This window comes from Halomicrobium zhouii, from assembly GCF_900114435.1.
Taxonomy (GTDB): Archaea; Halobacteriota; Halobacteria; order Halobacteriales; family Haloarculaceae; genus Halomicrobium; species Halomicrobium zhouii.
This window is the reverse complement of sequence record NZ_FOZK01000006.1, coordinates 1-57123: the sequence shown is the minus strand read 5'-3', so window position 1 is coordinate 57123 and position 57123 is coordinate 1. Positions and strand designations below refer to the sequence as shown.

Annotated in this window: 54 protein-coding genes, 2 tRNA genes and 1 rRNA gene (1 of these 57 only partly in view); 23 read left to right on the top strand and 34 right to left on the bottom strand. The window is 66.7% G+C overall.

Going from position 1 to position 57123, the window contains the following annotated elements; all coding sequences use genetic code 11:
• Nucleotides 1-221 carry the beginning of a VanZ family protein gene (locus BM337_RS19920; RefSeq protein ID WP_089819310.1) on the bottom strand. The gene continues 235 nt to the left of window position 1, outside the view, so 221 of the gene's 456 nt are visible here — the first part of the coding sequence; it begins with the start codon at nt 219-221; its stop codon lies beyond the left edge, outside the window.
• 250 nt (nt 222-471) lie between these two features.
• A complete protein-coding gene (locus tag BM337_RS19915; RefSeq protein ID WP_089819308.1) occupies nt 472-1314 on the bottom strand; it encodes an aldo/keto reductase in 843 nt (280 codons plus the stop codon).
• A gap of 167 nt (nt 1315-1481) precedes the next feature.
• On the opposite strand from BM337_RS19915, the gene BM337_RS19910 reads away from it, so the two are divergent.
• The 4 genes from BM337_RS19910 (at nt 1482) to BM337_RS19895 (ending at nt 6122) form a co-directional block, all read left to right on the top strand.
• Complete coding sequence (locus tag BM337_RS19910; RefSeq protein ID WP_143117770.1) at nt 1482-2609, top strand: Ig-like domain-containing protein; 1128 nt, start codon at nt 1482-1484, stop codon at nt 2607-2609.
• 218 nt (nt 2610-2827) lie between these two features.
• Nucleotides 2828-3484, top strand: coding sequence for a hypothetical protein (locus BM337_RS19905; RefSeq protein ID WP_089819304.1), 657 nt, complete (start codon nt 2828-2830; stop codon nt 3482-3484).
• 2 nt (nt 3485-3486) lie between these two features.
• Nucleotides 3487-3792 (top strand): DUF8156 family protein, encoded by a 306-nt coding sequence (locus tag BM337_RS19900; RefSeq protein ID WP_177227770.1) that lies wholly within the window; start codon nt 3487-3489, stop codon nt 3790-3792.
• 2 nt (nt 3793-3794) lie between these two features.
• Nucleotides 3795-6122 (top strand): type B DNA-directed DNA polymerase, encoded by a 2328-nt coding sequence (locus BM337_RS19895; RefSeq protein ID WP_143117769.1) that lies wholly within the window; start codon nt 3795-3797, stop codon nt 6120-6122.
• Between the two features lie 606 nt (nt 6123-6728).
• Here the strand turns inward: BM337_RS19895 and BM337_RS19890 are convergent.
• Nucleotides 6729-7208, bottom strand: a complete 480-nt coding sequence (locus BM337_RS19890; RefSeq protein ID WP_089819300.1) for a hypothetical protein — start codon at nt 7206-7208, stop codon at nt 6729-6731.
• 86 nt (nt 7209-7294) lie between these two features.
• Here BM337_RS19890 and BM337_RS19885 point away from each other — a divergent pair, with 86 nt between their 5' ends.
• Nucleotides 7295-7732, top strand: coding sequence for a DUF6069 family protein (locus BM337_RS19885; RefSeq protein ID WP_089819298.1), 438 nt, complete (start codon nt 7295-7297; stop codon nt 7730-7732).
• Between the two features lie 13 nt (nt 7733-7745).
• Here BM337_RS19885 and BM337_RS19880 read toward each other — a convergent pair whose 3' ends face one another.
• Nucleotides 7746-8033: a DUF6360 family protein gene (locus BM337_RS19880; protein ID WP_089819296.1), complete on the bottom strand. Its 288-nt coding sequence runs from the start codon at nt 8031-8033 to the stop codon at nt 7746-7748.
• 101 nt (nt 8034-8134) lie between these two features.
• Here BM337_RS19880 and BM337_RS19875 point away from each other — a divergent pair, with 101 nt between their 5' ends.
• A complete protein-coding gene (locus BM337_RS19875; RefSeq protein ID WP_089819294.1) occupies nt 8135-8389 on the top strand; it encodes a hypothetical protein in 255 nt (84 codons plus the stop codon).
• A 49-nt stretch (nt 8390-8438) separates the two neighbouring features.
• Here the strand turns inward: BM337_RS19875 and BM337_RS19870 are convergent, their stop codons facing one another.
• Together BM337_RS19870 and BM337_RS19865 are read right to left on the bottom strand one after the other, a co-directional pair.
• Entirely contained in the window at nt 8439-10214 is a 1776-nt protein-coding gene (locus BM337_RS19870) for a nitrite/sulfite reductase (protein WP_089819292.1), read from the bottom strand.
• A gap of 87 nt (nt 10215-10301) precedes the next feature.
• Nucleotides 10302-10643, bottom strand: a complete 342-nt coding sequence (locus tag BM337_RS19865) for a DUF8134 family protein (protein WP_089819290.1) — start codon at nt 10641-10643, stop codon at nt 10302-10304.
• Nucleotides 10644-10914: 271 nt separating this feature from the next.
• Between BM337_RS19865 and BM337_RS19860 the strand changes: the two genes are divergently transcribed.
• The 3 genes from BM337_RS19860 to BM337_RS19850 all read left to right on the top strand — a co-directional run bounded on the left by BM337_RS19860 (nt 10915) and on the right by BM337_RS19850 (nt 12052).
• Nucleotides 10915-11094, top strand: coding sequence for a hypothetical protein (locus tag BM337_RS19860; protein ID WP_089819288.1), 180 nt, complete (start codon nt 10915-10917; stop codon nt 11092-11094).
• Nucleotides 11095-11210: 116 nt separating this feature from the next.
• Nucleotides 11211-11888: a DUF7119 family protein gene (locus BM337_RS19855; RefSeq protein WP_089819286.1), complete on the top strand. Its 678-nt coding sequence runs from the start codon at nt 11211-11213 to the stop codon at nt 11886-11888.
• 52 nt (nt 11889-11940) lie between these two features.
• A tRNA-Lys gene (locus BM337_RS19850) sits at nt 11941-12052 on the top strand.
• A gap of 483 nt (nt 12053-12535) precedes the next feature.
• On the opposite strand, the gene BM337_RS19845 is transcribed toward BM337_RS19850, so the two are convergent.
• Together BM337_RS19845 and BM337_RS19840 are read right to left on the bottom strand one after the other, a co-directional pair.
• Nucleotides 12536-13216: an MBL fold metallo-hydrolase gene (locus tag BM337_RS19845; RefSeq protein ID WP_177227768.1), complete on the bottom strand. Its 681-nt coding sequence runs from the start codon at nt 13214-13216 to the stop codon at nt 12536-12538.
• 174 nt (nt 13217-13390) lie between these two features.
• Complete coding sequence (locus BM337_RS19840) at nt 13391-13735, bottom strand: DUF7344 domain-containing protein (protein WP_089819282.1); 345 nt, start codon at nt 13733-13735, stop codon at nt 13391-13393.
• Between the two features lie 177 nt (nt 13736-13912).
• Here BM337_RS19840 and BM337_RS19835 point away from each other — a divergent pair, with 177 nt between their 5' ends.
• Complete coding sequence (locus BM337_RS19835; RefSeq protein ID WP_089819280.1) at nt 13913-14134, top strand: DUF8123 family protein; 222 nt, start codon at nt 13913-13915, stop codon at nt 14132-14134.
• A gap of 139 nt (nt 14135-14273) precedes the next feature.
• Here the strand turns inward: BM337_RS19835 and BM337_RS19830 are convergent, their stop codons facing one another.
• The 5 genes from BM337_RS19830 to BM337_RS19810 all read right to left on the bottom strand — a co-directional run bounded on the left by BM337_RS19830 (nt 14274) and on the right by BM337_RS19810 (nt 18626).
• Nucleotides 14274-15152, bottom strand: coding sequence for a hypothetical protein (locus tag BM337_RS19830; RefSeq protein ID WP_089819278.1), 879 nt, complete (start codon nt 15150-15152; stop codon nt 14274-14276).
• A 61-nt stretch (nt 15153-15213) separates the two neighbouring features.
• Nucleotides 15214-16227, bottom strand: coding sequence for a DUF7350 domain-containing protein (locus tag BM337_RS19825; RefSeq protein WP_245778715.1), 1014 nt, complete (start codon nt 16225-16227; stop codon nt 15214-15216).
• Between the two features lie 163 nt (nt 16228-16390).
• Nucleotides 16391-17665: a DUF7405 family protein gene (locus BM337_RS19820; protein WP_089819274.1), complete on the bottom strand. Its 1275-nt coding sequence runs from the start codon at nt 17663-17665 to the stop codon at nt 16391-16393.
• A 102-nt stretch (nt 17666-17767) separates the two neighbouring features.
• Nucleotides 17768-18283 carry a winged helix-turn-helix transcriptional regulator gene (locus BM337_RS19815; RefSeq protein WP_089819470.1) on the bottom strand — a complete coding sequence of 172 codons (516 nt, stop codon included), beginning with the start codon at nt 18281-18283 and terminating at the stop codon, nt 17768-17770.
• On the bottom strand, nt 18276-18626 hold the full coding sequence (locus BM337_RS19810) for a DUF7471 family protein (protein WP_089819272.1): 351 nt from the start codon (nt 18624-18626) through the stop codon (nt 18276-18278). The genes BM337_RS19815 and BM337_RS19810 overlap by 8 nt, the downstream gene beginning before the upstream one ends.
• Before the next feature lie 114 nt (nt 18627-18740).
• Between BM337_RS19810 and BM337_RS19805 the strand changes: the two genes are divergently transcribed.
• The 10 genes from BM337_RS19805 to BM337_RS19760 all read left to right on the top strand — a co-directional run bounded on the left by BM337_RS19805 (nt 18741) and on the right by BM337_RS19760 (nt 31138).
• Complete coding sequence (locus BM337_RS19805) at nt 18741-19751, top strand: HEAT repeat domain-containing protein (RefSeq protein ID WP_089819468.1); 1011 nt, start codon at nt 18741-18743, stop codon at nt 19749-19751.
• Nucleotides 19752-19818: 67 nt separating this feature from the next.
• Complete coding sequence (locus tag BM337_RS19800; RefSeq protein WP_089819270.1) at nt 19819-21066, top strand: ABC transporter substrate-binding protein; 1248 nt, start codon at nt 19819-19821, stop codon at nt 21064-21066.
• On the top strand, nt 21056-21946 hold the full coding sequence (locus BM337_RS19795) for an FAD-dependent oxidoreductase (protein ID WP_089819268.1): 891 nt from the start codon (nt 21056-21058) through the stop codon (nt 21944-21946). The genes BM337_RS19800 and BM337_RS19795 overlap by 11 nt, the downstream gene beginning before the upstream one ends.
• A gap of 66 nt (nt 21947-22012) precedes the next feature.
• Nucleotides 22013-23245 carry an ABC transporter substrate-binding protein gene (locus BM337_RS19790; RefSeq protein WP_089819266.1) on the top strand — a complete coding sequence of 411 codons (1233 nt, stop codon included), beginning with the start codon at nt 22013-22015 and terminating at the stop codon, nt 23243-23245.
• Entirely contained in the window at nt 23242-24447 is a 1206-nt protein-coding gene (locus BM337_RS19785; RefSeq protein WP_089819264.1) for an ABC transporter substrate-binding protein, read from the top strand. The genes BM337_RS19790 and BM337_RS19785 overlap by 4 nt, the downstream gene beginning before the upstream one ends.
• Complete coding sequence (locus BM337_RS19780) at nt 24444-25691, top strand: ABC transporter substrate-binding protein (protein ID WP_089819262.1); 1248 nt, start codon at nt 24444-24446, stop codon at nt 25689-25691. The genes BM337_RS19785 and BM337_RS19780 overlap by 4 nt, the downstream gene beginning before the upstream one ends.
• Nucleotides 25688-26902, top strand: a complete 1215-nt coding sequence (locus BM337_RS19775) for an ABC transporter substrate-binding protein (RefSeq protein WP_089819260.1) — start codon at nt 25688-25690, stop codon at nt 26900-26902. The genes BM337_RS19780 and BM337_RS19775 overlap by 4 nt, the downstream gene beginning before the upstream one ends.
• A gap of 99 nt (nt 26903-27001) precedes the next feature.
• Complete coding sequence (locus BM337_RS19770) at nt 27002-28201, top strand: ABC transporter substrate-binding protein (protein WP_089819258.1); 1200 nt, start codon at nt 27002-27004, stop codon at nt 28199-28201.
• Nucleotides 28202-28270: 69 nt separating this feature from the next.
• A complete protein-coding gene (locus tag BM337_RS19765) occupies nt 28271-29188 on the top strand; it encodes a DUF7551 domain-containing protein (protein ID WP_089819256.1) in 918 nt (305 codons plus the stop codon).
• 720 nt (nt 29189-29908) lie between these two features.
• Nucleotides 29909-31138 carry an FAD-dependent monooxygenase gene (locus tag BM337_RS19760; RefSeq protein ID WP_089819253.1) on the top strand — a complete coding sequence of 410 codons (1230 nt, stop codon included), beginning with the start codon at nt 29909-29911 and terminating at the stop codon, nt 31136-31138.
• Nucleotides 31139-31369: 231 nt separating this feature from the next.
• Here BM337_RS19760 and BM337_RS19755 read toward each other — a convergent pair whose 3' ends face one another.
• The gene (locus tag BM337_RS19755) at nt 31370-31690 is read right to left on the bottom strand and encodes a hypothetical protein (protein WP_089819251.1); all 321 of its coding nucleotides are present in this window, start codon (nt 31688-31690) and stop codon (nt 31370-31372) included.
• 181 nt (nt 31691-31871) lie between these two features.
• Here BM337_RS19755 and BM337_RS19750 point away from each other — a divergent pair, with 181 nt between their 5' ends.
• From BM337_RS19750 to BM337_RS19740, 3 genes are all read left to right on the top strand, one after another.
• A complete protein-coding gene (locus BM337_RS19750) occupies nt 31872-35000 on the top strand; it encodes an FAD-binding and (Fe-S)-binding domain-containing protein (RefSeq protein ID WP_089819250.1) in 3129 nt (1042 codons plus the stop codon).
• A gap of 87 nt (nt 35001-35087) precedes the next feature.
• Nucleotides 35088-35966, top strand: a complete 879-nt coding sequence (locus BM337_RS19745) for a fumarylacetoacetate hydrolase family protein (RefSeq protein WP_089819248.1) — start codon at nt 35088-35090, stop codon at nt 35964-35966.
• A gap of 135 nt (nt 35967-36101) precedes the next feature.
• Complete coding sequence (locus BM337_RS19740; protein ID WP_089819246.1) at nt 36102-37484, top strand: methyl-accepting chemotaxis protein; 1383 nt, start codon at nt 36102-36104, stop codon at nt 37482-37484.
• 116 nt (nt 37485-37600) lie between these two features.
• Here the strand turns inward: BM337_RS19740 and BM337_RS19735 are convergent, their stop codons facing one another.
• From BM337_RS19735 to rrf, 20 genes are all read right to left on the bottom strand, one after another.
• Nucleotides 37601-38680: a cupin domain-containing protein gene (locus BM337_RS19735; RefSeq protein WP_089819244.1), complete on the bottom strand. Its 1080-nt coding sequence runs from the start codon at nt 38678-38680 to the stop codon at nt 37601-37603.
• A 142-nt stretch (nt 38681-38822) separates the two neighbouring features.
• On the bottom strand, nt 38823-38999 hold the full coding sequence (locus BM337_RS21355) for a Trm112 family protein (RefSeq protein WP_177227766.1): 177 nt from the start codon (nt 38997-38999) through the stop codon (nt 38823-38825).
• Between the two features lie 141 nt (nt 39000-39140).
• Nucleotides 39141-39542, bottom strand: coding sequence for an acyl-CoA thioesterase (locus tag BM337_RS19730; protein WP_177227764.1), 402 nt, complete (start codon nt 39540-39542; stop codon nt 39141-39143).
• 2 nt (nt 39543-39544) lie between these two features.
• Entirely contained in the window at nt 39545-40243 is a 699-nt protein-coding gene (locus BM337_RS19725; protein WP_089819240.1) for an acetate--CoA ligase family protein, read from the bottom strand.
• Nucleotides 40236-41612, bottom strand: a complete 1377-nt coding sequence (locus BM337_RS19720) for a CoA-binding protein (RefSeq protein WP_089819238.1) — start codon at nt 41610-41612, stop codon at nt 40236-40238. The genes BM337_RS19725 and BM337_RS19720 overlap by 8 nt, the downstream gene beginning before the upstream one ends.
• Before the next feature lie 147 nt (nt 41613-41759).
• Nucleotides 41760-42200, bottom strand: a complete 441-nt coding sequence (locus BM337_RS19715) for a MaoC family dehydratase (protein WP_089819236.1) — start codon at nt 42198-42200, stop codon at nt 41760-41762.
• Between the two features lie 167 nt (nt 42201-42367).
• Nucleotides 42368-43513 carry an acyl-CoA dehydrogenase family protein gene (locus BM337_RS19710; protein ID WP_089819234.1) on the bottom strand — a complete coding sequence of 382 codons (1146 nt, stop codon included), beginning with the start codon at nt 43511-43513 and terminating at the stop codon, nt 42368-42370.
• A gap of 77 nt (nt 43514-43590) precedes the next feature.
• Nucleotides 43591-45216, bottom strand: a complete 1626-nt coding sequence (locus BM337_RS19705; RefSeq protein ID WP_089819232.1) for a long-chain fatty acid--CoA ligase — start codon at nt 45214-45216, stop codon at nt 43591-43593.
• Nucleotides 45217-45222: 6 nt separating this feature from the next.
• Nucleotides 45223-45693: a Zn-ribbon domain-containing OB-fold protein gene (locus tag BM337_RS19700; RefSeq protein WP_089819230.1), complete on the bottom strand. Its 471-nt coding sequence runs from the start codon at nt 45691-45693 to the stop codon at nt 45223-45225.
• The gene (locus BM337_RS19695) at nt 45690-46880 is read right to left on the bottom strand and encodes a thiolase C-terminal domain-containing protein (protein WP_089819228.1); all 1191 of its coding nucleotides are present in this window, start codon (nt 46878-46880) and stop codon (nt 45690-45692) included. Before BM337_RS19695 ends, BM337_RS19700 begins: the two co-directional genes overlap by 4 nt.
• A gap of 108 nt (nt 46881-46988) precedes the next feature.
• Nucleotides 46989-48935 carry a 3-hydroxyacyl-CoA dehydrogenase/enoyl-CoA hydratase family protein gene (locus tag BM337_RS19690; protein WP_089819226.1) on the bottom strand — a complete coding sequence of 649 codons (1947 nt, stop codon included), beginning with the start codon at nt 48933-48935 and terminating at the stop codon, nt 46989-46991.
• A gap of 148 nt (nt 48936-49083) precedes the next feature.
• Nucleotides 49084-49791 carry an ABC transporter ATP-binding protein gene (locus tag BM337_RS19685; protein WP_089819224.1) on the bottom strand — a complete coding sequence of 236 codons (708 nt, stop codon included), beginning with the start codon at nt 49789-49791 and terminating at the stop codon, nt 49084-49086.
• Nucleotides 49788-50579 (bottom strand): ABC transporter ATP-binding protein, encoded by a 792-nt coding sequence (locus tag BM337_RS19680; protein ID WP_089819222.1) that lies wholly within the window; start codon nt 50577-50579, stop codon nt 49788-49790. The genes BM337_RS19685 and BM337_RS19680 overlap by 4 nt, the downstream gene beginning before the upstream one ends.
• Complete coding sequence (locus tag BM337_RS19675) at nt 50576-51691, bottom strand: branched-chain amino acid ABC transporter permease (protein ID WP_089819220.1); 1116 nt, start codon at nt 51689-51691, stop codon at nt 50576-50578. The genes BM337_RS19680 and BM337_RS19675 overlap by 4 nt, the downstream gene beginning before the upstream one ends.
• Nucleotides 51688-52653: a branched-chain amino acid ABC transporter permease gene (locus BM337_RS19670; protein WP_218155607.1), complete on the bottom strand. Its 966-nt coding sequence runs from the start codon at nt 52651-52653 to the stop codon at nt 51688-51690. The genes BM337_RS19675 and BM337_RS19670 overlap by 4 nt, the downstream gene beginning before the upstream one ends.
• A gap of 67 nt (nt 52654-52720) precedes the next feature.
• Nucleotides 52721-54022: an ABC transporter substrate-binding protein gene (locus BM337_RS19665; protein ID WP_089819216.1), complete on the bottom strand. Its 1302-nt coding sequence runs from the start codon at nt 54020-54022 to the stop codon at nt 52721-52723.
• 187 nt (nt 54023-54209) lie between these two features.
• Nucleotides 54210-54968: an IclR family transcriptional regulator gene (locus BM337_RS19660; protein WP_089819214.1), complete on the bottom strand. Its 759-nt coding sequence runs from the start codon at nt 54966-54968 to the stop codon at nt 54210-54212.
• A 1498-nt stretch (nt 54969-56466) separates the two neighbouring features.
• Nucleotides 56467-56542, bottom strand: a tRNA-Cys gene (locus tag BM337_RS19655).
• A gap of 51 nt (nt 56543-56593) precedes the next feature.
• Nucleotides 56594-56851 (bottom strand): DUF5789 family protein, encoded by a 258-nt coding sequence (locus BM337_RS19650; protein WP_089819211.1) that lies wholly within the window; start codon nt 56849-56851, stop codon nt 56594-56596.
• Nucleotides 56852-56994: 143 nt separating this feature from the next.
• A 5S ribosomal RNA gene (gene rrf / locus BM337_RS19645) occupies nt 56995-57116 on the bottom strand.
• Nucleotides 57117-57123: the final 7 nt, after the last annotated feature.

Here is a 57123-nt window from a genome sequence, read left to right as displayed (position 1 = left end):
TAGGGCCACTCTCGCCAGTCGGCCGTGGCGTAGGCCGTCACCAGCGCGAGCCCCGCATACGCGACCGCGTGGAGGTACTTGTCCCAGAGCGGGCCGAGCAGTTCGCGGCCGGCGGGGCCCGGCGAGACGAGGACGGAGAGGTAGAAGACGGTCGCCGCCACGAGGACGACGACGCTCCAGCGGAGCCAGCGCGGGACGAGCGGGACCCAGAGGCGGCGCATACCGCACGATACCCCTCCGCCGAGTTAGCGTTTGGGTGTCAGCCGCAGTCACGGCTGGCCGATCTACCGACACCCCTGGTGGACTGAAAGGGCGAGGCCGGTTGGCCGAACCCGGACGACGTACGCACCGCAGGTACGAGCGTAGCGAGTGACGTGGAGCACAGCGAGTCCCGGGAGACCAACCGGCCGAGGGCTTTCGACGTGTTTGCGGTAGTTACGTCGACGCGAAAACCCACGGAAAGGGTCGCTCTTACTGCGAGATGCCGTAGACGTCGCCGGTCCAGTCCCGCGAGGGGAAGTCGTAGACCGGTTCGTCCCGGTCGAGGTCGTCGAGTTTCGCCAGGTCGGCGTCGTCCATCTCCCAGTCGAACAGGGCCAGGTTCTGTTCGACGTGCTCGGGCGAGGAGGACTTGGGCAGCGGAATCACACCCTGCTCGACTTCCCACTTCAGGACGATCTGGGCAGGCGACTTGTCGTACTGCTCCGCCAGGTCCTGGACCGTCTCGTCGCCGAAGACCTCCGTACGGGCCAGTGGCGCCGCGGCCTCCAGCACGGTGTCGGTCTCGCGGCAGTACTCGACGAGGTCCGAGCGCTGTAGGTAGGGGTGGAACTCGATCTGGTTGACCGCGATGGGGACGTCGCTGACGTGCTGGGCACAGCTCAGCTGGTAGGCCGAGAAGTTCGACACGCCGACGTTCCTCACCTTGCCTGCCTCGTACAGCGTCGCCATCGCGTCCATCGTCTCCCGAAGCGAGATGGCCGGGTTGGGCCAGTGAATCAGGTAGAGGTCCAGGTAGTCCGTCCCGAGCTTTTCGAGGGACGCCTCGCAGGACTGGATGACGGAGTCGTAGTTGAGATTCTTTGGCAGGACCTTCGAGGTGAGCCACACGTCGTCGCGGTCGTAGTCGGCCAGCACCTCGCCGATTTCGGCCTCGTTCATGTACCCCTCGGCGGTGTCGACGTGGCCGTAGCCGGCCTCCAGGCCCGCCCGCACCGACTCGCGGACCGTGTCGCCGCCGATGTCCCAGGTTCCCACGCCGACCGCCGGGAGTTCGTCGCCACTCTGCAGTTCGACCGTCGGAACGTCTGTCATACTCGTCTCTACGTCGGATTTCGCGGTGGTTAACGGTGTTGGCTAGCGGGCGGTCTCACCGGTCGTCTGTCGGGAATTTTCCGTCTGGAGACAGCTGCGACACCGGACCACTCCATCGGACGGCGTCGACCACAAGACACATTATCCAGATGTCAGATGGCGCACTCGTGACAGCACCGCCCTCCAGGCGCTCGGTACTCAGGACCTGTGTGGGGACGCTCGGCGTCGGCGGTCTCGCCGGGTGTCTCGCCCCGTCGGACGATAGCGGAACGAACCGCAGCGAACGACGGACCGAGACTACAACTGAGACACCCTCCGAAACGAGCGAATCACCTACTCCCCGGCGCGTCGAAGCGCACCTCGCAGCCGAGAACGAAGCCGACACGGAAGTCGCCCTGACCGTCACCGTCCGCCGCGACGGCGAACGGGTCGCCGAACAGACGGCGACGATCGACGCAGACGACGGTCGTTCGCTGGCCGTCGACGTCGCCCGTCCCGGGGAGTACACCGTCGAGGCCCGCCTCAGATCGGGAACCAGTTCCACGTTCGACTGGGAGATCGGAACAGAATACGACGGACGACTAGAGGTCCGCATCACCGGTCCCGATCAGGTCGTGTTTCGCGAGAAACTGCGCGGTTCGGTCTGTGAGAACGGCGGTACGAACGGCGACCTGCCGTTCTCGCTTCCGGACGCCGAAGAGACCTATCGACCCGGGACGGTCGAGATCCGAAACGACGCGAAGTCGGCGATGACGCTGACAGTCTCGATCGTTCACGAGGAGACGACGTACTTCGAGTGCACGACCGATCTCGGTGGGCGACAATTCGTGTCGAACGACGCAGTGACCGCCAGCGCCGGGACGTACGCGGTCACCGTCGACGTCTCAGACGGCGGCCGGACGGAGTACTCCTGGCAGGTGCCCACCGAGTACAACTGGCCGAAACTCCTCGTCGTGGTCGACGAGGACGGCGACCCGCTGGTCGGTTGCGGCGGCCGGAGCGAGACCAGCCTCGTCGTCGAGAATCCGACGAACGAGTCGCAGTCAGTGGACCTGACGCTGCTCCGGGGCGAGGAACCGGTCGACGATGGGTCGATCACCGTCGACCCCGACTCGGAGACCGAACACACGCTCTCGTTCCCCATCGGCGATTTCTACACGCTCCGTGCGGCGACCGACGCCGGAACCGGTGCGGAGACGCTCGCGTACTGCGACTGCTACGAACAGTTCTCGCCGACGGTGACGCTCGGCCCTGACGGTCCACAGATCGAGCCAGTGACGTACAACTGCGAGTGAGCGATACGACACGAGTTCGCGGCGTCGGTCGAGTCTTCAGAGCGACTCCGATGCGTTCCAGTTCGGGTGTGACACGGTTCCCGACCACGGACTGAACCTACCAGCAATATTGGCCTTCGTCAGAACGGCCTCACAGAGAGATCCACAGACGGCGTACAGTTTCACTTCCACCGCGACCTAGGCTGGCCTATACCCTCCTGTGAAGAAAAAGTGGAGGTATGACAGCGACAGCGACTCCGCCGCTCGACGCGGGTCTGGCCCTCGTCGAGCAACCAGATAGCGGCGCGATCCAGCGGCTCGTCCTGGGAAGCGAGCACGACGGTGAAGTGCTGTGGATCGACGCGGGCGGCGCGGCCTCCACCTACGGACTGACCGCGCAGATCCCGAACCGGCGGGCGCTCCGTGGGATCCGCGTCGCGCGGGCGTTCACGGCTCACCAGCACCACCAGCTCGTCCGGAACGCCGTCGCGGCGGCGAACGAGCGCACCGGACTGATCGTCGCGCCGAACGTCGCGACGCTGTACGAGGCGGCCGACGCGTCGGCCGCCGAGATCGACCGGCTCTTCGACGCCTCGGTCGGACTGCTCGCGGACCTCGCGAGTGCGCTCGACGCGCCCGCGCTGGTGAGCGCTCCCCGCGCCGGTGACGAGCGACGGGCGGCCGTCCGCGACCTGGCGACGACCGAAATCGAGTGCCGGCGCACCGACCTAGGGTACGCCTTCGCCACCGACGAGTTCGAGACGACGGGGTACTGGCAGCACGGCTGGTGGCAGACGACGATCCCCTACTGGGTCGAACTGTGCGGCGCGGTCGAGGACCGGGCGGCCCTCGACGCGGTCGAACCGTCGACGACGGAGATCGCGGCGCTCGACTAGCCATGGGACGAACGAACCCCACCTACCGCGACTTCCTCGATTCCTACGAGCGGGAGTTCGGCGACTACCGCCGCGGGCTCCGCCGGCGCTACCAGTCGGACTTCGACAGCCTGTTCGACGGCGCTCGCGAGTTCGCCGACGCCGCGGGCTACGCCAACCACCTCGACCGCGACGTGCTCGTCCTCGTGTCGATGCTGCTCGCCCACGAGGGCACCATCCAGGAGCAACGCGAGGAGATAGCGGAGCTCCGTGAGACGGTCGCGGACATGCAAGAGCGGGTCGAATCCGCCGACGGGGAGGTGTCCTGACCGTGGTCGTCGCCGTCGACGTCGAAGACGACGAGGTCCGCCTGTGGTCCCGGGTGCCCGCCGGGGCCGAACCGCGGGACGTGCCCGGGACCACGACGGAGCGGGTCTCGGAGAACGTCGTCGTCCAGCGTGACCGCGACTACGCGCCGACCTGCTACGTCGGCGGCCCGGCCGACGCCCTGGCGGACCTGCGGGCGGCCCTCGAATCCGACCCGAAGGTCGTCGACCTGGCGTGGGACCGGAAGTATCTCAATCTGCGCGACGGCGACCCCTCGCGAGTGCTCGCCGTCTCGCTGGAGCGCCCGAGCGAGATTGCCACGTTCGCACGGGAGGTGCGGACCGTCAGGGAGCCGGGCGGGGCCGACCGAAGGGAGGGCCCGCCGAACGAGCGAGCGGTGAGCGGCGCGAACCGCGAGCCGGGCAGCGCGAACGGCGCGAGCACCGCCGGCGGCTGGCGACCGGGAACGTTCCGGCTGTACGACGTCGACCCGAGCCCGAAGTTCCGCTACTGCCTGGAACGCGGCGTCGACCCGACGCCGGAGGCCGAGGAGGGCGGCGAGCACTGGCCCCGGTCGCTGTCGCTCTCGCTTCCGACCGAGCGGCTGGCCGCCGGGGACCTGACGGCGCTCACCTGCGAGGGACGCGCGGCGCCACGCGCCGCGGAACGGCAAACGGGCGAAGCCCGTGAGCGCCTCTCGCCGGATGGCGACGGCGATGCCGCCGTCCTCCGAGCGCTCGCGGCCCGTCTCGACGCCGTCGACCCGGATGTCCTCGTGCTCTCCAGCGCCGACCTGGTCCCGCTGATCCACGACCGGGCCGACGCGCTGGGCGTCGACTGCGACCTGGGCCGCCTGCCGGGCCACCGCATGCTCGCCGGCGAGAACAGCTACGAGAGCTACGGCCGCGTCGGCCACTCGCCGGCCCGCTACGACGTGCCCGGGCGAGCCGTCGTCGACCGCTCGAACAGCTTCTTCTGGCGCGAGGGGAAGCTCCCGGGCCTGTTCGACCTGGTCGACCGGTCGTGGAAACCGCTGCAGGAGGCATCGTGGGCCTCCATCGGGACGGTGTTCACGGCGATGCAGATCCGCGAGGCCCGGGACCGGGGCGTGGTCGTCCCCTGGCGGTCCTGGGAGGGCGAATCGTTCAAGCGAATGGGGACGCTCCACGACGCCGACCGTGGCGGGTTCACCTTCGAGCCAGACGTCGGCTTCCACGAGAACGTGGTCGAAGTCGACTTCGCGTCTCTCTATCCGCGGATCATGATCGAGAACGACCTCAGTCCGGAGACGGTGCAGTGTGACTGCCACGACACCGACGACGTCCCGAAACTCGGCTACAGCGTCTGCCCGGACGTCGACGAACCGTTCGTTCCCACGGTCCTCGACCGGATCGTCAGCAACCGCTACGGCTTCAAGGGCGACCTGCGCGAGACCGACGACCCCGAGCGGGCCGCCCGCCTGGAGTCGAAGATAAGCGCCCTGAAGTGGATCCTCGTCACCTGCTTCGGCTACCAGGGCTACCGAAACAGCAAGTTCGGTCGCATCGAGGTCCACGAGTCCATCAACGCCTTCGCTCGCGAACTGCTGCTGGACGCCAAGGAGTACCTCGAGGCCGCCGGGTGGCGCGTCGTCCACGGCATCGTCGACAGCCTCTGGGTGACCGCCGCCGTCGACGACCCGACGCCCATCGAAGAGGTCTGTGCCGCCCTCACCGAGGCGAGGGGCATCCCGCTCGAACACGAGAGCGACTTCGAGTGGGTGTGTTTCGTCCCCACGAGCGACGGCGAGCGCGGGTCGTTGACGAGCTACTTCGGAAAGCGAAACGATGACAGCTTCAAGTTTCGCGGCATCGAGGCCCGCCAGCGCTCGACGCCGACGTTCGTCGGCGAGATCCAGCGAGACCTCGTGGCGACGCTGGACGAACACCGGGAACCGGAGCCGGTCTGTGACAGGCTGGCCCGCGCCATCGCTCGCGTCCAGTCGGGCAGCGTCGACCCCGACGACCTGGTCCTCCGGACGAGCGCCTCGAAGTCACTGGCCGACTACGACCAGCGGACCCGAACGGTGGCCGCGCTGGAACGCTACGAGGCCCACGACGTCGCCCGGAATCCCGGACAGGACGTCCGCTACGTCGTCGTCGACGATGGACGCCGCGACAGGGACCGCGTCCGCCTGCCGTGGGAGGACTGCGGGGACTACGACGCGGACTTCTACGAGACGCTGCTGGTCCGGGCCGCCGAGAGCGTCGTCTCGCCGCTGGGCTGGGACCGCGAACGGATCCGGCGGTATCTGGACGACGGGGAAGACCTGACGCTGGGGGCGTTCTCGTGAACGGAGTGAACGAGGGCTCGTGAATCTCCGATTCACGGCGTTCCGCTGAGCGTCAGCGAAGCGGAGCTCGTTGGACGAGCACAGCGAGTCCAACGGCGTTCTCGTGAGCGAAGCGAACGAGGGCTCGACAGACGAACGAAGTGAGTCTGTCGGCGTTCGGCTGAACGGAGTGACGACCACGATGCCGATGACGAGCAACGTGATAGTCCACCCGACGGCGACGTAGACGAGGAGCGAAGACTGGAGTACATTTCGGTCGTGATAGAGAGTTCCAATTTCGGTCTGCGGGGTCTCGAAGACATCCTCCGCTCCGACGAATGCCAGGAGGGGTACAGTAACCTGAAGATACTCGACAATCGGGCGGGCGAATTCTCCTACTGACAGTCACAGCAAGGGGTCTAACAGTAATTCGGCGACAATGTGAACTGGGGTCCACAACGTTCGTGGGCGAATGGAAAGTGAAGAGAAACCGCTGTTACTCGTCCTCGTCGTCCACGCGCCCGAGAAGGCGTGAGAGGAGACGACGGCCCTTCCCGCTCCGGAGTCCGTTCTTCCTGGCTTTTTCGCGGGCGTCTGCGCTCATACAGCGAAATTGGCCGTCCTCTCTTAAATAAGTACGGCGAGGACACCCGAAACGATACCGACGATGAGCGTTCCCTGTGTCGTGGTGAGGAGACCGGAGTTCCAGTCGATGTCGTCGGAGTTTTCGGAGATCATTCCACCGAACGTTTCGAGAAGGTGCCGATCCCACCGAGAATCGGTCGGTCCGCCGTGAGCGAGGCGTTCGACGTAGGAGCCCTGTGGTCCAACGAACAGATCTGATTCGTTGTACGTGACGATGCCGAGAATCGCCGAGAGCACGAGGCAACCTACAGACAGGTGCAAGAGTGCAGGATTGAAAACGCTGGAACCAGCGAATCGAGCGGCAGCGATCAGGACGCCGACGAGGAGGACGTTGAACCGCACCGTCCGCATCGCCTTGCTGTCGATGTCGCCCATCGTGTCGTTCTGGGCGTCGAGGACGGCACGCGCCTCGGCGTAGGTGGCTTCCATCCGTTCACTCTCCCAGTCACCACCGTCGGACATGACGAGTGCTGGTCCCGTCTTCACTGATAAACGCTAGCTCGCCGTTCGGGCGTACATTCAAATATCAACCAGTCGACTGTTCACACATGAGCACGGAGACCGCCGCCACACCGGACCACCAGCACGTCGCGCTCGGAACGCTCGCCAAGCGTGGCCTGGTCGCCGTCCTCGTCGCAGACGTCGTCAACGTCGTGATCACGGTCGCCGCGATAACCGCCGGCGTCGCACCGACCCTCGATCCCCTCTCGTACGGCCCGGTGCTGTTGTTCACCACCGTCGGCGTCGTCGGTGCGACGGTCGTCTACGCACTGCTCGACCGGTTCGTCGCCGATCCTGACCGGACGTTCACGCTCCTGGCGGCAGTCGTCCTGGTCCTCTCGTGGATCCCCGACGCGCTCTTCGTCCCCGCGATGCCGGGCGGAACCGCGGCGGGTGCGATCACCCTCGCCGCGATGCACCTGACGACGGCCGCCGTCGCCGTGGCCGCGCTGACCAGTCGCTTCGGGTCCGCGATGCTCGAGTGAGCCGACCCGCCGGTCACTCCTCCGCCGCTGCCTCGACCCGGCCGGCGTACTTCTCCAGTTCGTCGGCCATCTCGCGGGCCTGGTCGGCCGACAGCGAGAGCTTGTCGGCGTGGGGCCGGACCTCGTCGAGGTCGGTGTTGTCCATCTCGACCTGGAGTTCGACGAACTCCGGGTCGTCGCGGCTGTCCGTGGTGACGTTCAGGATGGCGAAGGCCTCCTCGGTGAAGCCGTGGCCCTCGACGACGCCGTCGAGCAGGTCGAAGGTCGTGTAGGCGTTGGCCTTCAGGATGCGGTCTGCCATGTTGGGTCGGTGTTGGACACCTCGAAACTTAAGTAACCGTTCTCGGGGAGGGGGACAGTGGCAACGTTTTTACAGTAACGTCGGGAACCGTATTTTATCCGATGAAGACGTGTCTCTCCGACGACCATCCCGTCTGGAGTCTGCTGGTCGGAGGGTTCTGGATCGCAATCGGGACCGTATGGCTCGCTCTGTGGAACATCGGTGGGCCGCAGGAGCCTCTCGCGTGGCTCCACTCGCTCATCGCCCTGGTATCGTACGGCTTCGCGCTCTACACGCTCCGATACGGCGTCTCACATCGACCGAAGCGGGTCGTGAAACTGTTCGAACCGCGCTGGCTGGCCGACGACCGGGAGTGACGAAGGAGTTCGTCGTGAAAATCGATCCCGAACGGAAAACGAAAGACAGCTAGTCGTCCGCGGGCTGGAGCGGCTGGCCCTCGCCGTCGGTCGGCGCGGGCGAAGACTGCATGTCGTCGTCCTCGACGTAGGGGTACCACGTCATCTTCGTGTTGTGCATGTACGGGTCCTCGTAGTCGGTCTCCTCCGCTTCGGCCAGTTCCTGGAGTTCCTCCTCCTCGCGCTCGGCGATGAACTCGCGGAACGTCTGGCCCTCCTCGCGCTCGTCCTCGAAGGTGGCCAGCAGGTTCTCGATGTAGCCCGGCACCTCGTCGGCGGGGACGCGCATCTCGACCCAGTCGGCGAAGTGGGGGTTCTCCCCGAGGCCGCCGCCGAGGCCGATGTCGAGGGCCTCGACCGGTTCGCCGTCCTTGCGGGTCTTCATCCCTCGAAGACTGATGTCGGCGATTTGCGGCTGGGCGCAAGAGGCGGTACAGCCCGAGAGGTGGATGTGGAAGTCCTCGACGCCGTCGGGGACGTCGACGTTGTCCTTGAGCCAGCGGGCGTAGCGGACCTGCCGGTTCTTCGTCTCGACGATGGAGAGCGAACAGAACTCGGTGCCCGTGCAGGCGATGGAGCCGCGCATGAACGGGTGCGGGTCCGGTTCGTAGTTCTCCAGCAGCGGTTCGTCGAGGAAGGCGTCGAGCCGGTCTTCCTCGACGTCCGTGACGATGACGTTCTGGCGCTGGGTGAGGCGGACCTCACCGGAGCCGTACTCGTCGGCGAGGTCGGCGAGTTCGTACACGTCGTCGACGCCCATCCGACCCACTAGCACGTTCAGGCCGACGTAGTAGTTGCCGTCGGGCTGTTCGTGGACGCCCACGTGGTCGCCGTGTTCGTCGCCGCCGGCGTTGTACGTGTAGCTCTCGCGCATGTTCTCGCCGGCGGAGGGGAGCTCGAAGTCGACGAACTCCTCCTGGAGCACGTCGCGCATCTTCTCGGTGCCCCACTCGTCGACGAGGAACTTGATGCGGGCGTTGAAGCGGTCGTCCCGGTCGCCGTACTCGCGGAAGAGCGCGGACATGCCGGCGCCGATGTCGGCGGCCTGTTCCGGCGGCACCCAGACGTCGAGCGAGCGGGAGAAGCGGGGCTCCTTGCGGGAGAGGCCGCCGCCGACGCGGACGTTGAAGCCCAGCTGCTCCTCGCCGTCGACTTCCTTCGTGGCCGGTTCGTACGCGAGGTCGTTGATGTCGCCCTGGCCACAGCCCTGGTCACAGCCGGTGACGGCGACTTTCCACTTGCGCGGGAGGTTCGAGTACTCGTCGTTGCCCTTGAACGTCTCGTGGAGCTCCTCGGCGACGGGCCAGGCGTCGATGTGCTCGTGCTTGTCCTTGCCGGCGACGGGACAGCCGACGATGTTCCGCCAGGAATCACCGCAGGCCTGCTGGGTCCCGAGGCCGACGGATTCGAGCTTGTCGAAGATCTCCGGAATGTCCTCGAGTTTGATCCAGTGGAGCTGGATGGACTGGCGCGTCGTCCAGTCACAGTAGGCGTCCCCGAACTCGGGGTTCTCGGCGGGGCCGCGGGCGTACTCGTCGGCGACCTCCGCGATGACCTCCAGCTGACCGGGCTCGATGACGCCGTTGGGCGTCCCGATGCGCATCATGAAGTAGCTCTCCTGGCCGGAGCGCTGGTGGTACAGCCCCCACCACTTGAAGCGCTCGAACCAGGCGTCCTGCTCGTCCTCGGGGATCGACTCCCAGCCCTGCTCCGCGAACTCCATGAGGTGGTCACGGATTTCGTTCCCGTACACCTCGTCTTTCCAGTTCTCGACTTTCGTGGGCATTCGTGTACAGTGCCTAGAGCCACACCCATATACCACACTCCTTGGCGTCAAAGGTCCCCACCTCTCCCCACAATAGGAACTTGTTGCCTATTCCTGCGGACGGGCGAGGCGTCGGCGCTTGTCCGGTACGTGGACGCTGTCGGGGTCGATACCGTAGAACTCACCGGTTTCGGGGTCGATGACGCGCCCCACCTGGAGCCAATCCGTCACGCCCTCGGTTCCACAGGCGATGCAGCGACCGGCCATGCGCGCCTCGACGTTCGGGTAGTCGACGCCCACCTCGACGAACCCCTCGGCGAGGAAATCCGTCGGTTCACAGCCGCAGAAGTCGCTCCGTGCCAGTAGCCACAGGTTGCTCACGTTCACCTCCCGCGAGTCGTTGACACTGACCCAGGCGCCGTCGTCGAGCTGGTGAACGTCCGTCGTCATTAGATATCATTACACTCTCCGGATACGTTACTCCGTCGGCGGTCCCAAGTTTCGCCGGGAGGTAGACGATCACCCTCACGTACGGCGGTGCATGCGTGGTGGTATCACCGAACACCTCGTGTCGGATCCCGTACAAGATACCTGCATCGATTGCCGGCACACGGGAGTGCGGGTAGACCTTACAGGTGAGAGCGGGTTTATGGGGGTAAGGGTCTTTGACAGAAACACGCCAACCGACGCGACGCGTGGTCGCGCGGAACGGAACGCAACGATGACCGGACAACAACGAGCAGACGACCCGGAGGAGACGGCGATAGACAACCCCGAGGGAGCCGACGAGCAGGACTCGTCGGTCGACCGGGGGCATCTCGACGACGTCGAGGACGGGTGCGGCTGTACGGAGATCTGGGAGCACCTCTCGGAGAACCGTGAAGAAGCCGCTGACGACTAGGCCGAGCGACGAGTCGAGGTGCGACCGACGACCACGGAGTCGAGTAGCGAACGGGTGTGTACGGCCGGCGCACGCAACGGGACGCTTTTGTTGCACTACCACCAAACTGATTCGTAATGACTGCTGACGGCGACGACGGACGGGCTCCCTCGACGGACCGGAAGTCGCCGGTCGGCAAACCCGTCATTCGCGGCGACCCGACGCTCACCGGCCAGCGGGCCGAGGAGGCCGTCGAGTTCGACCCCGACGACCCGGAGAGCCTCCAGCTCGCCGCCGACACCGTCAGAGCGTTCTCCGAGAACACCGCCGGCGCGGACGACAACGTCTACATGCTGCGGGGCGCCGCCGCCTGCGCCGCGCTCGTTCGCGGTGAGGGCTCGTACAAGGCCGCCGCCGAACGCGCCGGCGGCGAGGCGACCGTCTCGTTCATCCGCAAGTGGTCCCGCGTCCACGACCTGCCCAACGCCATCCGGCGCCACGTCGCGATGGGACACATCGCCCCCACCGCCGCCAAGCACATCGCCCGCGTCGCCGGCGAGGCCCGCCTCATGCTCGCGTGGGCGCTGCTCGACCACGACATGACCGTCCGCCAGGTCCGCTCGGTCGCCAGCGACGTCAACGACGGCCAGAGCGTCGAGCAGGCCCTCCGCGCCGAGGGGATCACGCTCGGCGAGATCTCGCTCACCCTCGACACCGACGTCTATCGCGAACTGCGCCGCCGCGCCGCCATCGACGGTCAGGACCCCGGCGAACTCGCCAGCGAACTGCTCGCCGACCGCGTCGACCGCCGGTGACCGCGTCCGTAACCGTAAGCTCTTAGCGTCGTCTGCCCCGAACTTGTATCGAGGGCCGATAGCTCAGTTCGGCAGAGCGTCTGGCTTTTAACGTGGCCACGGGTTCGATCCGCGTGGTTGCGGGAGTGACCAGACGGTCGGGGGTTCAACTCCCTCTCGGCCCGTTTCCCTGCGAACGACAGTGAGCAGTGGAAACGCCATAGAGGGAGTTGAACCCTGGAAGTCCCAGCCCGGAACGGCCGAGCGCCAGCGAGGTCGCACGCCCGGACGGTCTTCCTTCGGTTCAACTCCCTCTCGGCCCGTGCAACGAACCGCAGAGCGCTAGCGACGCGGTGAGTGAACCGGCCGGAGGAGTTGAAGTAGAAAAGACGCAGCACCGAGCGAAGCGAGGTGACCGTCTTTGCGTGGTTCAACTCCCTCTCGGCCCGTTTCCCTGCGAACGACAGTGAGCAGTGGAAACGCCAAAGAGGGAGTTGAACCCGGGGAGTCGCAGCCCGCGCAACGAAGTGAGCAGGAACGTCTCCACTCGGTTCAACTTCCGATGGGCTCGCTCCGCGAGCCCATCGACGTTCGCGAACGCTACGCGTTCGCTCACTCCCTCTCGGCCCGTGTTTTTGCGACTCGCGGTTTGCTCGTCGCAAAACTCGTCACTGCCTCCGCGCCAGCCGAACCGCCTCGTCCATCTCACCACGCCAGGGGCGGCCGTGGCCGGGCAGCAGCGTCACTTCGCCGAGACCGGCAAGTCGGTCGAGTGAGGCGCGAGCACGCGCTCCGTCGGCGTTGAACAGCGACATGATCTGGGGGCCGCGCTCGCGGCCGGTCGTCAGGTCGAGCGTGGCGAGCGCGTCGCCACAGAGGAGGACGTCGCGGTCGGGCAGGAAGAGGGCGCACGAACCGGCGGAGTGCCCCGGGACGTGGATCATTTCCGGCGACCCGGGCAGGTCGAGGACGTCGCCGTCCGCGAACGTCTGGACCTCCTCGACCGGCGGGATGGACAGCCCGCCGTTGCGACCGAGTTCGAACAGGAGCGCCAGCACGGCCGGTCGCCAGAGATTCACGAGCGCGTCGCCCACAGAGACGTCCTCGGTCCCCTGCGCAAGCCCGACGTCGGCCTCGTGGACGAACACTGGAACGCTGGTGGTCTCGCGCAGGCGTTCGGCGAAGCCGACGTGGTCGGCGTGGCCGTGGGTGAGGACCAGCGCTGCCACGTCGTCGAGACCGTACCCTCGGTCGGCGAGTCCCGAGAGCAGTTGCGGCCAGTGGACCGGGGACGCCCGCGTCGACGACGAGGACGCCGTCGTCGCCCTCGACGAGGTACCAGTTGACACGCTTCGTGCCGAAGCGAGAGACGCCCGGTGCGATGACACTCTCGTCGGCCTCGACGGTCGCGGGAGACGATTCGTTCATTCTCGCTGGTACGATGGCAGCGGGCATAAAGACCAGGCGACGGCGGGCGTCGAGAACGGCAGTTTCGGCCCGTGTCGTGTCCGAAAACGAGGCCGCTATTCGATCTCCTGGATCTTCGCGTAGGCCGCTTCGATCAGGGGATCACCCCGGTATCGGACTTCGAGGTGGCGGGTGTCGTACTCGAGGACGTTGGCGTCGGCGAACTTCGGGAGATGGACGTGGAACATGGTAGACGCCACCGCGTCGTGGCCGGGGCGTTCCCCGGTGCGACTCGCCTCTTCGTTGATAATCTCGGATATCAGTTCGTCTACCGAGGCGTGGTTCGTCTCCGAATCGAGAAAGAACTCCAGGATGACGCGCCGCTGCCGGTTCGACAGCAACTCGAGGCACGCGTCGAGGGAGAGCGTACCGACGTCGTGAACTGGGTCGTCGGGACTCATCCGTGTTCTGTGCTACCGAATAGCATTTCCGCAGTTGTAACGTTTCGGATGGAGAACACGAGAGGAGCGAGATGAATTAACGGCCCGAGTCAGAGAGCGCAGCCCTCGTTCGTCGGAGACCGTCGGCTGGCGGGCTGGACCAATTGATTTACCACGGTGAGCGCCGAGGCGACGTGTATGAACACGAACGCTCTCACGGAGCGATTCGACGACGAACTCGAACCGATCGGCATCGCCGTCGGTGCGTTCCTCGTGCTGGTGGGGTTGTCCACCGTCGTGGGGACGCCGTGGACGACGAACCCAGACACGCTGGCGGTGGCACTCAAGCTCGTGGGTGCGCTCGCGACGGTCGCGCTGGGCGCCGGCCTGGCGTCCCTGAGCTGGAACGGCCGAGAGTAACGCACGCGCCGTCGCGAAGCTGGTTTTCGAGAGAGTGGCGGGACCGTCCCAGAGCGGTCGCTGCGTGAGACGAATCGACGGCGCGAGAAGGGGAGCGAAATCGAATACTGCGGGGCGAAGAGAGACGCGACGGCCCGTATCAGCCGCGGTGGGGCATGTACGCCATCGAGAGGATGAGGAAGGCCGCGGAGCCGCTGATGATGACGATTCCCCAGAGACCGTTGACCCGTTCGTCGAGGTAGTCGCGCTGCTCGATCGTCGCCTGGTATCTCGGATACTGGTCACTTGGGACGAGCATGACCTCCTCGTCCTGACCGTCGGGGAAGTGCGCGAAGTACTGCTCGCCGTTGGCGAGCGTGACGTTGGTCCCCTCCTGGAGTTCCTCGGAGTTGGCCACCGGACCGGTCCACTCGAGGGTCACGCCGCTGGAGGCCACCTCGGCGACGGTGGTCTCGTTGCCCTCGTACTGGTACGTGTCACCGGTGGCGAACTGGCGGGTGTCAGGTTCGGGGAGGTACTCCGCGAGCGGGTGCAGCGAGTCGTTCTCGCGGTAGACGACGTACTCGGTGTCGTTGCGGGTAGCGACGGTGTTCTCGACCGCGTCGTCGTTCGCGAGGATGGCCGAGACGTTCAGTTCTTCGCGGAGGGTGAACGAGGACGGGTCGGACGCGTTGGGGACCAGAACGGTGTAGGAGGTATCCTGGTAGGTCACCGTCGACTCGTTCTCCAGAGTCGCGGTCTGGCGGGCCGACTCGTTGGTCCACTCGAGCGTCGCGACCAGTGCACCTTCGCCGCCGCCACCGCCGTGACCGCCACCGCCGCCGCTGGACTCGTGGCCGACCTCGGCGGCGGTGTACTCGGTCCCGTCGATAGTAGTGCTCTCGTTGCCCGCGAGCGTGGGCCCGTCGACGGTGAACGCGGGCTGCTGGCTCGACTGGGCGACGCCGATGTAGGCGTAGGCCGCCGCACCGACGACGAGGAAGAACACGAAGTAAATCGCCGCGGCTCGTCGTTGCATGATCGGAGGGTGGGGAGGCCCGACGTTTAACGATTACTTTTCGGTGGGCGGTGAATCGGCCTCATTCCGCTGTAATCGAGACGTCCGGGACGCCCGTGAACGCCGTCTCGTAACCCTCGTGACGGGAGACCTGCGGGCCCGAGTCGGTCGTGATCGTCAGTTCGTCGCCGGATTCGACGGCGTCCACGCTGGCCCGGTAGTGATACCCCAGATCCGGCCCGACGGCCTGGGTGAGGATGTCGTCGAACGCCGTCGAACCGCCCCGCGACAGCGTCGCCGATAGCGACATCGCGGGGAGGACGTAACCGTTGTAGCGCGTCCGCGGGGAGACGGCCAGGACGTCGCCCTCGTCGCCGTCGACGACGGTGGCGGCGAAGTGGACGTCGCCGGCCTCCGCGGTTCCCAGAACCTGGCCCGGCAGGTCGTCCGCCGACGGCGCGAACGAGAGGGGCATCATGTCCATCTCCATCGGGGCGAGCGCGCCGCGATCGCCCGCGTCCTCCAGCGTCTGGAAGGCGATTTCGTTGCGCGCGGCCGCGCTGTACTCCCACTCGAACTCCGCCGTCGCCGACTCGCCGAACCGGTCGGCGAAGCCGCCGACGCGGTCGACGCCGACCGAGCCGGTCTGGACCGTGACGGTGTAGGTCCCGTCGCCGTCGAGCGCGAAGTTGTCGCCGTAGTGAAAGCCCATGTTCTGGGAGAGCATCGTCCACGGGGAGCGCCGGTGGAGGCGCTCGCCGTCCGTGCGAATCTCGACCGAGAGGCCCGTCCCGACCGGCAGGACGGTGCCCGTGTCGGGGTCCCAGACGCTGGCCATGAGGTGGACGTCGCCGCCAGGGGGTACCAGTTCGGTGACGGTCCCGGTGACGGTCCAGAAACGGTGGGCGTAGGCGTACATCAGCCCGACCATCCGACCGCCCGCCTCCCGCATCCCGATCATCTCCATCCCCTCGACGTGACTCGGACGGTAGATCGCGTCCGGGCGGTTCTCCACGACCGACGGGTTCCGGTTCGTCGACTGCTCTTCGAGGAGTCCGCTACAGCCAGCGAGTGAGCCCAGGCCGACGACGCCCATACCGCGCAACAGATCTCGTCTCGTCCACTGACGCGAGTCCATGGCGGTGGTTACTCGTTCGCCCTCATGAGGGATCTGGTGCACCTCTAGAAAAGGCCAGGACGGGAGCGGGAACGGGAATGGGAACGGGAGCCAGCGACCGCCGTTCCCGGCCCCGTTCTCATCAGGGGTCGGGCCGCGGCAGGGCCCGGTGGTCGCGGGGCGGCACCAGGTAGTTCCCCCGCCGGTCGACGGTCAGGTACTGGAGGATGCCGTTGTTGTTGCGGGTGCCGACCGCCGACTGGTCGGCCACGTCGGTACCGTTCATCGCCTCCCGGGTCTCCACGAAATCCGAGATAGTCCGCTGGAGCGAGAGGAAGTGGAGGCCGGCCTCGCCGCCGTCGGTCGAGTCGAAGTCCCGGCGGAGGATGAGCGGGGAGTCGTTCTCGTCACGCGCGCGTGCGGACTTCTGCGTGTGACCCACCATCCCCTTCGTCCGGGCGTCCTCGAGCGTCCGGTCCTGGCTCCCGTCCAGGCCGCTGTCGGTGCCGAGGTTGTTCCCCACGCCCTCGACCTTTTCCTCGTCGGCGTGGGCCGGGCTGAACATCTTGCCGACGCGCTGGTAGCGGCTGTCCTGTTCGTACCATTGGTCGAGGTGTAACTGGATCTTCGAGAGGTGCGTCGTGGTGCCCTCGGCGAAGGGGCCCTCTCGGATGGTCACCCGGTCCTCGCTGGCCTGGTTCGCCTCGAAGCCGGACTTGAATCCCATGAACAGCGGCGCGTCCTCGGCGACGGGTTCCGAGTCCGGGATGCCGTCGACGTCCTGGTTTGCCGCGGGGAGGCCGGCGCCGACGAATCCCGTCCGGCGGTCCGCACGCTCGAAGACGTCGCCGAAGGAGGAGATTTCGACGCCGTTCAGCGTCCCGCGCTCGCCGAGCAGGGCCTCCTCGGCCCCGAGGACGACCTGGCCGTAGTCGCTGGCGAGGTGGACGAGCGCGTCGGGTTCGTCCGGTTCGGGGTCCTCGAACGGCGCCAGCGCCTCGGGCCGGGGGAGGTCGACGCTGTCGGGCAGGGAGGCGTCGTACCGGTCGAAGTACGCCGGCGAGTACGCCACCGTGAACAGGAGTCCCTCGTTGCTCCGGGGGTACGCGCGTTCGAGCCCCTGGAGCGCTTTCTCCACGGTCTCCCGGTCGGCGTCGCCCGGCGTTCCCTCGCCGGCATACTCCAGCAGGAGGAGGACGTGGTGGCGCGCCGCGACGACGTTGCCGTGATCGTCCCGGGAGAGCGCCTCGTTCCAGGCGTGCTGGCGAGCGGGGAGCGCGGAGAGGTCCTCGGGTCCAGTGTCCAGGTCGGGCGCCCCCTCGCGGTCCAGGCAGGCCGAGAGCGCGCTGGTTCCGCCGATGGCCACCGCCGCCTTGACGAAGTCGCGGCGCGAGACGCCGCGGTCGGTCCGTCCCATTAGGTCGCCTGTAGTCTACTGCGAGAAAAGACCCTTCTGGTACAGCCGTCGAACGGCGGGCCAGCGGACCACGACCGGACGGCTCGGCGCTCGCCGACCCCGCTACGCGTCCTCGACGAGCGCGTCGAAGAGCCGTTCGAACCGGTCGACGAGGCGGCCGGCCAGCGAGGGCGCGACCCGGGCCAGGAGTTCGCCCGTCTCTGCGGGTCGGGTCAGCGCGAGCGTCACGCGGCCCCCGTCGTCGCGGCGCTTCTCGACGAGGTCCGCCTCGACGAGGGTGTCGAGGTGCCACTCCAGGGTGCTGCGCGCGACGCCGACCGAGTCGGCGACCTCGGCCGGGCGCCGCTCGTCCTGTTCGAGGAGGGCGGCGACGACGTCCCGGGCCGTCTCCCGGCGCAGAACAGCTATCGCTCGCCGCTCCCACGGGTCGTACGTCGGCAGGTAGTAGTGAGTCCGTCCGCGGTGGTCCTCGGCGACGACCGCGTCCGACCCGCGCAGCTCCCGGACGTGGTACTGCACCTGGCCGGGCGCCAGGTCCAGCGAGCGGGCCAGCCCCCGGAAGTGGATGCCCGGGTCCGCCTCGACGGTGGCCAGGATCCGCTCGCGGGTCTCACTCACGGACGCCACCTCCGCGCTCGACCCGCCGGGCCGAGTAGACGGCCGCGACGACCAGCGCCACCATCGCGACGTCGAGGCCGTGTTCGGCCAGGTGGTGCGTGCTCGGACTCAACGTCCCGTTCAGCGACAGGGAGGCGACCACCGTCCGGGCCAGCAGCGTCGCCACCGCCAGCGTCACCAGCAGGTAGGACTGGGAGCGGCGGCGGACGAAGACTGCGAGGGCGAGACCGAGGACGACGCTCGCACCGACCCCCGCGACGGCCAGGACGGCGAGGAGGAGCGGGTCCGCGACGACCAGGTCCCTCGCCGCGTGGAGGGGGACGAGACGCCGTACCGGCGACATGTGACCGGGTACCGGCTCGGCGGGTATGGCCGTTGCGGAATCGAAACCAGCCGGCGAGGACGCCGGTACGTTTCTAAGGGTGGTGGGCCAACCCCGGTAGTGAGACAATCGAACGTGGACTCCTCAGACCAGTCGTCTCCCGGCCGCCGACTCCCCGAACTCGTCGCCGACGGAGACCACGAGCGGGCACTGGAACGCGCGGACGCGCTCGCGACGGCACCGGTCGACCAGCGGAAGGCCGAACTCCAGTCGCTCAGGGCGGTCGCCGAGGACGACCCGACCGCGGTCGGACCGGTCGCGCCGGCGCTCGAGCGGTTCCTCGCCGACGACGAGCGCGCGGTGCGCCTCTCGACGGCGAAGCTGTTCGTCGCCGTCGCCGAGGGCGACCCGGGCGCCGTCGCCCCCGTCGCCCAGGCGCTGGCCGACCGGCTCGCCGACGAGTCGGAGTTCTACTACGTCCGGGCCCGGGCGGCCGAGGCGCTGGGGTACGTCGCCGTCGAGCGACCGGACGACGCCCTCTCGCCGGAGGTGCTGGCGGACCTGCGGGTCGGGCTCTCCTTCGACGAGCCGGAGGTGACCGTGAAGCTGGCGAAGGCGCTCGAACACGTCGCGCTGGGGAACCCCGGCCGGATCCGACACCACGCGGACACGCTGGCCGAGCACCTCGACGACGACCGCGACCTCGTCCGGTACCACCTGGCGACGGCGCTCGTCGTCGTGGCGTGTGACTCGCCCGAAGCCATCGCCGACACGCGGGACGCGCTCGTCGCGCGGCTGGCCGACGAGAACGACTACGTCAGGGGACGGGCCGCCGAGGCCCTGGGCGTGCTCGCCCACTCGACGGACGCCGACCGCTCCCGAGCAGCGCCACGCCTCGAAGAGTTGCGGGACGAGGAGGGCTTCGTGGCGGACCGCGCGCGGTTCGCGGCCCGGGCAGTGAAGGGCGAGGAGGCACCGAGCGGGCGAGTGGCCGACGTCGGATCACCGGAGGCGATACGCGAGCAGACCGAGGAGATCGCCGAGGCGATCGCCGCGCCGGACGCCGACGGCGAGTGTCCTCACTGTGGACTCGCGCTGCCGGAGCCCGGCCCGCCGATGTGTCCGCGGTGCGGCGCCCCGCGCTGACTGGACGGGTTTATTCGGCCGAAGGGCGGTCCGAAACGACTAAATGTTTTTAGGCGGGCCTAAAACCATGGCCAGAGACGACGCGACGCGGACGGGACCGACGAGACGTGAATGGGTCAGATACGGCGGCGCGGTCGTCGGGAGCGGACTCCTGGCGGGCTGTAGCGGGTCGGGCGAGGACGCGAAGGCGACGACGGCGGACGAGGAGCGCGCGACCGCGACCGGCGCTGCGGCGACGGACGCGGCGACGGGAACCCCGGAAACGGACGAACCGTACGACGCCTGCATCGAGCCCGTCGGCTGTGTCACCTTCGAATCGGTCCCGGAGACGTACATCGTCAACAACGGCGAGTGGGCCGACATGGCCTTCGCGCTGGGCCAGCGCGAAGGGTTCCAGACCGCGACGAACATGATCCCCGGATTCCTGTTCGACCCGTTCGGACTCGACGTTCCGCCAGAGGCCGAGACCACGGCGCTCTCGGCGTCCAACTGGGACAAGGAGGTGTTCTACGAACGGGACCCCGACGTCGTGTTGATTGACCCGAACTACATGCACGCCACGGGGTGGGACGCCGGCTGGGACGAGTCGGACACCGAGGAGATCCGTGAGAACGTCGCCCCGTTCTTCGGGAACAACATCCTCCGCCGCCGAGAGTGGCACGACTACCGGCTCTACTCGCTGTACGAGGCCTTCGAGCGACTCGCCGACCTCTTCCGGGAACGGGAGCGCTACGAGGCCATCGCCGAGATCCACGACTCGCTCCTGGAGACAGTCCAATCGCGCCTCCCACCGGCGGACGAACGGCCGGAGATAGCCCTGGTCAACAGCGCCTCCGACCCGCGGGAGGGGACGTTCTACCCGATGCACACGCAGGTCGAGGGCGTGGAGACCAAGCCCTACCGCGACCTCGACGTGGGGAGCGCGTTCTCGACCGAGACGGTCGAGGGCGGGACGATCGACTACGAGACGCTGGTGGAGATCGACCCCGAGATCATCGTCGTCCACTGGGAGATCCGGACGACCGACGACGGGGACACGTTCTCGGCGGCCGCGTTCCGCGAGCGGTACGTCGAACCGATGGCCGCGGACCCCGTCGGGAGCCAGCTCACGGCCGTGGAGAACGGTGACGTCTACCCCGGCGCCTTCGGGTCTCAGGGGCCGCTCGTCAACCTGCTCCAGACCGAGATGGTCGCCCAGCAGCTCTATCCCGACGAGTTCGGTGAGTTCGAAGCCGAACGGTTCCCGGACGTCCCCGCGGAGAAGCGGCTGTTCGACCGGCAGCGGGTTCGCGAGGTGATCGCGGGTGACGTCTGACACCGACGTCGTAGTCGTGGGCGGCGGCCCCGCCGGCTGTTCGGCCGGCATATTTACGGCCCGCTACGGCCTCGACACGGTCGTTTTCGACTGCGGCCGGTCCTCGCTCAAGCAGTGCGCCTACCTCGAAAACTACCTCGGCTTCCCCGCCGGCGTGGACATCGAGACGCTGTACCGCCTCATGCACGACCACGCCGAGGAGGCCGGTTGCGAGTTCGTCACGGACCTCGTCGAGTCGGTCGAGCGGGCCGACGACGGCGACGGGTTCGTCGTGACGGCCCAGGAGGGGCGTGAGCGGACCGCCGACTACGTCGTCGCGGCGACGCGGTACGACGGCGAGTACCTCCGGCCGCTCGACGGCGACGCGATGTTCGACGTCCACGATCACGGCGGCGAGGAACACGAGCACTTCGACCGCGACTACGCCGACCACGACGGAACGACGCCGATCGACGGGCTCTACGTCGCCTCGCCATCGGCGGAGACCGACCGCCAGGCGATAATCGCGGCCGGTCGCGGTGCGCGGGTCGGCCTCGCCGTCGTCGGCGCCGGCCGGCGCGAGCAGAGGTATCCCGAGGCGTTCGTCGACCACTACGACTGGGTCCGGCGGGAGGCCCAGCGCGACAACGAGTGGGCGGACCGCGACCGCTGGCGCGAGTGGTTCGCGGAGCGGCTGCCGTCGGATCACGACCTCGACGAAGACAGGCTGGTCGAACTGCGCGAGCGGGAGATCGACCGACGGCTCGACACCTACGTCACCGAATCCGAGGTATCGGCTCGCGCCGAACGGGGACAGCGACGGCTGCTGGCCCACCTCGACGACGACCTCGTCCTCGAACGCGCACGCGAAATTCGTGAGGAAGTCGACGCCGCTGAGTGAACGAGCCGTTTTTAGGCTCGCCAAAAGATCGAAGCGGTTAAGAGTTTTAGGCTTGCCTAAATCGGTATGGCAAGAGACCAGAACGACCAGTTCACGCCGACACGCCGGCAGTGTCTCCGCTACGGGGGATCTGTCGCCGGGACCGGACTGCTGGCCGGCTGTACGGGACGATCAGACGGAGGAAGCGACGGGGCGACCACGGCGGCTGACGGGTCTGCGGCTACCGACGCGTCGACTGACGGGGCCACTACCACCACCACCGAGTCAGCGACCGCCGGCGAGTCGTACTCGGTGACGATGGCGCCGGCCGGCGAGGTCACCTTCGAGTCCGTCCCCGAACAGTGGGTCGCCTACTGCGGGGCGTTCGCCGACATGGCCGTGGCCCTCGGACAGGCCGACGGGCTGGCGGGCATCGGTGGGATCGACCGGTACTACACGTCTGTCTACGACGAACTCCCCGGCGTCGACGTCGACGAAGAGCGCCTCGAGCAGTACCCGGAGGTCCGGACCAAGGAGGAGTTCTACGAACTCGACTGCGACGTCCACCTCTACGATCCCCAGATGCTGGTCAACTGGTTCGACTGGAGCGAGTCCGACGTCCAGGAGATCGCCGAGAACGTGGCGCCGTTCGTCGGCAACCTGATCTTCCGTCGCTCCGACGAGTGGCACGACTACCGGTACTACACCCTATACGAGGCCTTCGAGAAGGTAGCGACGGTGTTCCAGGAACGTGAGCGGTACCGGGCGTTCGAATCGTTCCACGACGAGTTTATCGCTGACATCCAGTCGGAGATGCCGCCCGCCAGCGAGCGCCCGGACGTCTTCCTCACCTTCGAGGGGACCGACGAACCGGAGACGTTCTCGCCGTACCGTCTCGACGACCGGGGCACGAGCAAGAAGCAGTGGCGGGACCTCGGGGTGCCCGACGCCCTCGTCGGCACCGACATCGAGAACCTCAGCACCACCAACCGGGGCGAACTCGACTACGAGAACCTGCTGGAGATCGACCCCGACGTCATCCTCGTCCGCGGCCACGAACGCAAGTCACCCCGGGAGTTCCGCGACGTGGTCCTCGACTACATGCGAAACCACCCCGTCGGAAGCGAGCTGACGGCGGTCCAGAACGGCCGCGTCTACCGCGGCGGCTACCTCCACCAGGGACCGATCCACAATCTCTTCCTCACCGAGCGGGCCGCCAAACAGATCTATCCCGACGTCTTCGGTGAGGTGACCGGCGACGCCGAACTGTTCGACCGCCAGGCAGTCGCGGACATCGTGACGGGTGAGTTCGAAGCATGAGTGAGAACGACGCGGAGGAGACGACGACAGGGCCGACGCGCAGAGATGCGATCAGGTACGGCGGCGCAGTGGTCGGCGGTGGGCTGCTGGCGGGCTGTTCGGGCGATGGCGGCGACGCCGGGACCTCGACGCCGGCCGGCGAAACGACCACCGACGCCGACACGGAGACGCGGACCGCGACTGACGACGAGTCCTACTCGGTGACGATGGAGCCGGTCGGGACCGTCGCGTTCGACGGCGTCCCGGAGTCCATCGCGCCCTTTACCGCGGACTACGTCGACATGCTGGTCGCACTCGGGCACGGCGACGCCGTCGAGTCCATCTGGTACCGGGATCGATACAAGACGACGCACTACGAGAAACTCGACGGCGTGTCCGTCGACCTCTCCGGGCTCACGCAGCTCTGGAACGACGGCGTCTCGAAGGAGCCGTTCTACGAGATGGACGCCGACCTGCACCTGATCGACCCCCACGCGCTGACCGACTGGTTCCAGGCGTGGAACAAGCGCGACCTCGACGAGATACGAGACAACGTCGCGCCGTTCCTCGGCAACGTCATCTTCCGCCGGACCGACTCGTGGCACGACTACCGGTACTACTCGCTGTACGAGGCCTTCGAAACGGTCGCCGAGATCGTCCAGGAACGCGAGCGCTTCGAGGCGATCCGGTCCATGCACGAGGAACTGGTCGCCACGGTCCAGTCTCGTCTCCCGTCGCCCGACGAGCGACCGAACGCGGCGCTGGTGTTCGGCGGCAAGGAGCCGGAGAAGTTCTACCCGTACCGCGTGTCCGGCAACGGCGCCAACAAGGAACACTTCCACACGCTCGGCCTCTCGGACGCCTTCTCCGGCACCGGCATCGACGGGCTTTCGACCAGCGACTCCGGCGCCATCGACTACGAGGCGATGCTGGAGATAGACCCCGACTCCCTGCTCGTCCGCTATCACGAGGAGGGACTGACCCGCGAGGCGTTCGAGGAAAGCGTCGTCGACTACATGAGGGACCACGAGATCGGCAGCCAGCTGACCGCCGTCCAGAACGACCGGGTGTTCCGGGGCGGACCGATCTACAGCGGCCCGCTGCACAACCTGTTCATGATCGAGCGCTACGCGAAAGGCTACTTCCCCGACGAGTTCACGGAGGACCGACTCTTCGACCGCGACCGGCTCGCGTCGATCGTTACGGAGGGGGTCGATGAATGAGCGATGACGCGAGCGCAGACGGGCAGCCGACGCGGAGAGAGTACGTGAAGTACGGCGGGACGGTCGTCGGCGGGGGCCTGCTCGCGGGCTGCACCGGCGATGGCGGGTCGGAATCGACCGCGACGCCCGACTCGACGGCGACCGATTCGCCGACGGCGGCGACCGAGACGGCCACCGGGGACGACGGGGCCTACTCCGTCACGATGTCCCCGATGGGGACCGTCGAGTTCGACGCCGTCCCCGAGACCGTGATGGGGTTCTACCCCTGGTACGCGGACATGGCCATCGCCGTCGGCCACGGCGACGCGCTGACGTCGCTGTACGCGCCCGAGATGTTCGGCGGCGGGATGAACAACTACTACCACCACCTCGACGGCGTCTCTCTCGACTGGGAGGAACTGACGGATCCCAACCCCGGCAACGGGACGGACAAGGAGATCTTCTACGAGCTAGACGCCGACGTTCACCTCATCGGCCCGGTGCTGCTGGCCTCCCAGGACGGCTGGAGTAGCGACGACGTGGACGACGTGGCCCGGGATCTGGGGCCGGTGTTCGGGAACTACTATAGCACGCGCCGGATCGAACCGCCGGCGAGAGCGGACGAGTACGAGTTCTACACCGTCCAGGAGATGGGCGAGAAGGTCGCGGCGGTGTTCCAGGAACAGAAGCGCTACCGGCAGATCGCCGCCGTCCACGACGAGTTACTCGACCAGATCCGATCGAACCTCCCGCCGGCGGAGGGGCGCCCCACCGTCGCGAGGGTGTGGCACACCGACGGCGCCTTCGACACGTTCCGGACGGCCGAGCGCGGCATCTGGCGAGCGGATATCTGGCCGCTCGAACCGCGGGACGCCTTCGCCGGGAAGAGCTGGGACAACGCCATCGGGCGGATGGACTACGAGGGACTCCTCGAAGCGGATCCCGACGTCCTCCTCGTGATGTCCGGGACGACGTCGTACCAGAACGTCGCTGAGATCCGGGAGACGCTCGCCGACCACTCAGTCGGGAAACGGCTCTCGGCGGTCCAAAACGACCGGGTGTACGCCTCGGGGGCCGCGTGGCACCAGGGCCCCATCATGACGGCGTTCGGGCTGGAGATGACGGCCAAGCAGCTCTACCCCGAGCAGTTCGGCGAGTGGCCCGGCTACGTCGACGGCGAGCCGTTACCGGAAATACCCGAGGACGAGCAGCTGTTCGACCGCGACAGACTCGCGAATATCGCCACCGAGGGAAGCGACGAATGAGCGACGACCGAGCCTCGGCCACCCGGCGAGACGCCATCAGGTACGGCGGTGCGATAGTCGGCGGCGGGCTGCTGGCCGGCTGTGCCGGCGCGGGCGAGTCGAGCGAACCGACCGATTCGGAAGCCCCGTCGACGGCTGAGTCGACGGCGACCGACGCGCTGAGCGAGACGGCGACGGCGGAATCGGCCACGGAGACCACCACGGCGGCCCGCGGTCCGTACTCCGTGACGATACAGCCGGCGGGCCAGGTCACGTTCCCCGAAGTCCCGGAGACCTGGGTCGCCGAGAACGCGAGCTGGGCCGACATGGGCGTCGCACTCGGGCTGGACAAGCCGAGTGCCGTCGTCCTCACGGGCGAGTACCGGACGTGGCACTACGAGGACATCCCCGGACTCTCGACGGCGAAAGACGGGACGACCTCGCTCTGGCAGGACGGCATCTCGAAGGAGTTGCTCTACGACATCGACGCGGACGTCCACTTCGTCGACCCGAACTACATGATCAACCTCATCCCCGACTGGGATCGGGCGGACGTGGACGAAATCGCGGCGAACGTCGGTCCGTTCTGCGGTAACACCAGCTTCTCGACGTACCCCTGGCACGGGGACTACCCCTACTATAGCCTGAACGAGGCCACGGAGAAGGTGGCCCAGGTGTTCGGCCGGACGGACCGTTACCGGGCGCTTCGCGACCTCCGCGACGAAACCACTACGCGGATCCGGGAACGCTTGCCGCTCGAGGACGAACGCCCCGAGGTAGCACTCGTCTCGCCCGGGTCGACGGAGCCCGAGAAGTACTACCCGTATCGGCTCGGCGATACGACGGCGTACGAGCACTGGCACACGCTCGGGGTGAGCGACGCGTTCGCGGGGTCGGACGTCCAGAGCTTCACCTCCGACCGCGGGTCCATCGACTACGAGGCCCTGCTTGAGATCGACCCCGAGGTACTGCTGTTCTACACCGACCAGTACCGGACGGAATCCGAGTTCGAAGACACCTACCGTGCCTATCTCCGGGAACACAGTTCGGCGAGCCAGCTCAGTGCGGTCCAGAACGGCGCGGTGTATCCAGCCGGCGGGATGTACCAGGGCCCGATCAGCAATCTCTCGAAGACCGAACGAGCCGCGCGTCAACTGTTTCCCGATGAGTTCGGGGACGAACGTCTCTACGACCGACAGCGGGTCGCGGACATCCGGAACGGCGACCTCTGAACCAGTCGATCCCGCACGACGACCGGCGAAATTAGAGGTGCAGACGGCCGGACGGACGTATTGGGAAACAGTTATGTGTTTTTAGGCCGGCCTAAAAATATGGCCAGCGGAATCGACACCTACCACGTTCCCACCAGACGAGAGACGATCAAGGGCGGCGGCGTCGTCATCGGCGGCGGATTACTCGCCGGTTGCAGCGGCGACGGCCCCGCCTGGAACGCGTCCGAGACCGACACGGCGTCAGCGACGCCGCCGGCGACTCGGACTGACGCCGAGACGCCCTACGACGTGACCATCAACCCCGCCGGAACCCACACCTTCGAGTCGGTCCCGGAAACGTACGCGACCATCCCGGGCGCCTGGATGGACATGGCGATGGCGCTCGGCATCCAGCCGAAAGCCGTCGCCGCCTTCGACCGCCTCCCGCTGAAGTACTACGACGCGCTCCCGGGCGTCGAGTTCGACGCCGACGCGGTACAGACGCTCGGCGAGTCGGCGGAATCGCAGTACGACAAGGAGGTGTTCTACGAGGTCGACGCGGATGTCCACCTCATGGACCCGCGCCTGCTGAAGAAGTACTCTGGGTGGGACGACGCGGACCTCCGGGAGATCGAATCGAACGTCGCGCCGCTGCTAGGGTCGATGATCCGGTTCCCCTTCGGCGGCCGGGACCCCTACTACACGCTCTACGAGGCCTTCGAGAAGGTCGCGGAGATCTTCCAGCGCCGCGAGCAGTACGAGGCGTGGGTAGCGCTGAAGGAATCGTTCTACGCGGACGTCCAGTCACGGGTACCCACGGGCGACGACGCGCCGACGGTCGCCGCGTTCAACTTCGGATTCGACTCCGAGAACGGCACGTTCTACGCGGCCAACATCGACGCGCCGCGAAACGACGCGCGATCCTTCCGTCTGCTCGGCGTCGACAACGCCTTCGAGGGGGATTCCTACGTCCCGTTCAGACCGATCGGCGTCGAAGCACTGCTCGACGCCGATCCCGACTATATCGGCGTCATCGGCCACCTCTCCTACGTCGACGACGACGAGTTCCGGGAGCTGCTCCGGACCGCCCAGGACCACGAGACGCTCGGGGAACTCCGCGCCGTCCGGAAGGGGAACGTCGTCCGCACCGGAGGCCAGTACATGGGTCCCATCGTCGACCTCTTCTCCGCGGAAGCGCTCGCGAAACAGCTCTACCCCGACGAGTTCGGCGAATGGCCGGGGTCTATCGTCGACGTTCCCGAGGACGAACGGCTGTTCGACCGCCAGCGCGTCGCCGACGTCGTCACCGGTACCGTCTGATCGAACTGCCCTCGATCGCACGTCCGTAGCCCGGTCGAACGCGACACCCGAATACGCCACCACGAGACCATGGTCGGAACCACACTCGCAGAGATCCGCCGACACATCGAGGACCTCGCCAGCGACGACGGCGAGTACGTCCTCGTCTGCGGCCGGACCGGCGACCGGCCGGTCCCCGCCGAGACCGCCCGGTTCGAGGATCGAGGAACCGCCATCGCCGCCGCCCAAGCCACCGAACAGTACCGGGCCGCACTCCGGCGGTACGACCCGCGACTCCCCTACTACGACCTGATCGTCTGCCAGGACAACGGCCCGTTACACCGGCCGAGAGACGTCGACGGGAATGGCGAGAGCGCCGTGCGAGCGGCGTCCGCCCCCGAACGCGCTCAGAGCGCGGACGCGCCCGATCACCGACTGCTCGTCGAGTTCTGTCACCGCGTCGCCGCGGCCGTCTTCGAGACGCTGTCCGAGAAGGGGTACGACGACGTCGAGAGCACCGTCATGGACGCCTACTTCGACCTCGCGGAGACCGTCGCCGACCCCGACGACCTCTGCCTCCGGCTGCTCGAGAGTATGGCCGCAGAGCTGGACGAACGGCTCTCGCCCACCGAACAGGCCGACGTCCTCGCAGACGCCGCGACGCGATACGTCCCGGTCGAGTCGGCGGTCGATCCCGTCGCGTCGACGATGTCGGCGCTCCGTGACCGCGGACTGCTCGCCGACTACGCCTGCGAACCGACCGCGACCGACCGCCCCGACCGGAGCCGTTCCGTCGCCGTCGACGTCACCGACTACGCGCTCTCGCCACGGAACGGCAGACTCCCAGTACTGCCCGTCGTCTTCGAACTGTTCCGCCGCCGGCCCGACTGGCCGCTGTCGCGCGTCCGCGTCGTCGGTCGCGAGGACCGCTGGCACGTGACCCTCGAACTCGCCAGCGACGCCGACCCGGACGGGCTGGCGAGTGCGCCCATCCGGTCCGAGACGTAGCCCGTGGAACCCGTCGGAGACGAGCCGACACCGACGACCGAGCGGTCGGGCGGCCAGCGAAATTGATCGAAGTCTGTTCTATACCAAGTCCTGGCAGAATCCTTATTTTTCTACCGTGTCCCGATTTCCACGTCGCCCGTGCTGAAACCGGAGATCGATCAGTCGAACGTCGCCTGAAGCCGCGGTGTGATCACTGGAAAAGTGCGGCATCGCAGACGCCGTTTTTCGCGCGGATCCGGCGGAGGAATCGGTCGCCAGACGCGCCGCTTCGCACCCATTTTAGTGAGTGTTCGAGGAATTCGGTCCTCGAGAGGTCGACGGCAGCGGCCGGCCAGAGTCCGACGGCATCGAGTTGAATCACGGCTCCGTCGACCGCGACGTGATTCTGCGATCTCCGTCCCGGAACGGCGTACCGGCTTTGCGAGACCGGTTACGCACGACAGGTCGGCAGGGATCGACGCCGAAATTGTCAAAGTTCGTTCTAGTATTAGAATTCGATAGTTCTGTCGAGTCTAGGTCGATACTGAACTCGATCGGCAGTTGCGCCGTCGGCCGTCGCCACGGAAAATGTAAGTCAGTCCAGACCACCGAGCTAGCCGAGCGGCCGGGTCCGGCACTGGTACCGAGCGCCAGTCCTCGCTCGTTCTGCGGGCCGTACCTGAACAGTACCCGGTGACGGAACCAAAATAGCTAACACGTGGCAACTGTAACACGGTCCCAATGAGCAGTGACTCTCGCGACCAGCCAGTAGTCGTCGTCGGGGCTGGACCAGTCGGCATGACCACGGCCCTCGCACTGCACGCCCGGAACGTGCCGGTGACGATCCTCGAGGCCGAACCGGAAGACCGGGACAGGTCGGGAAGTCGAGCGATCTACGTCCACGGCTCGACGCTTCGGACGCTCGAACGCGTCCACCCGGGGCTCGGGATGGACCTCGTCGACGAAGGGATGGTCTGGCCGACCCGCCGGACCTGCTGGCGGGGCAAGGAGGTGTTCTCCCGGACGTACGACTCCCCCGGTGGCTACGGCGACATTCCGCACTTTACGAGCGTGCCGCAGGTCCGCACCGAGGCGTACATGCACGAGGCGCTCGACGACTGCGGGATAGAGATCCACTGGGAGTCCGAGGTCGAGACGGTCGACGCCGACGGCGACGGCGTCCGCGTCGAGACGACGGACGGGAGAGCGTGGGAGACCGAGTATCTCGTCGGGGCCGACGGCGGCGGATCCACCGTCCGGAACGAGATCGGTGCCACCTTCGACGGGGACGAGTCGGCGAACTCGTTCATCGTCGCCGACGTCGAGGAGATCGACGGCGAGGGATACCCGAACGAACGGCTGTTCCACTACGACCACCCCGAAGTCGGCGGTCGAAACGTGTTACTCGTGCCGTTCACCGGCGGCTGGCGCCTCGACATCCAGTGCCTCCCGGACGACGACCCCGAGGAGCTCTGCAGTGACGAGAACATGCGGGCGATCATCCGCACCGTCCTGGGCGAAGCGTACGAGGACAACCTCACGTGGATATCGACCTACAAGTTCCTCCAGGTGCACGCCGATAGCTTCGTCGACGACCACCGTCGCGTGCTGCTGGCGGGCGAGGCCGCACACTTGCTGGCGCCCTTCGGCGCTCGCGGGATGAACTCCGGCATCGCGGACGCGGACGAGGCCGCGTCCGCCATCGCGGTCGCGAACCGTGCGCGCTCCGACGCGGTCGCCCGGGACGAGATAGAACTGTTCGCCGCACGTCGGGAGCGGGCCGCCCAGTACAACATCGACGCCGCGGGGCAGGCCCTGGAGTACCTCCAGGGAGACGACCCCAAGACCGTCCTCCGCAAGGAGGCAGCCGCGTCGCTGGCCGACCACTTCGAGGTCGCCGGGGAGTACCTCGACGACGCGCCCTACGGCCCCCACGGTGCACCGCCGATCGTGTCGACCGGCAACTACTGAGTCGAAGACGTCTCCCCTGGGTCTCCGCTTCTGCGTCACGGTATCGAATCATCGTGGTGGTTGTACGCCCGTACCGACGTTCGTCGGCACTGGCCACGTCGAACGCCGGTACAAAGTTACAACCACCACTATCACTCGTTCGCCGACCGGAGCGAGCGGCCCCGGGAGACCAGCCGCAACGACAGTGGATCGCCCGAATAGACGGCCGCGAGGATGGCCGATCCGCTGCAGCTAGACACCGAGTCGCTTCGCGACCCAGTGGTCGCGGGCCGCGAACACCATCGCTTCCTCGTCCTCGAAGTCGGTTCGTTCCGCGACGAATTCGTCCCAGGCGCCGTCGGGAACCGTGTCGAGTTCGTCGGCCGACGTCGCATCGGCGGGACTGGCGGCCACGAGTTCGTCGAACGTGTCGAAGGGCGTGTGCGCCGCCACGAATTCGTCGTCGAACACGTCCGTGACGGAGATGTCCGCCGCCGCCTCGTAGACGTCAGACGCGGGCGGCACGTCGTCGGCGGCCTCTACTGCCGTCTCCAGGTCGGTCTGCAACACCATGGGTGGTACTGTCCCCCGAACCGTAATAAATTCACGTATCGACCGCCCCCGGCGGCGGAGTGCGGCGACGGGGAACGCCGATTCGGACAGTATTCCCGGCCCGGATTCGAGACGTGCTGCGGGCATCGTCGCGGTGGCCGAACAGGGGGTATAAGTTCCTCCTTGCCACAGAGACACGTACATGCCCAACAGCGACGAGGGTGCGGTCAGCGACAGCGACGGCCGTCGCGTGCCGGCCGCGACGGACGATCGGTCGAACTACGACTACGTCGCCGACGAGGTCGAGCGCCCAGACCTCGTCGCGGCCTTGCGACGGCGCGTCGACGGGGAGGTCCGGTTCGACACCTACACGCGCGAACTCTACGCGACGGACGCCTCGGCGTACGAGGTGACGCCGGTCGGCGTCGTCTTCCCGACGTCGACGGCGGACGTCGCCGCCGTCGTCACGTACTGTGCGGACGAGGGGATCCCGGTCCTTCCGCGCGGTGGCGGCACCTCCCTGGCTGGCCAGGCCGTCAACGAGGCCGTCGTCCTCGATTTCACGCGCCACATGGACCGGATACTGGGTCTCGACCGGGACGCGGAGACGGCCAGGGTCCAGGCCGGGACGGTACTGGCCGACCTGAACGACCGCGCCGCCGAGGTCGGCCTGACCTTCGGACCGGACCCGGCCGCCGGCGACCGGAGCGCCGTCGGCGGTGCGATCGGAAACAACTCCACGGGCGCCCACTCGCTCGTCTACGAGAAGACCGACCACTACGTCGAGGAGTGCGAGGTGGTACTGGCGGACGGGACGGTGACGACCCTGGGGACGGAGCGCGTCGAAGACCTTCGCGCGCGGGCCGACCCGGAGAGCGACGACCTGGTAGATCGTATCGCCGCGGGCGTCGTCACCGTCGTCGACGACCACGCGGCGGCGGTCCACGAGCGCTTTCCCGACCTCAAGCGGAACGTCTCCGGCTACAACCTCGACCGCCTCGTCGCCGAAGCCGAGGGCGAGTACGGGGAGTCCGGACGGGTCAACCTCGCACGCTTGCTCGCCGGGAGCGAGGGGACGCTCGCCGTCGTCACCGAAGCGACCGTCTCGCTCGAACCGCTCCCCGAGACGAAGGCCGTCGCCCTGCTCACGTACGATAGCGTCGTCGACGCGGTCAGCGACGTCCCCGCCGTCCTGGCCCACGACCCCGCAGCGGTCGAACTCGTCGACGACACCCTCATCGACCTGGCGGCCGACACCAGCGAGTTCGCCGACACGGTCGCGAAACTCCCGCAGGGGACGCGCGCCGCGCTCCTCGTCGAGTTCTACGCCGACGACCGGTCCCACGGTCGCCGACAGGTGACAGCGCTCCGTGCCGACCGGGTCGCGGACGGAGCGGATGGATCGGACGGAGCGGACGAAGGGGACGACGCTGACGGGAGGAGCGATACGGAGACCGACGAGGATACGGAAACCGACGAGGAACGCCGCGCCTTCGACGCGCTGGTGGCCCACGACGCCGACGAACGGGCCGGGCTCTGGAAGCTCCGGAAGGCCGGCCAGCCCATTCTCCTGGGACGGACGAGCGACGCGAAACACATCTCCTTCCTCGAAGACTGCGCGATTCCGCCCGAACACCTCGCCGAGTTCGTCACGGCGTTCCAGTCCACCCTGGCCGAACACGGCACGAGCGCGGCGTTCTACGCCCACGCCGGGCCGGGCGTCCTCCACGTCCGGCCGCTGGTCAACACGAAGTCACGGACCGATCTCGACGCGATGGCGGCCATCGGCGAGACGGTGACCGACCTGGTCGTGGAACTGGGCGGCTCCGTCTCGGGCGAACACGGCGACGGTCGGGCCCGGACCCAGTGGAACCGGAAACTCTACGGGGAGACGCTCTGGCAGGCGTTCCGCGACCTCAAGACGGCCTTCGATCCGGACTGGCGACTCAACCCCGGGCAGGTCTGTGGCGACGTCTCGATGACCGAGAACCTCCGGTTCGACCCGGACTACGAGTTCGACGCCGGCTTCGACGCCGCCCTGGAGTGGGACAACGAGAACGGCATGCGGGGCATGGTCGAACTGTGCCACGGCTGTGCCGGCTGTCGGACCGACCAGTCCGAGGGCGGCGTCATGTGCCCGACGTTCCGCGCGGCCGACGAGGAGATCACGTCCACCCGCGGACGGGCGAACCTCCTCCGCCAGGCGATGAGCGGCGACCTGCCCGAGGACCCGACCGACGACCAGTTCGTCACCGAAGTGATGGACCTGTGCATCGGCTGCAAGGGGTGCGCGAACGACTGTCCGAGCGAGGTCGACATGGCGAAGCTCAAAGCGGAGGTGACCCACGCCCACCACCAGGACCACGGTGCCGGCCTCCGGGAGCGACTGTTCGCGAACGTCGACACCCTCGCTCGCGTCGGCAGCGCGCTCGCACCGGTCTCGAACTGGGCCGCGACGGTACCCGGCGCACGCACCGTTCTGGAACGGACCGTCGGCATCGCGACCGACAGGTCGCTCCCGACGTTCGAGCGCGAGAGTTTGCGGGACTGGTTCGCCGACCGCGGCCCGCAGATCGACCCGGACGACGCCGAGCGCCGGGCCGTCCTGTTCCCGGACACGTACACGAACTACAGCCATCCGGCCGTCGGGAAGGCGGCCGTGGCGCTCCTGGAGGCCGCGGGAGTGCACGTCAATCTCGCACCGGTAACCGACAGCGGCCGACCGGCCTTTTCGAAGGGGTTCCTCGACGCCGCGCGCGACACCGCCCGGGAAACCGTGGACACGCTCGCGCCGAGGGCCGCGGACGGCTGGGACGTCGTCGTGGTCGAACCGAGCGACGCGGTCATGCTCCAGTCCGACTACCGCGACCTCCTGACCGGGTCGGCCGTCGAGGCAGTGAGCGCGAACACGTACGGCGTCTGCGAGTACCTCGACGCGTTCCGTCTCGACGAGAGGATCGACTTCGACGCTCCCGCCCGATCGCTGGCCTACCACGGCCACTGCCACCAGAAGGCGACCAAGAAGGACCACCACGCCGTCGGGGTCCTCCGACGAGCGGGCTACGCCGTTGACCCGCTCGACTCCGGCTGCTGCGGAATGGCCGGGAGCTTCGGGTACGAAGCCGAACACCACGCGATGAGTCGGGCCATCGGTGACCGTCTCGGCGATCAGATCTCGGCCAGCGACGCCGATGCGGTCGTCGCCCCCGGTGCGTCCTGTCGGACGCAACTCTCGGACATGGACGTGACCGCGGACGGGACGATTCTCCCGAACGGCGACCGGGAAGCACCCCCGACGCCTGTCGAGGCACTCGCGGTCGCCGTCCGCTGAACAGACTGGCCCGACAGTCGGTGACCGGGTGCCGCCCATCTCCGGCAACCAACACCATTTATGGGGACTTCGGCCGCACGTGTTCCCATGCGATTCGTCCGCTACGACGGCGACCAGCTTGGACTGTTGACAGCCGACGGCACCGGCGTCATCGACCTCACGGAGCGACTCGGACTCGACGGTGACGAACCGCTCGTCGAGTACATGGAGGGGGACTACGACGCGAGCGAGTACGTCGACGCGGACCCCGACCACGACCGCGCCGACGTCGAACTCGGCTCCCCCGTCGGGCGCCCCGGGAAGGTCATCGCCGCGCCGCTCAACTACGAGAACCACATCGAGGAAGCGCTCGCCGACAGGGACATCACCACCGACGAGTGGTTCTCGATCAAGGACAAGGGATACTTCCTGAAGGCACCGTCCAGCGTCGTCGGCCCGGACCACGGCATCGAACTGCCGTTCTCCGACCGTCGGACCGACCACGAGGTCGAACTGGCGTTCGTGATGAAAGACGACGTCAAGGACGTCTCCGCGGCGGAGGCGTGGGACCACATCTTCGGGTACACGATCCTGCTGGACATCTCGCTGCGGGGCGACCAGGACCGTTCGAACCGGAAGTCCTACGACACGTTCACCGTCATCGGCCCGTGCGTGACGACGGCGGACGAGATCGACGACCCGCAGGACCTCCAGATGGAACTCGCACTCAACGGCGAACGCCGCCAGTACGAGAACACCGGCGACATGGTGTACACGTGCGCCGACGTCGTGCAGTACGCCTCGCTGGGAGCGACCCTCGAGACGGGCGACGTCGTCACGACGGGCACGCCGGAAGGCGTCAGCGAACTCGCTGACGGCGATACGATCGACGCCGAGATCGAGGACGTCGGCTCGATGACCGTCGACGTCACGGGGCGTGACGTCAGCTACGCGGCGGCAGACGTCAGCAAGGGCGGGCAGAACTAACGGCCCCACGAGCACCGCGGCGTCGTAGCCGGTCGATTCCCCCGCAGGTCGTCGAACGCGACGTCGACGCGGCCGGCCGTGTCTGTTTTCGAACTAATACATAGGGTTAAGAGGATCGAGAGGTGGCTAGCATGCATGAGTTCATCAGGCACGCCCTCGCGGACGGGGAGCGACGGGTTATTCGACTCACCGACGGACGTCGACGAGACCGAGCGACTCAGGCGGGAGCGAGACTTCTGGCGGGGGGTCTTCGAGGACTTCGTCGCAGAGTTCCCCGAGGCTGTCTTCGTCGTCGACGACGACGGGCAGATCACACACTGGAACGAGAAGAACGAGGACATCGGCGGTCTGACCAGCGAGGAGGCGATCGGCGAGGTGGCCCACGACCTCGTCGGCACGGAGGACGTCCAGGAAACGCTCGCGGAGACGGTCGTCCGAACCGACGAGCCCGTCCGCGAGGAGGAGATACGCACCGGAACGGACCCGGACGGGAATCGGTGGCACATCCGCGCGTCCGCCGTGCCGCTCCACGCACCTGACGGACGGGTGGCCGGGAGCCTGGAACTCATCACCCAGGTCACGGAACTCGTCGAGAGCCGCCGCGCCGTCGAGACGGCCCAGACCAGGATCAGTGACGAGGTCGAGACCGCGGTGGTGGAGTTACTCGACGCGTCGGAGGAAGTCGCAGACAGCAGCCAGTACATCGAGTCGACCGCCCTCGACAAGGTCGACTCGCTGGAAACGATCCACGGGGAGATCGAGTCACTGAGCGCGACAGTCGAAGAGATCGCGGCCCAGACCGACGACGTGGCCGACCAGAGCGAACGGGTGGTCGAACACGCGGAGGCGTCGGTCGAGGCCACCGACGACGCGCTCGAACTGATGGACGAGGTGGCCGACCTCGCCGACGACCTCGAGGGGAACCGCCGCGCGCTCGAAGGACAGGTCGACGATATCACCGACGTCTTCACCGCGATCAGCGACATCGTCTCCCAGATCAACATCCTGGCGTTGAACGCCAACATCGAGGCCGCACGGAGCGGCGGGGACGCTGACGGGTTCGGCGTGGTCGCCGACGAGATCAAGGAACTCGCCGACCAGTCCAGGACGGAGGTCGACGCCATCGAGGAGACGGTCGAGACGGTCACCGACATCGTCGCCCGGACGGCCGAGAGCATCGACCACACCGGCGACCGGGTCGAGCGGGCCGTCGCGCGGACCGAGGACGTCCGGGCCAGGCAGGGCGACATTGCCGCGGCAGCGAACGAGACCGTCGACGGGATGAGCGAGATCGGCGTGGCGACCGACCAGCAGGCCGCCGGCGCCGAGGAGATCACCACGATGGTCGAAGACGCCGTCACGGACCTCCGCGCAGTCGTCGACGAGATCGGAGAGCTAACGGACGCGAACGAGCGCCACGCCGACCGTGTTCGCGAGGTCCGCCAACGGGTACGTGACGTCGAGGGACAACTCGACACGGCGGGCGGGATCGACGGAAAATCGAACGACGGCGACTGAACGCGCGGCGAACCGACCGCCGGCCGTCCGATGGACGGTTCTCGGGAGTCGGGTGCACGCGTACCTGTCGAAGCGGTTCGAGCGACGGTCAGTGCCCCTCCCCGGCGGGCGGACGCCTACGACGGTTCCGCCTCGGCGTAGAAGTTGAACGCCTCGAAGACGGGCCGGTCCGTCATGCCCAGGAGGATCGCCTCGTCGTCCGGTTCGTGGTGGTGGATGGCGTCCGGTGGCACGACGAAGATATCCCACTGGCCCCACTCGAGGGCCTCGTCGCCGACGTGGGTCGCGCCCTCACCCTCGATGACGAAGTAGACCTCTGTCGCGTTGTGGAAGTGCGGGTCGGTCGCGTCCTGTAGCAGCTGGGCCCGGAAGGACATGGTCGGGAACAGCGGGGGTTTGCCCGCTGCGGGGTTGACGTACGAGAGACTGTAGCCGTCGTGTGGGTCCGGTTCGTCGTTTTCGGCCCGCTGTCGAAGCGTCTCCAGCGTCTCCGACCACTTGAACCGGTACGGTGGCGTCGCCTCGCGGATCCCGTCGAAGGGGCCCGGGATGCCATCTGCTTTCGCGTCGTCCTCGGAGCGAGCGCGACCGTACTGGGAGTCCCAGTACCCCTGCGTCTTGGTGACGGGCTGACGTTCGAGCTCGTGGTTTTCGAAGGTGTTCCGGGCGTTCAGCGAGTCGAGCACGAGCGGCAGGTCGAGGACGTCGAGCCACGCCGCGGTCTCGTCGGAGTCGTTGACGTGGTCGTGCCACTCCCACTGGGGCGTCGTGACGAGGTCGTTGTCGCGCATCGGGAACTCCTCACCCGCGACGACCGTCTTCATGTCCTCGTGCCCGTCGATCGTAAAGCGCAGGGCGTTGGCCCCGTGCCGGTGTGCGGGCGCCGTCTCGCCGGGTGAGACGGTCTGGACGCCGACGTAGATCGTGTTCGAGATCGCGTTGCCGAGCGCCGTGTTGATTGGGACCGCGACGCGCCGCTGGAAGCCCGGCGGGAGGTCGGCGATCGGCACGTCGTCCTCGATACCGTCGATGGCGGCCTGGATGTCGTCCCACTTCCAGATGTTCGCCTGGAGGTCGTCGTAGACGTTGCCCATGTCGTCCTCGACCTCCCACAGGGGCCGGAGGTCGTGTCTCTCGAGGATGCTCCGCGTGTCGGTACTCAGCTCCAGGAGGTCCTCGGGCTCTTGCTGTCCCATAGTGAACAGTTGACACAGGAATTTTATAAGTGTACTGGACCCCCCGCAACCGACAGCCGCCTCGGTACTGATGCGGAGCGCATCAGAGCGGCGAGACGGTAGCGACGGAGATATCGTCGTGGCGGCGAGACGGCGACGGGGACTACGCCTCGGCCTGGGCCGAGAAGATCTCGTCCGACGGGTAGACGGACCGGCAGTCCTCGCAGACCATCTGTCCCTGGATCGCGTACTCCCAGAGCTTCCCGCCACAGCTCGGGCAATCGAAGTGCGCTCGGACGAACGGGTTTGCCTCGGCGTAGATGTTCTCGAAGTCGGCCATATCGATCCGTGGTAGCGGGACTCAATTAAGCGTATCGTCCGGCTGAACCGCTGCTGCTGGTCACGTCAGCCCTCGGGACCACCCGTCCGGCGAACGCTCGGTGCTCTGGCCACGAACGCTCGGTCCACCGACCTGGACGCTTCAATCCTCGACGTACTCCTCGAGCGCCAGGCGGAGGTCGTCGGGGAGCTCGATCGCCCCCTCGCCGTCCGTCCGGGCGCAGACTCGCTGTTCGTACCCCCAGAACGCGACTTCCCCGTCGTTGCGCGCGACGTACTCGAACCGCACGCTCCGGGTCCCCGGTACGGGCGTCAGTTCGACGGTGACGTCGTCACCGGCCGCCACCGGGTTCTCGAACTCGAAGTTCATCTCGACGAGTGGGAGCCCGTATCCCTCCTCCCGGGAGATTTCCCAGAACGGGAACCCGATCTCCTGCATGAACATGTCCGAGGTCTCGTGCAGCGCGTCGACGATGCGCGGGTAGTGGGCGATGCCGAACGGGTCAGTGTCCGAAAACCGGACGGTCCAGCTGCGTTCGTACATCCTCACGCACCGTCCTCGAGCACGACCAGTGCGTCGAGTGCGACCGCGCCGTCGGCGGTCGCGAGCACCGGGTTCACGTCCAGTTCCGCGATGGCGTGCTCGGTGACGAGGTCCCCGACTGCCTCGACGACGGCGGCGAGGGCGTCGACGTCGACCGGATCGCTCCCACGGTAGCCCTCCAGCAGGCGCGCGGCCTGTAACTCCTCGATGGCGGCCCGCGCTTCTCGTCGATCGACCGGTGCGATGCGGTGGCTCGTATCCTCGAAGACCTCGGTGAACACGCCGCCCAGGCCGGTCAGGACGACCGGCCCGAACGACGGGTCGCGGATCCCGCCGACGATGACCTCCGTCCCCGCGTCGACGTCCTGTGCCCGCTCGACGAGGACGTCGACGTCGAGGCCCCGCTCGGCCGCTGCCTCGAAGATCCGGGTCGCGGCGTCGGTGACGGCGGTGGGCGAGTCCAGTCCGACCGCGACGCCCGCGCCGTCGGCCCACTCGCTCTTGTGCGTGACCGCCGGGGAGGACACCTTGACGACGACCGGGAGTCCGATCGATTCCGCCGCCTCGACGGCCGCGTCCGCGCTCGCACACACCTCGAACGGCGGGACCGCGACGCCGGCGTCGGCGAGTAACTGCTTCCCCTCCGCTTCGGTCAGCGTCAGTCGTCCGTCGGCGCGTGCGTCGGCTATCAGGTCAGACATCGGCGCTCACCTCCGCGTCGACGCCCTCTCCGTGGGACCTGGCGTACCTCGCGAGGACAGCGGCAGCCTCTGCGGCCCGTTCGGGCGTCTCGAACACCGGGACGCCGGCCGCCTCCAGCGCGGCCCTGTCCTCGGCGAGGTCCGCCTCGATCCCCTCCGTGGCGAACAGGACCGGCTTGTCGACGCGCTCGGCCAGGCCGTCCAGTGCCTCGACGGGGAAGCCAAGCGCCTGCTCGAACAGTTCGTAGACGAGAACGACGTCGACGTTGTCGTCCTCGGCGACGGCGGTCACGATCTCGCCGAACGCCGGCATCGGCCGACCCGTGTCGACGGGATTGTCGGCGTAGGTGATGCCTGGCAGGATGTCCCCGACCCGGTCCCGCGTTTCGGCGGTCAGTTCCGGCAGGACGCCGCCGGCGCGCTGGATGCGGTCCGTGATGATGATACCCGGCCCGGCCTGCGCGGTGACCACGCCGACGTTCGGGCCGTCGGGGGTCGGTGAGTCGCCGAGCGCCGCTGCGGCGTCGAGCAGGTGGTCCGTGGCGTCGACCGTCGGGACGCCGTACTGGGCGAAACCGGCCTCGTACAGCGCGTGGTCGCCGGTGAGAGCGCCGGTGTGGGACTCCGCGAACTCGCCGACGTCGGACTGGCCGACCTTGTAGGCGACCACCGGCGTGTCGACGTCCCGGCACGTCTCCACCAGTGCGCGGCCGTCGTCGGTCCCCTCGACGTGGAGGACGATGGCGTCGGTCCCCTCGTGACCGTCGAAGTACTCGATCGCCTCGACGAAACCGACGTTGGCCCGGTTGCCGAGGCCCACTGTCGCGGAGACGCCCCGGCCCTGCCGGCGCGTCTGGAACGCCAGCACCAGGGCGACGCCGCCGCTCTGTGCGACGACCGCCGTGTTCCCGGTCGGTATCTCGTCGACCCCGCTCGCGAACGAACAGCGCAGACTCGACTCCGGCACGACGAAGCCGCTCGTGTTCGGGCCGAGCAAGGCTATCCCGTGCTCGTTCGCGCGCTCGACGACCGTGGCCTGCAACCGTTCGCCGTCCTCGCCGGCCTCGGCGAACCCGCTCGCGTAGACGACGGCGGCACCGACGCCGGCCGCTCCGCACTCGTCCAGTACGTCGGGCACGGCCGGACCCGGAACGCACAGCAGCGCGAGGTCCACCGCGTCGTCGACGTCGGCGACGGAGTCGACGAACGGCTCACCGAACATCGTCCCGGAGCCGGACGGATTGACCGGATAGGCTGGCCCGTCGAACTCGGCGGCGTTCACCATCGCTTCGTAGCCGACTTTCCCCTTCGTTTGCGACGCCCCGACGACGGCCACCGCCGTCGGGTCGAACATGGCTGTGAGAGTCACGGTGCCACATTGCCGGAACGAGGGCAAAGTGCTTTCCCTGCGCTTCAGGCAGGGACCTCGGCGAACGCGTGCGGGAGCGCACCGTCGTGTCGCCCCTCCGAATAGCGGTGAACGGCAGTGCGAGGTGTTCGGACACCGGCGCAGGTGTTAATCGTCGCGCCGTTCGACGAGGGCGATCCCCTCGAAAGAGATGATCATCTCCCCGGATCCGGTCCACCCCTCGACGCGGGTGGTGACGTATCCCCGGTCGTCTCGCCGGTCGGACGGCCGCTTGTCCACGACTTCCGTTTCGAGGTGGAGTTCGTCCCCGGGAGTCAGGGGCGCGTGCCAGCGGAGATTGTCGACGCCGATGCCGGCGAGCGTGGCGATATCTCGCTGCCGTTCGACGGTCAACCGCATACAGATGGCCCCTGTATGCCAGCCCGACGCCACGAGCTCACCGAAGATGGACCGTTGGGCCGCCTCCTCGTCGGTGTGGAACGGCTGTGGATCGTACTTCTCCGCGAACTCGACGATCTCCTCCTTCGTGACCTGGTACTCCCCCACCCGGTCGGTCTCGCCGACCTCGATGTCCTCGTAGAATCGCATACCAGATCACTGGCGTACGGGCAGTAAAACGACACCGATTGGCGTGGCACGCCGCCACACACCACCGCTCCCGTCGCGGAGGCCCTCTGGACGGGATCGACACCGGCACCGGCACCGGGAGTCTGGACGCCGTGGCAGTCGACCCGACAGACCGGTTCGACTACCCATCAGAAGTTTCGGTAGATGATGTCGCGCTGCACGGCGCTCACGCCTTCGTAGGTCATCGGCATGCGGACGTCCCGGTACACGCGAGCGACCCGCTCCTGGTCGAGTATCCCCCGACCGCCGTGGAGCTGCATCGCCGTTTCCGCACAGTCGGCGGCGACTTCGGTCGCCTTCGTCTTGGCCATCGACGCCCAGAGCGTGGCGTCTTCACCGGCCTCGATCCGTTCGATGGTCCGCCAGAGTAACGACCGCGCGCTCTCGAACTCTATCCGCAGGTCCGCCAGGTCGTGCTGGACCGACTGGAAGTCGGCGACGGAGCGACCGAACTCCTCGCGATCGTGGACGAAGTCCCAGGCCTCCTCGATGGCGGCGGCGGCGAGTCCGATCCCGTGACCCGCGACGCGGACGCGCCCGTGGTCGAAGAACTCGGCGAGCATCCTGAACCCCGCACCGCGCTCGCCGATGCGATTCTCGGCGGGGACCCGGCACTCGTCGAACGTGATGTGGGCCTGTTCGGAGGCGCGCATTCCGATCTTCTCCGGCACGTGTTCGGCGTGATACCCGTCGCTGTCGGTCGGGACGATCAACAGCGAGTGGTTCCCGTGTCGGTCCTCGGTGTCGTCCGTACGGACGTAGACGGTTATCCAGTCCGCCTCGACGCCGTTGCCGATCCAGTACTTCTCGCCGTCGATGACCCACTCCTCACCCTCCAGCCGCGCGCTCGTCTCCATCCCCGCCAGATCGCTGCCGGTCTCGGGTTCCGTTATCGCCATGCCCGTGATCTGCTCGCCCTCGGCCACGGGCCGGAGGTACGTCTCTTTCTGTCGCTCCGTGCCGAACGCCTGGAGGACGCGCGTCCCGAAACTCTGTCCGACGAGCGCGAGGCCGATACCCGCATCGGCCCGGAAGAACTCCTCGATGGTCGCGACGACCTGGGCCAGCGACCGACCGTGGCCACCGTACGCGGCGTCAATCTCCTGTGCGACCAGCCCCTCTGCTCTCGCGGCACGGACCACGTCCATGGGGTACTCACCCGACGCGAAGTACTCGCCAGCGACGGGTGCGACGTGATCACGTGCGAACGAACGGGCGCGCTGTTTCGGTGCCTGTGCCTCCGCCGGTATCACGGACGGTTCCAGTAGTTCCATCGTTGTCTCGAATAGGCAGGGCCGGGAGTGTTCAGTTGCAGTTTCGACCGCCGTTCGACCCGACGCCGAACGCGCGTTCAGGCGTCGTGGGGAAGTTCCCCGTGCTCGTCGAGGAACTGGTCCCGGAGCGTCTTCTTGTCGAACTTGTGGGTCGTCGTCTTCGGAATCTCGTCGATGAACCGGAACTGGTCCGGGAGCCACCACTTCGGGAATTTCGACAGCAGGTGGTCACGGAGCGACGCCTCGTCGACGGTGGCATCGTCGGTGACGACGAACGCGACCGGTCGTTCCTGCCACTTCTCGTGGGGAACGCTGATGACTGCCGCCTCGGCCACGCCACTGGCGTCGATGAGCGAGTTCTCCAGTTCGACGGAGGAGATCCACTCGCCCCCGCTCTTGATGGCGTCGTCCAGTCGATCGACGACGTCGAGGTAGCCGTACTCGTCGATGGTGGCGATGTCGCCCGTCCTGAACCAGCCGTCCTCCGTGAACGAGTGCTCGTTCGCGTCGGGCCGCTTGAAGTACCCGTCGGTGAGCCACGGCGAGCGGGCCTGTATCTCTCCTTTCGACTCACCGTCGTGGGGGACGGCTTCGCCGTCCAGATTCCGGAGACGGATCCGGGCGCCCGGTGCCGGGATACCGGCCTTGCGCATGAGTTCGTAGTGCTCGTCCTGTGGAAGGTCCCGCGTCTCGGTCGTCTCGAACGTGTTGACGAGGTGCGGCGAGGCTTCCGTCATCCCGTATCCCTGGTAGATCGGTGCCTCGTACACTTCCTCGAACTTCTGCATGAGCGAGGCCGGCGGGGCGCTCCCGCCGGTAAGCACGCGGTCGAGGCTCTCGAGGGTCACGTCGTCGTTCGATTCGAGATACGAGTCCATCTCGATCCACACCGTCGGCACGGCGGCAGCGACGGTCACGCCCGCCTCGTGAATGAGGTCCGCGACGCCGGGCGGGTCGGTGTGCTGGCCGGGAAGGACCAGTTTCGACCCGTAGAAGGTGGCCGTGTAGGGGAAGCCCCACCCGTTGACGTGGAACATCGGGACGACGGGCATCACCGCGTCGTTCTCCCCGACGCCGAACACGTCGACGTGGCCGTGGACCAGCGTGTGCAGGAACATCCGCCGGTGGTAGTACTGCACGCCCTTCGGCATGCCAGTCGTCCCGGACGTGTAACAGAGCGCGAACTCCGTGTTCTCGTCGAGTCGGGGCCAGTCGTACTCGGTCTCGTATCCCTCGATGAACGACTCGTAGTCGACGACCGGTTCCAGGTCGGTCTGGGGCACCTCGTCGGCCAGGACGACGTACTGCTCGACCGTCTCGAGGTCGTCCGCGATGGCCTCGACGGTCTCGACGAACGCCGGGTCGACGAACAACAGCCGGTCCTCGGCCTCGTTGATCATCTGCGTGAGGTGGTGCTTCGGGAGCCGGTGGTTCGTCGTGTGGATGCTGCGGCCGCTGCAGGAGGGGCCGAAGTACAGTTCGTAGTGGCGGAAGTGGTTGACGGCCATCACCGACACTCGCTCACCCTGGTCGAGGCCGAAGTCGTCGAGTGCGTGGGCGAGTCGACAGATCCGTTCGTACGCCTCCCCGTACGTGTACCGGTGCAGCGTTCCGTCCGGTAGTTTCGTGACGATCTCCTTGTGGTCGAAGAGCTCGACCGCGCGTTGCAGGAACTTCGTGATGGTAAGCTCGTAATCTTGCACGTGTAGTCACCTCGGTTCGAATCGGTAGAAGACGCGTTCGTGGTCGGCGGGACCGTCTATCTCGACGACGTTCAGTTCGACGGGGTCGCCGATGGCGAGGTCGTCGTAGTCGGCCCCGTCGATGCGCGCCGACAGGCGGACGTCCCCGACCTCGACGATGCCGGTCACGAACGGAACCTCGTCTTCCATGCCAAGCGGCGCGCCCGCCCGGACCATCGAGAACGCGAACAGTTCGCCCTCGTGCGGCAGGTCGACGTACTCGAGGTCGTCGGAGTGGCACTCCGGGCAGACGATGCGTGGGGGGAACTGGACGTCGCCGCAGTCCGAACACCGCGTCGTCGAGAGCTGTCCCTCACGGAGGCGCTCGTAGAACTCGTGAATACCGGTGTGCTCGGCCGTCTGGAGCTCGTAGAAGTCGAGCAACCGCGGGAGCTCGATGGTGTCCGGAAGCTCGACCGCGTCGCGGTCGTCGCTCATGGTCGACCACGCGCCATGGTCATGACGCTGTGGACGGAGGCGCTCCCGCTGAGATTGTGTATCAGCCCGGTCTCCGGGTCGGGGACGCGCCGTTCGGCGGGAACGTCACCCCTGAACTGGTTGTAGATCTCCAGCGCCTGGGAGACGCCCGTGGCCCCGAGCGGGTGGCCACAGCCCAGCAACCCACCGCGCGGATTGACGGCGATGTCGCCGTCGAGGGCGCTTCGACCGTCCTCGACGAACTGGCCGCCCTCGCCCTTCTCGACCCAGCCCAGATCCTCGTACTCGACGATCTCGCTGATCGAGAAGCAGTCGTGGACTTCGGCCACGTCGAGTTCCGCCACCGGGTCGTCGATACCCGCCTGGTCGTAGGCCTGCTCGGCCGCCGTCGTCGCCTGCGGCCACGCGGACATCGACGGGAGGTTGTTGACGGAGTTGCTGGCGAAACACGCCTGTCCACTGCCGGTTATCCACGCCGCTTCGTCGGTCACCTCGCGGGCCTTCTCCTCGCTCATGAGGATGAGCCCGGCAGCCCCGTCGGTGATACCGCTACAGTCGTAGAGACACAGCGGCGGAGACAGCGGGAACGAGTCGATCACCTCGTCGACGGAGACTTCGTCCTGGAACTGCGCGAACTCGTTGTGGGCCGCGTGGCTCTTGTTCTTCGCGCTGACCTGCGCGAGCTGTTCGCGCGTCGTCCCGTACTCGTGCATGTGTCGCTGGGCGACCATCGCGAAGTACGGGGGCGCGTTGAGGCCGTTGACGCCGTCGAACTCGCGGTCCATGACGTTCGTCATCCCGGACTGGGCCTCGGCGGCGTGTTCGTCCGGCAGGTTCATCTTCTCGACGCCGAGGACGAGCGCAGTGTCCAGCTGGCCGGCCGCGATAGCGAGCCACGCGTACCGGAGTGCCGCCTGGCCGCTGGCACAGGCCAGTTCCGTCCGGGCGATCATGCTGTCGGGCGCGATGCCGAGCAGTTCGGCGACCATGGGCGCGACGTGGGTCTGGAAGGCGAACCGTTCGGGCTGCACCGAGCCGACGAACAGCCCCTCGATGTCCCCGGGACTCACGCCGGAGACGTCGTCGAACGTCGCCTTGCCGGCCTCCTGGATGAGGTCCTTGTAGGTCGCCTCGCGGTCTCCCCAGCGAGTGTGTCCGCCACCGACGATGCCGACGGTCCGCGTCACGAGGAGATCGCCTCGCGTTCGGGACGGCCACCGTCCGTTCCTCGTTCAGACATGGGTTCAGACACTTGCGCACACGGACCACACCGTCTTGAATTTTCGTGGTCGCGGTCAGTCATCGCTGAACTCCGGTTCGCGGTCGTCGTTGAACGCGGCGACGCCCTCTAGCATGTCGTCGGTCGTGGTCAGCAGGCCGAAGCCCTGGCTCTCCAGGGAGAGGGCGGTCTCCAGGCTCGCGTTCTGTCCCTCGTTGATGACCTGTTTGGCGACTTCGAGGGCGGTTCGAGGTCCATCGACCAGGTCCGAGACCACCTCGTCGACTGCTGCCTCGAACTCCTCGTCCGGGACGGCCCGGTTGAGGATGCCCCAGTCGGCCGCCTGTTCGGCGGAGATGTGCATCCCGCGGAAGACCAGTTCCTTCGCGCGCGGTTCGCCGACCAGGCGAACCAGCCGCTGGGTCCCGCCGCCGCCGGGGATGAGGCCGAGGTCGACCTCCGGGCTGCCGAGGGTGGACCCCTCGGCAGCGATGCGGATGTCACAGGCCAGCGTCAGTTCGAGGCCAGCCCCGAGGCAGAAGCCGTCAATCTTGGCGACCGTCGGTCGTGGGAACTCGTACACTGTCTCGATGGATTCGTCGACGTGCATCAGGTCCGTCGGATCGGCCGTCGTGAAGCCGGTGATGTCCGCGCCCGCGCTGAACGCTCGGTCGCCGGCGCCCTCGAAGACGACGCAGGCGACGTCGTCCTGGTCGACGGTCTCGAGGAGGCGCTGGACCTCGTCGAACATGTCCGTCGAGAAGGCGTTGAGCCGCTCCTCGCGGTCGAAGACGACCGAGAGTACGCCGTCGTCGGTGAGTTCGTGGCTGACGTAGTGGTACGGGCCGCCGTCGCGATAGTCGTAGAACCCCCGTCCCGCCGCCTCGCCGGTGTGGCCCGATTCGACGCGCTCGACGAGATAGTCGGCCGGCTCGTACCGTTCGGCGCCCGTGGCGTCGTGGAGTTCCCTGAGCTTGTCGAGGGCGACGTCGAGGCCGAGCTTGTCCGCGGTCCGGCACGTCCCCTCGGGGAGGCCGCCCCCGAGGCGCATGCCGACGTCGATGTCTTCCGGCGTCGCGACGTCCTGGCCGACGAGCCGCGCCGCCTCGTTTATCATCCGCGCCTCGATGCGGAGCGTGTCGACGCCGTCGCCCTGCGTCGGTTCGTAGTCCGCACCGGGACCGTCCTCGTACTCGTAGAAGCCCGCGCCGGCCTTCCGCCCGACGTCACCGGCCTCGACCCGGGAGCTGATCGACTCGGGGACCGGGTCGTCCCACTGCTCTCGCGTGTGGGCGAACACGTCGAGCCCGCCGAAGTCGTTGAGTTCGAAGGGGCCCATCGGGTAGCCGCGCCGGAACACCATCGCCGCGTCGACCGCCCGAACGTCGTCTGCGCCCTCGTCGAGCATGAAGCCGGCCTCGCCCATGTACGGCGTCAGTACGTTGTTGACGACGAACTGCGGGACGTCCTTGCGGACGCGGATCGGCGTCTTGTCCAGCGACTCGACGAACTCGTAGGCCGCGTCGACGACGTCGTCCGCCGTCGCTTCGCCGCCGACGACCTCGACGAGGTCCATCTTCACCGGTGGGTTAAAAAAGTGCATCCCGCAGCACCGCTCGGGCCGGTCCGTCGCCGCCGCGATGTCGCCGATTCGGAGACTCGACGTGTTCGTCGCGATGATGGCGTCGTCGGGCGCGGCCTCGTCGACTTCGGCGAAGACGGACTGTTTCAGGTCGAGGTCTTCCGGTGCGGCCTCGATGACGAGGTCGGCGTCGGCGACGGCCGCCTCCAGTTCGACGGCCGTCGAGACGCGTCCGAGCACGTCCTCCGGGTCGGCGTCGAGCTGTCCCTTCTCGGCGAGTTTGTCGAGGCTCCACTCTATCTGGTCGTACCCGTCTTGTACGAGGTCGTCCTCGACGTCGCGGAGGACGACGTCGTAGCCGGCCATGGCGGCAACTTCCGCGATGCCGTGACCCATACTGCCGGCTCCGAGGACCGCGAGACTGTCGATTTCGATATCCATCGATCGATACGTATCCGTCGGCCGTATTTAATCTGGCGGTATGTTACCAAGGAACAAGGGGCGGCGTACCGACGGCTATGCGGCGACGCGCCGGGTGAGCCGGGCGAAACTGGTCAGCGAGGGATCGTCACGGATCCCAGGTCAGACGTCACACACCGAGGTACTCCTGTCGCAACGTCTCGTCCTCGCGAAGTCGTTCCGTCGAGACGACCTCGACGATCCGACCTTCGTCGAGGATGTAGTGACGGTCCGCGACCGCGAGCGCCACGGCGACGTTCTGTTCGACCAGCAACACGGTGACGTTGCGCTCCTGGCTGATCTCCTCGATTATCGATTCGATACGCCGGACGATGTACGGGGCGAGTCCCTCGCAGGGCTCGTCGAGCAGTATCATCTGCGGATTCGCCACGAGGCTGCGAGCGATGGCGAGCATCTGTTTCTCACCGCCACTCAGGTTCCGCGCGGGCCGGTCCCGCATCTCGTCGAGTTCCGGGAACTGGTCGAAGACGGACGCCATCGGGAGCGGGTCGTCGACGTGGTTCGCCCCGAGTCGGATGTTCTCCTCGATGGTGAGGTCCTCGAAGCACCGTCGACCCTCGGGAACGATGGTGAGTCCGAGCCGCGGGATCTGATAGTTCGGCGTCGCCAGGAGGTCGTGCCCATCGAACGTGATCGAACCACTGCGGACGTTCGGGACGTCCGCACCGACGACGGCGCGCATGGTGGTCGTCTTCCCGGCGCCGTTCCGGCCGAGCAGCGAGACGACTTCGTCGCGCTCCACGTCGATGTCGACGCCGAACAGTACCTGTCCCGTCTCGTATCCCGCCTCGACTCCGTCGATCTCCAGTAGTGTCATAGTTCCTCCCGCATGCCGCCGAGATACGCGTTCTGGACGTCTTCGTTCTCCTGGACCGCCCCGGGACTGTCCGTGGCGAGGACCTCTCCCTGGTTGAGAACGGTGATGCGGTCACTCATCGAGAGCACGATGTCCATGTCGTGTTCGATCAGGAGGACCGTGAGGTCGAGGTCCTGTCGCAGTTCGTCGATCATCTCCGCCGTCTCCTGGGTCTCTGTCGGGCCCATGCCGCTGGTAGGCTCGTCGAGGAGGAGCACCGACGGGTCCGTCGCCAGCGAGATGGCGATGCCGAGTCGGCGCTGATCCCCGTGCGAGAGGTTCTTGGCCAGCGCGGTGTGCACTCCGTCGAGCCCGACCCGCTCGAGGTACTCGAACGCCTGTTCGCGGTACTTCGCCCGCCCGTTCCCGAGCAGGTCGAGCCCGAAACGTCCGGAACGAGCCGTCTGAACGACGATTCGGACGTTCTCGAGCACACTGAGGTCCGCGAACAGCTGGTTCGACTGGAACGACCGCGCGAGGCCGCGGTGGGGACGCTTCTCCTGTGCCATCTCCGTCACGTCCTCGCCGTCGAACCAGACGGTTCCCGCCGTCGGCTCGAGCGCACCGGTGATGGTGTTGAACAGCGTGGTCTTTCCGGCGCCGTTCGGACCGATGATGGCGTGAAGTTCGCCCCGTTCGACGGCCAGGTCGACGTGTTCGAGCGCCGTCAGGCCGCCGAACTGCTTGGTCAGTCCTTCGGTCTCTAGCACGACGTCGGCGGACCGGGCGGTCCTCGCAGTGTCACTCATTCACGACCACCCCTGACGCGGTCGTACAGTCCACCGATCCCGCTCCTGAACAGGCCCCACAGGCCCTCCCGTGGCGCGACGAGCACGGAGATGACGAACAGGAGCCCGAGGAAGAACTGCCAGTACGACAGCAGGCCGCCGAGTTCGATGGTGACGAGCGGGTACTCCGCGAGCGGCAGCACCAGCGTCTCGAACTCGATGAGGAACTCCTCGGAGAACAGCCAGACGAACACGCCGGCCAGCGGGCCGAAGAAGTAGTTCGCCCCACCGAGGATCGTCATCAGGATGATGTCGCCGCTCGTTTCGACCGTGAGTGTCGACAGCGAGGAACCCTGATTGTTGATCGCGTACAGGACGCCGGCCAGTGCCGCAAACACGCCGCTAAACGTGAACGACCAGATCTTGTACCGCGTGTCGTCGATCCCGACTGCACGGGCCAGTTCCTCGTTCTCGCGGACGGCGACGAGCGAGCGACCGAACGGCGACCGTGCGATCTGCCAGAGCGCCAGCGTGGCGAGGACGAAAACCGTCCCGAGGAGGTAGTACCAGTCGAACTGGAACCCTCCGGTGGCGACGTACTTCACCCCGCGCTGGGTCTCTATCCAGGACGGGAGCACCCCGACGATGCCCGTCGAACCGCCCGTGAGGCCGCCGTAGTTCTGGTTCGCGATGAAGTGAGCGGCCTTGGCGAACGCGAGCGTCAGCATCGCGAAGTATATCTCGCCCCGCTGGGCGATGATCCGCCCGATGAGGTAGGCGACCACGGCCGCGACGGCGAGTCCGATCACGGCGGAGACGGTGAACGGGAGGTCGAACCGCGTCAACCCGATCGCGGCACCGTACGCCCCGAATCCGAGGAACATGCCGTGGCCGAACGACAGCAGGCCGGTGTACCCCAGGAGGACGTTGAACGACGCGGCGAACAACATCCAGACGAGGATGGTGTTCGCGAACGGTGGATAGTTGAGCAGGAACTCGTGGCCGATGACCGGACGCAGCAAGACGACGAGGGCGAGCAAGCCGAGCGGGACCCGCCACTGTTCGAATCTTCCGTCGGTCAGTGAGTCGGGCAATCGCTGGGTAGGTTCGGTCTGCGAGGTGTCGCCGCTCATTCCATGAACCCCTCCTGTCCGAACAGTCCACGCGGTCGGACGAGTAACACGACGATCATCACGAGGAAGGGCATGAGCCCGCCGATGCCGGAGACGTTGAGGGCCTCGACGTTCGTCGTCTCCGAGAGCGTTCGCAGGACGAGTGGCGTCAGGAACGTCGCTTCACCGATGAGGATACCGGAGACGACGCTACCGAAGAGGCTCCCGACGCCACCGACGACGACGACGACGAACGCGAGGATGATGAACTGGTTGCCCATCCCGAGGTCCATCCCCAGTTCGGCCCCCCGAAGGACGCCACCGAGGCCGGCGATGGCGGCCCCGATGAAGAACATCACGACGAAGCGGAGGGGGATGTTCACGCCGACGAACTCGGCCATCTCGCGGTCGAGCACACCCGCCCGGACAGAGAGTCCGAAGTCGGTCCGCTCGATCAGCAGGTAGACGGCGACGATGACGACGACGCTCACGAGGACGGAGAACAGCCGCATCCTGGCGATCGTCGTGACACCAATACCGATACTGCTGTCGAGTATCTGTGGCGTCGTGACGCTCAGTGGACTCCCACCCCAGATGGCACGGGTCGCCTCGTCGATCATCAGGGCGATGCCGAACGTCGCCAGCAATCCGATGAGCGGGTCCTCGTCGTAGACGAACTGGAGAACACCCCGTTCGATCACGATGCCGACGAGGCCGACCACCACCGGCACGACGAACAGCGTCGCCCAGAACGGCAGTCCCCACACGTTCAGCACCTGAAACGTCAGGTACGCCCCCATCATGAAGAAGGCGCCGTGAGCGAAGTTGACGACCCCGAGGAGCCCGAGGATGATCGAGAGGCCGAGGGCGACCAGCACCAGGATCAGTCCGTACACGAGCCCGCCGACGAGCTGGTCGACGAACAGTCCCGGTCGCACGGCGAACGCGTGCGCGAGCAAGACAAACAGCACCAACGATGTCACTAGTTCCCCCGGGGAGATGGGCAGTGCATCCCGGTCTACCGTCTGAATACCGATTCCGTCCATGGAGTTAGAAGCTACAGCCGGTTTCTTCGCAGCTCCTGGCGACCTGGTCGCCAGCAACGGTCTTCGAAACCTCGAACCACTGCTTGTACGGGTCGTTCGTCATCTCGCTCGCGTCGCGGGCCTGCACGACGTGGGTCGGCTGGACGAGCTGGTGGTCGCACGCGCGCCATTTGAGGGTCGAGTTCGGCACGATATCGTTGACGGGACTGTCGGTTATCTCGTGGCCCTCGAGCGCCGCCCGAACGTCGTCCCCGTTCGCACTGCCGGCGCGCATCGCCGCGCGGACGGCCTGGTCCGTGGATACGTACGCCATGTACTGTCGCGAGAACGGATCCGTCTCCCCCTGCTCGTCGACGCGCTGTTTGAAGTCCTCGCCGCCCTCGACGGTGTTGATCCAGCCCGTCGGGCCCAGATCGACCATCGAGGCGGCCTCCTGGTTGAGGCCCCACATGACCTGGTCCTCGAACTGGTGGAACATCACGGACAACGCCTCGTGGAGGCCGCGGTTCTGGAGCTGGCTCGCGGCCGCACGAGCGTCGAGGCCGGGAATGATCATGGCCACGCCGTCCGCGTCGGAGTTCTCCACGTTGTTGATGTACTGCGTGAAGTCCTGATTACCCGGGCCGGGAACCGCGTCCGTGCCGGCGACCGTCGCACCGTTCTCCTCGAGAACGCTTCCGATGATCTCCTGGGCGGTCTGGCCCCAGACGTAGTCCGTGTACAGGAGGTACCAGCTGTCTGCCTCCTCGGCCATCGGCTGGCCGACGGCCCGGGCCATCATCGTGTTCGACGGGTACGCCCTGAACATGTACGGCTGGCAACTCTCCCCGGTGAGCGTGTCCGAAGCGCCCTGTGTGATGAACGGGACGCCGTTGTCCGAGGCCCACGATCCGATGGACCCACAGACTGCCGACGAGATACCGCCGTGAGCCATGTCGATCCCGTCCGAGGTGACGGCCCGCTGGATCCGTTCCTGGGCCGCGCTGGGGTTCGTCTCGGTGTCGTACTCGCTCAGGGTTATCGAGACGTCGAACTCCGCCTCGAGGTCCTGTTTCGCGAGTTCCGACCCGGTCGTTAGCGCACTCCCCCACGGGGCGAACGGTCCCGTATAGGGCGCGAAGACGCCGATGTGGAGTTCGTCGGGACCACTGCTACCCGCGGTACCGGCGTCGGTCGTGTCCCCACCAGTGGTCTGTTGGCCGCCCGCATCGTCGGAGTCGCTACTACATCCCGCGATCATAACGCTACCGAGACCGGACGTTGCGCCAACACGTTTGAGTATCTCTCGCCTGGTAGTTCGTGGCATGGCACGAGAATTGTGATCGGGAATGATATACTTTTCGGAAGGCGGTAGCTCGGACGTTCCCACCGGACACCGACAGGTCCGAATCCACCGTCAGGTATCGCTACGAGCGCATTGCAGACCCTGACCCACCGTACCACCTGAAACGACGCCCACGGTCGCAAACACCCGTCGTCGATGCGTCACCGCTCTACGAGTACTGGTAGTTGACGGAGATGATATTGGCGGACTTCTTCACCTCCTGGACGAGTTCCGCCCGGTAATCGACGTCGTCGAGACGGTCGGTCGGACAGACGAGTCCGATAGCGCCGATCACGCGACCGTCGATTTCGACGGGCGCTGCGACGACGCCCATACCGACGATCTGCTCGTTCCAGTCCACGCCATACCCACGTTCACCGATAGCGTCCAGTTCGGCCGCGAGTTCGTCGCGGTCGGTGATCGTATGTTCTGTCCGCTGTTCGAGCCCGTGTTCGTCGAGGATGCGGTCGACCTTCTCGTCGGGAAAGCCAGCCAGCATGACCTTCCCCGCAGCGTGGGTGTGTATCGGGATCGTCATCCCCGGATAGATACCGAGCTGCAGCGACTCGTCCCCGTACTTGGCGTGAAGGATGACGAAGTGCCCCCGCTCCTCGACGTTCACGCTCGCCAGCTCCCCAGTCACCTCGACGAGCCGGTCCAGTTCCGGCTTGGCGACGTGGAACAGGCGATTGCTGTATTTCACCTGCCCACCCAGTTCCAGGAGGCGGAAGCTGAGCGTGTACTCCTGTCCCTCGTTGACGACGTAGCCCATCGTATTGAGCGACCGCAGGTAATCGTGAACGGTGCTCTTGGGGAGGTCCATCCGCCGTGCGAGCTCCGCGACGCCGACCGACTTCCCCTCGCGTAACAGTTCGAGTATCTCGAACGCTCGTTGGATCGTCTTCAGCGGTGGCGCACCGTGTGACATATTCGATCGTGATGGACCGTGCGGTCGTAAGCCCTTCGATTATTTCGGACGGTCGGGGTGGACGTCGCGAACCGGCTGACCGAGAACGACGGGGCCGTTGGTCGCCGTCGATAGCGGCTACAATTCCCGAACGACCAGACGTAGTCTCTCGTCACTCCCCCGTCCGGACGTTCGATTTGCACGGTCATTCCGCCTCTCGACCGTTCGATAGGTGTTTTTCCGCATTTTCACCGAGCCTGCGAGTATATCGAACGAACGTGTACGGCCACGAGGCGGGGGATCGACGGGTCGACCCGTTCTCGCCGCCGAGAGAAATAACAGCCTTAAATCTGTGATAGGCTTTCGAAAGACGGGTCGCGCCCAGTACCGCGCCAGTCCCGTATTTTCCTCTGTAGTGGATTCTGACGGCCGAATCTTCACGTCGCAGGAATCTCTACGAAGTACCCCCGCGACACACCCAACCCACCGTCCGAAATAACCGCAGGATGCTCGCAAACCACCGGACACGGAGAGCGTCGTAACCCGATATCGTCGCCACCAACCGGAGACCGCCGTGGTATCGGCCATCGAGTGAGAAGTGTGATGCTCGAACTCTCAAGGAGTGCCGAGTAATCGCAAAAACCGTTACTCGATTGCGTTCTATCCGCTGAGAAGCGTGGGAGGAAGACAGTCGAATTTCACGATACCGACGTCACCGATCTCACCACAGTAATCACATCGATCAGATCGATCAGATCGACCTGGATCGTTGTATCGGATAACGCCACCCCAGTCGGTACAATGCTGCACCCACGGATAGACACCATAGTATCAGCTTTCGTTACTACCTGTGAATCTTATATCTAAAAATCTTGCCAGGACAATTCCCACCACAACTGAGTACGAAACACCGACCTACATTCCGGAGACACCAGATCGGCGACTCACGGCGTGTTGAAAGATTATGATAGGCCACCCTCGTGAACGATAGTACTACGAACGGTGGCAGTCCCGTATCGAACGAATATGCACTCGCCCATCCGATTCCGCTGTGGACAGCTCCTCCCGGAACGAATTCCGCAGCCCGCTCCGCGTAAATCACGAGTTCGCCGAGGAAACTCATGTTCGTTCGTTGCGCACCGGGGAATCAGGCCGTGTTCCACCACTATAGTGGCCGATTCCCACGGATTACATGTGTTCGTCCCCGATCTCCCCACATGAGTCAGCATTAGAATAGGACGCGAAATTGCACAGACATTTGATGAATTTTGCGACCCATTCGAATGTCGGTCACGGTAGATCCCCAAGTCACTCCTCGAGCCAATCAAGGTCTTGATCAACCATCACAGCCCCAGGTGAGACGGCCCGACGATCAGCGTACGCATGCGTGGCTTCCGCTCCTCGTGTTCGTTCGTCGCAGGAAGCCAAGGGCCGGATTTGAACCGGAGGGACTTCGCTTCGCTCGTCCCAGGGTTCAAACCGGCGTGGCTGCCGCTCCTCGTGTTCGTTCGTCGCAGGAAGCCAAGGGCCGGATTTGAACCGGCGATGGGCGGCTCTGCAGGCCGCTGCGTTCGGCCGGACTCTGCCACCTTGGCGCGGGTGAAATTCCTCGGTGGGCGGATTTATGCGTTGCGATACCCGCGGGGCTATCCCTCGCCCTCCGACTGACCGGGTTCGCCGACGGCCTCGACCGGAAGCACGTTGTAGATCTCGGTTTCCAGCTCGTCGCGGTCCGCGAACGACTGCGTCCCGACGCGGTCGAGGACGTCTGGAAGCGGTTCCTCACCGTCGGCGTACACCAGGACGACGTCGTGCAGTTCGGTCGCGACGGTCTCCCGCTCGATCGGGAACCGGAGCCCCGCGAACGCCTCGTCGAGTTCGTTGAGTTTGACGTGAGTCGTCATGGCTGTCGGTACGCGGCCAGCGAGTAAAACTGTTGGCCGGCCAATAGCTATCGCCCGTCGACAAATGACAAAAACCCCCGAACAGCGCAGTGGCTGTTCGAGGGTTGAAATGATGGCGTCCGAATTGGACGCCGAGTATGAGTGGCAGGCGGCGAATCGAGTTTCCCAGAGGTTCGCACACTCCAGTACTCACCGAAACGCAGGCGGGCTTATCTTCCGTGTTCGGGATGGGTACGGGAGTCGCCCCGCCGCTATGGCCGCCTTAACGCCGA

Coding starts and splice junctions, on each gene's coding strand:
- BM337_RS19835 (WP_089819280.1), top strand. CDS start 13,913: ATGAACACGAACGCTCTCACGGAGCGATTCGACGACGAACTCGAACCG.
- BM337_RS19665 (WP_089819216.1), bottom strand. CDS start 54,022: ATGCCACGAACTACCAGGCGAGAGATACTCAAACGTGTTGGCGCAACG.
- BM337_RS19735 (WP_089819244.1), bottom strand. CDS start 38,680: ATGGGACAGCAAGAGCCCGAGGACCTCCTGGAGCTGAGTACCGACACG.
- BM337_RS19650 (WP_089819211.1), bottom strand. CDS start 56,851: ATGACGACTCACGTCAAACTCAACGAACTCGACGAGGCGTTCGCGGGG.
- BM337_RS19730 (WP_177227764.1), bottom strand. CDS start 39,542: ATGTACGAACGCAGCTGGACCGTCCGGTTTTCGGACACTGACCCGTTC.
- BM337_RS19855 (WP_089819286.1), top strand. CDS start 11,211: ATGACTGCTGACGGCGACGACGGACGGGCTCCCTCGACGGACCGGAAG.
- BM337_RS19660 (WP_089819214.1), bottom strand. CDS start 54,968: ATGTCACACGGTGCGCCACCGCTGAAGACGATCCAACGAGCGTTCGAG.
- BM337_RS19810 (WP_089819272.1), bottom strand. CDS start 18,626: ATGTCGCCGGTACGGCGTCTCGTCCCCCTCCACGCGGCGAGGGACCTG.
- BM337_RS19865 (WP_089819290.1), bottom strand. CDS start 10,643: ATGACGACGGACGTTCACCAGCTCGACGACGGCGCCTGGGTCAGTGTC.
- BM337_RS21355 (WP_177227766.1), bottom strand. CDS start 38,999: ATGGCCGACTTCGAGAACATCTACGCCGAGGCAAACCCGTTCGTCCGA.
- BM337_RS19675 (WP_089819220.1), bottom strand. CDS start 51,691: ATGAGCGGCGACACCTCGCAGACCGAACCTACCCAGCGATTGCCCGAC.
- BM337_RS19820 (WP_089819274.1), bottom strand. CDS start 17,665: ATGGGACGGACCGACCGCGGCGTCTCGCGCCGCGACTTCGTCAAGGCG.
- BM337_RS19745 (WP_089819248.1), top strand. CDS start 35,088: ATGCGATTCGTCCGCTACGACGGCGACCAGCTTGGACTGTTGACAGCC.
- BM337_RS19685 (WP_089819224.1), bottom strand. CDS start 49,791: ATGACACTACTGGAGATCGACGGAGTCGAGGCGGGATACGAGACGGGA.
- BM337_RS19700 (WP_089819230.1), bottom strand. CDS start 45,693: ATGAGCGACGACCGCGACGCGGTCGAGCTTCCGGACACCATCGAGCTC.
- BM337_RS19870 (WP_089819292.1), bottom strand. CDS start 10,214: ATGCCCACGAAAGTCGAGAACTGGAAAGACGAGGTGTACGGGAACGAA.
- BM337_RS19790 (WP_089819266.1), top strand. CDS start 22,013: ATGGCAAGAGACCAGAACGACCAGTTCACGCCGACACGCCGGCAGTGT.
- BM337_RS19825 (WP_245778715.1), bottom strand. CDS start 16,227: ATGGGCGTCGTCGGCCTGGGCTCACTCGCTGGCTGTAGCGGACTCCTC.
- BM337_RS19885 (WP_089819298.1), top strand. CDS start 7,295: ATGAGCACGGAGACCGCCGCCACACCGGACCACCAGCACGTCGCGCTC.
- BM337_RS19710 (WP_089819234.1), bottom strand. CDS start 43,513: ATGGAACTACTGGAACCGTCCGTGATACCGGCGGAGGCACAGGCACCG.
- BM337_RS19690 (WP_089819226.1), bottom strand. CDS start 48,935: ATGGATATCGAAATCGACAGTCTCGCGGTCCTCGGAGCCGGCAGTATG.
- BM337_RS19915 (WP_089819308.1), bottom strand. CDS start 1,314: ATGACAGACGTTCCGACGGTCGAACTGCAGAGTGGCGACGAACTCCCG.
- BM337_RS19880 (WP_089819296.1), bottom strand. CDS start 8,033: ATGGCAGACCGCATCCTGAAGGCCAACGCCTACACGACCTTCGACCTG.
- BM337_RS19875 (WP_089819294.1), top strand. CDS start 8,135: ATGAAGACGTGTCTCTCCGACGACCATCCCGTCTGGAGTCTGCTGGTC.
- BM337_RS19840 (WP_089819282.1), bottom strand. CDS start 13,735: ATGAGTCCCGACGACCCAGTTCACGACGTCGGTACGCTCTCCCTCGAC.
- BM337_RS19765 (WP_089819256.1), top strand. CDS start 28,271: ATGGTCGGAACCACACTCGCAGAGATCCGCCGACACATCGAGGACCTC.
- BM337_RS19715 (WP_089819236.1), bottom strand. CDS start 42,200: ATGCGATTCTACGAGGACATCGAGGTCGGCGAGACCGACCGGGTGGGG.
- BM337_RS19785 (WP_089819264.1), top strand. CDS start 23,242: ATGAGTGAGAACGACGCGGAGGAGACGACGACAGGGCCGACGCGCAGA.
- BM337_RS19830 (WP_089819278.1), bottom strand. CDS start 15,152: ATGCAACGACGAGCCGCGGCGATTTACTTCGTGTTCTTCCTCGTCGTC.
- BM337_RS19800 (WP_089819270.1), top strand. CDS start 19,819: ATGGCCAGAGACGACGCGACGCGGACGGGACCGACGAGACGTGAATGG.
- BM337_RS19760 (WP_089819253.1), top strand. CDS start 29,909: ATGAGCAGTGACTCTCGCGACCAGCCAGTAGTCGTCGTCGGGGCTGGA.
- BM337_RS19860 (WP_089819288.1), top strand. CDS start 10,915: ATGACCGGACAACAACGAGCAGACGACCCGGAGGAGACGGCGATAGAC.
- BM337_RS19900 (WP_177227770.1), top strand. CDS start 3,487: ATGGGACGAACGAACCCCACCTACCGCGACTTCCTCGATTCCTACGAG.
- BM337_RS19725 (WP_089819240.1), bottom strand. CDS start 40,243: ATGTCTGACCTGATAGCCGACGCACGCGCCGACGGACGACTGACGCTG.
- BM337_RS19750 (WP_089819250.1), top strand. CDS start 31,872: ATGCCCAACAGCGACGAGGGTGCGGTCAGCGACAGCGACGGCCGTCGC.
- BM337_RS19780 (WP_089819262.1), top strand. CDS start 24,444: ATGAGCGATGACGCGAGCGCAGACGGGCAGCCGACGCGGAGAGAGTAC.
- BM337_RS19680 (WP_089819222.1), bottom strand. CDS start 50,579: ATGAGTGACACTGCGAGGACCGCCCGGTCCGCCGACGTCGTGCTAGAG.
- BM337_RS19890 (WP_089819300.1), bottom strand. CDS start 7,208: ATGTCCGACGGTGGTGACTGGGAGAGTGAACGGATGGAAGCCACCTAC.
- BM337_RS19770 (WP_089819258.1), top strand. CDS start 27,002: ATGGCCAGCGGAATCGACACCTACCACGTTCCCACCAGACGAGAGACG.
- BM337_RS19775 (WP_089819260.1), top strand. CDS start 25,688: ATGAGCGACGACCGAGCCTCGGCCACCCGGCGAGACGCCATCAGGTAC.
- BM337_RS19905 (WP_089819304.1), top strand. CDS start 2,828: ATGACAGCGACAGCGACTCCGCCGCTCGACGCGGGTCTGGCCCTCGTC.
- BM337_RS19740 (WP_089819246.1), top strand. CDS start 36,102: ATGAGTTCATCAGGCACGCCCTCGCGGACGGGGAGCGACGGGTTATTC.
- BM337_RS19755 (WP_089819251.1), bottom strand. CDS start 31,690: ATGGTGTTGCAGACCGACCTGGAGACGGCAGTAGAGGCCGCCGACGAC.